Annotated in this window: 63 protein-coding genes and 1 tRNA gene (1 of these 64 cut by a window edge); 17 read left to right on the forward strand and 47 right to left on the reverse strand. The window is 55.3% G+C overall.

Annotation, left to right across the window (positions count from 1 at the left end):
• Window positions 1-20: 20 nt before the first annotated feature.
• Window positions 21-1103 carry an aspartate-semialdehyde dehydrogenase gene (asd, locus tag DW937_RS01420; RefSeq protein WP_097777790.1) on the reverse strand — a complete coding sequence of 361 codons (1083 nt, stop codon included), beginning with the start codon at window positions 1101-1103 and terminating at the stop codon, window positions 21-23.
• Window positions 1104-1273: 170 nt separating this feature from the next.
• On the opposite strand from asd, the gene queA reads away from it, so the two are divergent.
• From queA to DW937_RS01455, 7 genes are all read left to right on the forward strand, one after another.
• Window positions 1274-2302: a tRNA preQ1(34) S-adenosylmethionine ribosyltransferase-isomerase QueA gene (queA, locus tag DW937_RS01425; protein WP_120119878.1), complete on the forward strand. Its 1029-nt coding sequence runs from the start codon at window positions 1274-1276 to the stop codon at window positions 2300-2302.
• Between the two features lie 97 nt (window positions 2303-2399).
• Window positions 2400-3545 (forward strand): tRNA guanosine(34) transglycosylase Tgt, encoded by a 1146-nt coding sequence (tgt, locus tag DW937_RS01430; protein ID WP_005942084.1) that lies wholly within the window; start codon window positions 2400-2402, stop codon window positions 3543-3545.
• Between the two features lie 73 nt (window positions 3546-3618).
• Complete coding sequence (gene yajC, locus DW937_RS01435; protein WP_005942086.1) at window positions 3619-3930, forward strand: preprotein translocase subunit YajC; 312 nt, start codon at window positions 3619-3621, stop codon at window positions 3928-3930.
• A 75-nt stretch (window positions 3931-4005) separates the two neighbouring features.
• The gene (locus DW937_RS01440) at window positions 4006-4401 is read left to right on the forward strand and encodes a TIGR04086 family membrane protein (protein ID WP_120119879.1); all 396 of its coding nucleotides are present in this window, start codon (window positions 4006-4008) and stop codon (window positions 4399-4401) included.
• A 25-nt stretch (window positions 4402-4426) separates the two neighbouring features.
• On the forward strand, window positions 4427-5167 hold the full coding sequence (locus DW937_RS01445) for a hypothetical protein (RefSeq protein ID WP_120119880.1): 741 nt from the start codon (window positions 4427-4429) through the stop codon (window positions 5165-5167).
• A gap of 84 nt (window positions 5168-5251) precedes the next feature.
• Entirely contained in the window at window positions 5252-6664 is a 1413-nt protein-coding gene (radA, locus tag DW937_RS01450; RefSeq protein ID WP_120119881.1) for a DNA repair protein RadA, read from the forward strand.
• 11 nt (window positions 6665-6675) lie between these two features.
• Window positions 6676-7881: a tyrosine-type recombinase/integrase gene (locus DW937_RS01455; RefSeq protein ID WP_120119882.1), complete on the forward strand. Its 1206-nt coding sequence runs from the start codon at window positions 6676-6678 to the stop codon at window positions 7879-7881.
• Between the two features lie 597 nt (window positions 7882-8478).
• Here DW937_RS01455 and DW937_RS01460 read toward each other — a convergent pair.
• From DW937_RS01460 to DW937_RS01485, 6 genes are all read right to left on the reverse strand, one after another.
• Window positions 8479-9345, reverse strand: a complete 867-nt coding sequence (locus DW937_RS01460; protein ID WP_243111399.1) for an N-acetylmuramoyl-L-alanine amidase — start codon at window positions 9343-9345, stop codon at window positions 8479-8481.
• A 109-nt stretch (window positions 9346-9454) separates the two neighbouring features.
• A complete protein-coding gene (locus DW937_RS01465; RefSeq protein ID WP_120119883.1) occupies window positions 9455-11866 on the reverse strand; it encodes an endonuclease MutS2 in 2412 nt (803 codons plus the stop codon).
• A 15-nt stretch (window positions 11867-11881) separates the two neighbouring features.
• Complete coding sequence (recO, locus tag DW937_RS01470) at window positions 11882-12628, reverse strand: DNA repair protein RecO (protein WP_120119884.1); 747 nt, start codon at window positions 12626-12628, stop codon at window positions 11882-11884.
• Between the two features lie 194 nt (window positions 12629-12822).
• Complete coding sequence (gene era, locus DW937_RS01475) at window positions 12823-13761, reverse strand: GTPase Era (protein WP_154255692.1); 939 nt, start codon at window positions 13759-13761, stop codon at window positions 12823-12825.
• A 46-nt stretch (window positions 13762-13807) separates the two neighbouring features.
• The gene (ybeY, locus tag DW937_RS01480; protein WP_097775507.1) at window positions 13808-14299 is read right to left on the reverse strand and encodes an rRNA maturation RNase YbeY; all 492 of its coding nucleotides are present in this window, start codon (window positions 14297-14299) and stop codon (window positions 13808-13810) included.
• A gap of 53 nt (window positions 14300-14352) precedes the next feature.
• On the reverse strand, window positions 14353-15312 hold the full coding sequence (locus tag DW937_RS01485; RefSeq protein WP_005942102.1) for a PhoH family protein: 960 nt from the start codon (window positions 15310-15312) through the stop codon (window positions 14353-14355).
• A gap of 352 nt (window positions 15313-15664) precedes the next feature.
• On the opposite strand from DW937_RS01485, the gene DW937_RS01490 reads away from it, so the two are divergent.
• Window positions 15665-15859, forward strand: a complete 195-nt coding sequence (locus tag DW937_RS01490; RefSeq protein WP_005942104.1) for a DUF3873 family protein — start codon at window positions 15665-15667, stop codon at window positions 15857-15859.
• 73 nt (window positions 15860-15932) lie between these two features.
• On the opposite strand, the gene yqeB is transcribed toward DW937_RS01490, so the two are convergent.
• From yqeB to DW937_RS01540, 10 genes are read right to left on the reverse strand one after another with little or no spacing between them, the layout of a single operon-like run.
• The gene (yqeB, locus tag DW937_RS01495; protein WP_120119885.1) at window positions 15933-16748 is read right to left on the reverse strand and encodes a selenium-dependent molybdenum cofactor biosynthesis protein YqeB; all 816 of its coding nucleotides are present in this window, start codon (window positions 16746-16748) and stop codon (window positions 15933-15935) included.
• A complete protein-coding gene (locus DW937_RS01500) occupies window positions 16745-17800 on the reverse strand; it encodes an XdhC/CoxI family protein (RefSeq protein WP_120119886.1) in 1056 nt (351 codons plus the stop codon). Before DW937_RS01500 ends, yqeB begins: the two co-directional genes overlap by 4 nt.
• Before the next feature lie 25 nt (window positions 17801-17825).
• Window positions 17826-18056 carry a DUF3343 domain-containing protein gene (locus DW937_RS01505; RefSeq protein ID WP_097775510.1) on the reverse strand — a complete coding sequence of 77 codons (231 nt, stop codon included), beginning with the start codon at window positions 18054-18056 and terminating at the stop codon, window positions 17826-17828.
• Window position 18057: 1 nt separating this feature from the next.
• The gene (locus DW937_RS01510) at window positions 18058-19197 is read right to left on the reverse strand and encodes an aminotransferase class V-fold PLP-dependent enzyme (protein WP_120119887.1); all 1140 of its coding nucleotides are present in this window, start codon (window positions 19195-19197) and stop codon (window positions 18058-18060) included.
• Window positions 19194-19802, reverse strand: coding sequence for a sulfurtransferase-like selenium metabolism protein YedF (yedF, locus tag DW937_RS01515; protein ID WP_347561873.1), 609 nt, complete (start codon window positions 19800-19802; stop codon window positions 19194-19196). The genes DW937_RS01510 and yedF overlap by 4 nt, the downstream gene beginning before the upstream one ends.
• A gap of 15 nt (window positions 19803-19817) precedes the next feature.
• Window positions 19818-20852, reverse strand: a complete 1035-nt coding sequence (gene selD / locus DW937_RS01520; protein WP_120119888.1) for a selenide, water dikinase SelD — start codon at window positions 20850-20852, stop codon at window positions 19818-19820.
• Window positions 20849-21556: a selenium cofactor biosynthesis protein YqeC gene (gene yqeC, locus DW937_RS01525; RefSeq protein WP_120119889.1), complete on the reverse strand. Its 708-nt coding sequence runs from the start codon at window positions 21554-21556 to the stop codon at window positions 20849-20851. The genes selD and yqeC overlap by 4 nt, the downstream gene beginning before the upstream one ends.
• Window positions 21553-23844 carry a molybdopterin cofactor-binding domain-containing protein gene (locus DW937_RS01530; protein WP_120119890.1) on the reverse strand — a complete coding sequence of 764 codons (2292 nt, stop codon included), beginning with the start codon at window positions 23842-23844 and terminating at the stop codon, window positions 21553-21555. Before DW937_RS01530 ends, yqeC begins: the two co-directional genes overlap by 4 nt.
• Window positions 23841-24311: a (2Fe-2S)-binding protein gene (locus tag DW937_RS01535; protein ID WP_005942122.1), complete on the reverse strand. Its 471-nt coding sequence runs from the start codon at window positions 24309-24311 to the stop codon at window positions 23841-23843. Before DW937_RS01535 ends, DW937_RS01530 begins: the two co-directional genes overlap by 4 nt.
• Window positions 24312-25115, reverse strand: a complete 804-nt coding sequence (locus DW937_RS01540; protein WP_120119891.1) for an FAD binding domain-containing protein — start codon at window positions 25113-25115, stop codon at window positions 24312-24314. It lies immediately after the preceding gene.
• 99 nt (window positions 25116-25214) lie between these two features.
• On the opposite strand from DW937_RS01540, the gene DW937_RS01545 reads away from it, so the two are divergent.
• Entirely contained in the window at window positions 25215-25874 is a 660-nt protein-coding gene (locus DW937_RS01545; RefSeq protein ID WP_120119892.1) for a nucleotidyltransferase family protein, read from the forward strand.
• Window positions 25875-25877: 3 nt separating this feature from the next.
• Here the strand turns inward: DW937_RS01545 and DW937_RS01550 are convergent, their stop codons facing one another.
• The 9 genes from DW937_RS01550 to DW937_RS01590 all read right to left on the reverse strand — a co-directional run bounded on the left by DW937_RS01550 (window position 25878) and on the right by DW937_RS01590 (window position 34794).
• A complete protein-coding gene (locus tag DW937_RS01550; RefSeq protein WP_242959309.1) occupies window positions 25878-27227 on the reverse strand; it encodes a nucleobase:cation symporter-2 family protein in 1350 nt (449 codons plus the stop codon).
• Window positions 27228-27526: 299 nt separating this feature from the next.
• Window positions 27527-28369 (reverse strand): sugar nucleotide-binding protein, encoded by an 843-nt coding sequence (locus DW937_RS01555; RefSeq protein ID WP_120119893.1) that lies wholly within the window; start codon window positions 28367-28369, stop codon window positions 27527-27529.
• A 68-nt stretch (window positions 28370-28437) separates the two neighbouring features.
• Window positions 28438-28743: an AzlD domain-containing protein gene (locus DW937_RS01560; RefSeq protein ID WP_005942135.1), complete on the reverse strand. Its 306-nt coding sequence runs from the start codon at window positions 28741-28743 to the stop codon at window positions 28438-28440.
• Window positions 28733-29518 carry an AzlC family ABC transporter permease gene (locus tag DW937_RS01565; RefSeq protein WP_120119894.1) on the reverse strand — a complete coding sequence of 262 codons (786 nt, stop codon included), beginning with the start codon at window positions 29516-29518 and terminating at the stop codon, window positions 28733-28735. Before DW937_RS01565 ends, DW937_RS01560 begins: the two co-directional genes overlap by 11 nt.
• A gap of 138 nt (window positions 29519-29656) precedes the next feature.
• A complete protein-coding gene (locus DW937_RS01570) occupies window positions 29657-31177 on the reverse strand; it encodes an SPOCS domain-containing protein (RefSeq protein ID WP_120119895.1) in 1521 nt (506 codons plus the stop codon).
• A gap of 118 nt (window positions 31178-31295) precedes the next feature.
• On the reverse strand, window positions 31296-32717 hold the full coding sequence (locus tag DW937_RS01575; RefSeq protein ID WP_120119896.1) for an amino acid decarboxylase: 1422 nt from the start codon (window positions 32715-32717) through the stop codon (window positions 31296-31298).
• On the reverse strand, window positions 32714-34165 hold the full coding sequence (scfB, locus tag DW937_RS01580) for a thioether cross-link-forming SCIFF peptide maturase (protein ID WP_165852853.1): 1452 nt from the start codon (window positions 34163-34165) through the stop codon (window positions 32714-32716). Before scfB ends, DW937_RS01575 begins: the two co-directional genes overlap by 4 nt.
• A 66-nt stretch (window positions 34166-34231) precedes the next feature.
• Window positions 34232-34378 carry a six-cysteine ranthipeptide SCIFF gene (gene scfA / locus DW937_RS01585; protein ID WP_005926683.1) on the reverse strand — a complete coding sequence of 49 codons (147 nt, stop codon included), beginning with the start codon at window positions 34376-34378 and terminating at the stop codon, window positions 34232-34234.
• A 122-nt stretch (window positions 34379-34500) separates the two neighbouring features.
• Complete coding sequence (locus DW937_RS01590; RefSeq protein ID WP_005942150.1) at window positions 34501-34794, reverse strand: hypothetical protein; 294 nt, start codon at window positions 34792-34794, stop codon at window positions 34501-34503.
• Between the two features lie 225 nt (window positions 34795-35019).
• Here DW937_RS01590 and DW937_RS01595 point away from each other — a divergent pair.
• Together DW937_RS01595 and DW937_RS01600 are read left to right on the forward strand one after the other, a co-directional pair.
• A tRNA-Gln gene (locus tag DW937_RS01595) sits at window positions 35020-35093 on the forward strand.
• Between the two features lie 260 nt (window positions 35094-35353).
• Window positions 35354-35620 (forward strand): helix-turn-helix transcriptional regulator, encoded by a 267-nt coding sequence (locus DW937_RS01600; protein WP_120119898.1) that lies wholly within the window; start codon window positions 35354-35356, stop codon window positions 35618-35620.
• 24 nt (window positions 35621-35644) lie between these two features.
• Here DW937_RS01600 and DW937_RS01605 read toward each other — a convergent pair whose 3' ends face one another.
• Entirely contained in the window at window positions 35645-35872 is a 228-nt protein-coding gene (locus DW937_RS01605; protein ID WP_120119899.1) for a helix-turn-helix transcriptional regulator, read from the reverse strand.
• A gap of 368 nt (window positions 35873-36240) precedes the next feature.
• On the opposite strand from DW937_RS01605, the gene DW937_RS01610 reads away from it, so the two are divergent.
• Genes DW937_RS01610 through DW937_RS01630 form a run of 6 tightly spaced genes read left to right on the forward strand, consistent with a single transcriptional unit; the run spans window position 36241 to window position 39377 of the window.
• Entirely contained in the window at window positions 36241-36804 is a 564-nt protein-coding gene (locus DW937_RS01610) for a hypothetical protein (protein WP_120119900.1), read from the forward strand.
• A gap of 15 nt (window positions 36805-36819) precedes the next feature.
• Window positions 36820-37758 carry an amidoligase family protein gene (locus tag DW937_RS01615; protein WP_120119901.1) on the forward strand — a complete coding sequence of 313 codons (939 nt, stop codon included), beginning with the start codon at window positions 36820-36822 and terminating at the stop codon, window positions 37756-37758.
• Window positions 37759-37809: 51 nt separating this feature from the next.
• Window positions 37810-38214, forward strand: a complete 405-nt coding sequence (locus tag DW937_RS01620) for a hypothetical protein (protein ID WP_120119902.1) — start codon at window positions 37810-37812, stop codon at window positions 38212-38214.
• Window positions 38215-38227: 13 nt separating this feature from the next.
• Entirely contained in the window at window positions 38228-38764 is a 537-nt protein-coding gene (locus tag DW937_RS14805; protein ID WP_165852854.1) for a helix-turn-helix transcriptional regulator, read from the forward strand.
• 3 nt (window positions 38765-38767) lie between these two features.
• Window positions 38768-39037, forward strand: coding sequence for a hypothetical protein (locus DW937_RS14675; RefSeq protein ID WP_133300951.1), 270 nt, complete (start codon window positions 38768-38770; stop codon window positions 39035-39037).
• Window positions 39024-39377: a helix-turn-helix transcriptional regulator gene (locus DW937_RS01630; protein WP_165852855.1), complete on the forward strand. Its 354-nt coding sequence runs from the start codon at window positions 39024-39026 to the stop codon at window positions 39375-39377. Before DW937_RS14675 ends, DW937_RS01630 begins: the two co-directional genes overlap by 14 nt.
• A gap of 191 nt (window positions 39378-39568) precedes the next feature.
• Here DW937_RS01630 and DW937_RS01635 read toward each other — a convergent pair whose 3' ends face one another.
• The 20 genes from DW937_RS01635 to DW937_RS01730 all read right to left on the reverse strand — a co-directional run.
• Window positions 39569-39886 (reverse strand): hypothetical protein, encoded by a 318-nt coding sequence (locus DW937_RS01635; RefSeq protein ID WP_120119904.1) that lies wholly within the window; start codon window positions 39884-39886, stop codon window positions 39569-39571.
• Between the two features lie 78 nt (window positions 39887-39964).
• Window positions 39965-40615 carry a D-Ala-D-Ala carboxypeptidase family metallohydrolase gene (locus tag DW937_RS01640; protein ID WP_120119905.1) on the reverse strand — a complete coding sequence of 217 codons (651 nt, stop codon included), beginning with the start codon at window positions 40613-40615 and terminating at the stop codon, window positions 39965-39967.
• Window positions 40616-40629: 14 nt separating this feature from the next.
• Window positions 40630-41052 carry a hypothetical protein gene (locus tag DW937_RS01645; protein WP_120119906.1) on the reverse strand — a complete coding sequence of 141 codons (423 nt, stop codon included), beginning with the start codon at window positions 41050-41052 and terminating at the stop codon, window positions 40630-40632.
• Between the two features lie 57 nt (window positions 41053-41109).
• Complete coding sequence (locus tag DW937_RS01650) at window positions 41110-42210, reverse strand: RNA-directed DNA polymerase (RefSeq protein ID WP_120119907.1); 1101 nt, start codon at window positions 42208-42210, stop codon at window positions 41110-41112.
• 281 nt (window positions 42211-42491) lie between these two features.
• Complete coding sequence (gene avd / locus DW937_RS01655) at window positions 42492-42857, reverse strand: diversity-generating retroelement protein Avd (RefSeq protein WP_120119908.1); 366 nt, start codon at window positions 42855-42857, stop codon at window positions 42492-42494.
• Between the two features lie 183 nt (window positions 42858-43040).
• Window positions 43041-44120 carry an SUMF1/EgtB/PvdO family nonheme iron enzyme gene (locus DW937_RS01660; RefSeq protein ID WP_120119909.1) on the reverse strand — a complete coding sequence of 360 codons (1080 nt, stop codon included), beginning with the start codon at window positions 44118-44120 and terminating at the stop codon, window positions 43041-43043.
• A gap of 15 nt (window positions 44121-44135) precedes the next feature.
• The gene (locus DW937_RS01665; RefSeq protein WP_120119910.1) at window positions 44136-44498 is read right to left on the reverse strand and encodes a hypothetical protein; all 363 of its coding nucleotides are present in this window, start codon (window positions 44496-44498) and stop codon (window positions 44136-44138) included.
• Window positions 44495-45010 carry a hypothetical protein gene (locus DW937_RS01670; protein WP_133300952.1) on the reverse strand — a complete coding sequence of 172 codons (516 nt, stop codon included), beginning with the start codon at window positions 45008-45010 and terminating at the stop codon, window positions 44495-44497. Before DW937_RS01670 ends, DW937_RS01665 begins: the two co-directional genes overlap by 4 nt.
• A 2-nt stretch (window positions 45011-45012) precedes the next feature.
• A complete protein-coding gene (locus DW937_RS01675) occupies window positions 45013-45324 on the reverse strand; it encodes a hypothetical protein (RefSeq protein ID WP_120119912.1) in 312 nt (103 codons plus the stop codon).
• A gap of 12 nt (window positions 45325-45336) precedes the next feature.
• Entirely contained in the window at window positions 45337-46350 is a 1014-nt protein-coding gene (locus DW937_RS01680) for a phage tail protein I (protein WP_120119913.1), read from the reverse strand.
• Window positions 46343-47497: a baseplate J/gp47 family protein gene (locus DW937_RS01685; protein ID WP_120119914.1), complete on the reverse strand. Its 1155-nt coding sequence runs from the start codon at window positions 47495-47497 to the stop codon at window positions 46343-46345. The genes DW937_RS01680 and DW937_RS01685 overlap by 8 nt, the downstream gene beginning before the upstream one ends.
• Window positions 47490-47813 carry a GPW/gp25 family protein gene (locus DW937_RS01690; protein ID WP_120119915.1) on the reverse strand — a complete coding sequence of 108 codons (324 nt, stop codon included), beginning with the start codon at window positions 47811-47813 and terminating at the stop codon, window positions 47490-47492. Before DW937_RS01690 ends, DW937_RS01685 begins: the two co-directional genes overlap by 8 nt.
• Window positions 47814-47822: 9 nt before the next feature.
• Entirely contained in the window at window positions 47823-48221 is a 399-nt protein-coding gene (locus DW937_RS01695; protein ID WP_120119916.1) for a phage tail protein, read from the reverse strand.
• Window positions 48218-48613, reverse strand: a complete 396-nt coding sequence (locus DW937_RS01700; protein WP_120119917.1) for a hypothetical protein — start codon at window positions 48611-48613, stop codon at window positions 48218-48220. The genes DW937_RS01695 and DW937_RS01700 overlap by 4 nt, the downstream gene beginning before the upstream one ends.
• Window positions 48613-49941, reverse strand: coding sequence for a phage late control D family protein (locus DW937_RS01705; protein WP_120119918.1), 1329 nt, complete (start codon window positions 49939-49941; stop codon window positions 48613-48615). Before DW937_RS01705 ends, DW937_RS01700 begins: the two co-directional genes overlap by 1 nt.
• Window positions 49938-50150 carry a tail protein X gene (locus DW937_RS01710; RefSeq protein ID WP_120119919.1) on the reverse strand — a complete coding sequence of 71 codons (213 nt, stop codon included), beginning with the start codon at window positions 50148-50150 and terminating at the stop codon, window positions 49938-49940. Before DW937_RS01710 ends, DW937_RS01705 begins: the two co-directional genes overlap by 4 nt.
• Complete coding sequence (locus tag DW937_RS01715) at window positions 50147-53890, reverse strand: phage tail tape measure protein (RefSeq protein WP_133300953.1); 3744 nt, start codon at window positions 53888-53890, stop codon at window positions 50147-50149. Before DW937_RS01715 ends, DW937_RS01710 begins: the two co-directional genes overlap by 4 nt.
• A 166-nt stretch (window positions 53891-54056) precedes the next feature.
• Window positions 54057-54425 carry a hypothetical protein gene (locus DW937_RS01720; RefSeq protein WP_120119921.1) on the reverse strand — a complete coding sequence of 123 codons (369 nt, stop codon included), beginning with the start codon at window positions 54423-54425 and terminating at the stop codon, window positions 54057-54059.
• A gap of 75 nt (window positions 54426-54500) precedes the next feature.
• Window positions 54501-55016 carry a phage major tail tube protein gene (locus DW937_RS01725; RefSeq protein ID WP_120119922.1) on the reverse strand — a complete coding sequence of 172 codons (516 nt, stop codon included), beginning with the start codon at window positions 55014-55016 and terminating at the stop codon, window positions 54501-54503.
• Between the two features lie 15 nt (window positions 55017-55031).
• Window positions 55032-55533 carry the 3' end of a phage tail protein gene (locus DW937_RS01730; RefSeq protein ID WP_120119923.1) on the reverse strand. 653 nt of this gene lie beyond the right edge of the window, so 502 of the gene's 1155 nt are visible here — the last part of the coding sequence; its start codon lies beyond the right edge, outside the window — the gene reads right to left on this strand; it ends in the stop codon at window positions 55032-55034.

The raw sequence follows: 55533 nt of genomic DNA on the forward strand, positions 1-55533 counted from the left end.
CGCTTTTGCGCAAAATATACTTAGTCGAAATAGCCCTTTGCGGCCAGCAGCTCTGCCAGCAGAACGCCGCCGCCTGCAGCACCGCGCAGGGTGTTGTGGCTCATGCAGGCAAACTTGTAATCAAACAGGGTGTCCTCGCGCAGGCGGCCGATGCACACAGCCATGCCGTTCTCGGTGTTGCGGTCCAGCTTGGGCTGCGGGCGATCCGGCTCGGTGAAGTAATGCAGGAACTGCTTGGGTGCGCTGGGCAGGTCAAGCTCCTGCGCGGGACCGCGGAAGTTTGCCCATGCCTCCAAAATCTGCTCCTGGGTGGGCTTCTTCTCAAAGCTTACAAACACGGCAGCGGTGTGGCCGTCGGAGACAGGCACGCGGAAGCACTGTGCGGTGATCACCGGCTTTTCGGCGTTCACGATATGGTCGCCCTCAATGTGGCCCCACAGCTTGAGCGGCTCGCGCTCGCTCTTTTCTTCCTCGCCGCCGATGTAGGGGATCACGTTGTCCACGATCTCGGGCATACGGTCAAAGGTCTTACCTGCACCGGAAATGGCCTGATAGGTGCACACCAGAGCCTTGCTGACGCCAAAATCCTTCATCAACGGGTGCAGGGCGGGAACATAGCTCTGCAGGCTGCAGTTGGACTTGACGGCAATAAAGCCGCGCTTGGTGCCCAGACGCTTGCGCTGTGCGGGGATGATCTCGATGTGGTCGGCGTTGATCTCGGGCACCACCATGGGCACATCCGGGGTAAAGCGGTTTGCACTGTTGTTGGACACCACCGGGCACTCAGCCTTTGCATAGGCCTCTTCCAGAGCCTTGATCTCATCCTTGGGCATGTTGACTGCACAGAAGATAAAATCCACCTGAGAAGCAACCTCTTCCACCTTGGATGCATCCAAAACTACCATCTTCTTGACACTTTCCGGCATGGGGGAGGTCATGGCCCAGCGGGGACCGACAGCTTCCTCATAGGTCTTGCCGGCGCTGCGGCCGGATGCGGCCAGAACGGTCAGCTTGAACCAGGGGTGATTTTCCAGCAGCGTCACAAAACGCTGACCGACCATACCAGTCGCACCTACGATACCCACTTTATACTGTTTTTCCATTTCCAGCACCTTTCCTTTCGTGAAAGCGAACTCAATAAATATTTCTATTACATAGATTCACGGCTTGCAAACCGGACAGCGATGCAATATAATAGATACTGTTTATACAGATTTTATGATATCATTGATACGGTGTCCGTGTCAATCATCGGAAAGGCAAATTGCACGCTATGTTAAAAAAAGATTTTTGGTATGATTTACCCAAAGAACTCATTGCACAGGAGCCGGCTGACCCCAGAGACTCTGCACGGCTGATGGTGCTGAGCCAGAAAGACGACAGCATCCAGCACAAGATCTTCCACGATCTGCCGGAATTTTTAGAGCCGGGCGACCTGCTGGTGGTAAACAATTCCAAGGTCCTGCCCGCCCGCATTGTGGGCGTCAAGCAGCCCACCGGTGCTGTGTGTGAGCTGCTTTTGCTGCGTCAGGTCAAAGGCGACCAGTGGGAATGCCTTGCAAAGCCCGGCAAGCGGATGCAGCCCGGCACGAAGGTGAGCTTTGGCGATGGCTCCCTGACTGCTGTGGTGGACGAGACCATGGAGGACGGCAACAAGTACGTTACATTCTATTACGATACCGAGACCCTTTATGAAAAGCTGGACGAATTTGGCAAAATGCCTCTGCCGCCCTATATCACCAAGCAGCTGGAGGATCAGAGCCAGTACCAGACCGTCTATGCCAAGGAGCTTGGCAGCGCCGCAGCGCCCACGGCTGGCCTGCACTTCACCCCGGAACTGATGGATACCATCCGCGCCAAAGGCGTGAACATTGCCGAAGTGACTCTGCATGTGGGTCTGGGCACCTTCCGCCCTGTACAGGAGGACGAGATCACGGATCACAAAATGCACAGCGAATGGTACTGCATCGACGAAAAAACGGCGCAGATGATCCGCGATACCAAGGCTGCCGGTCACCGTGTGATCGCAGTGGGCACTACCAGCTGCCGCACGCTGGAAGCCGTTGCCGCAAAGTACGGCGAGATCCGCGCCTGCAGCGGCAACACTTCTATCTTCCTGTATCCAGGCGTGAAGTTCAACTGCATCGACGGCCTGATCACCAACTTCCACCTGCCGGAAAGCACCCTTATCATGCTGGTGTCGGCCCTGTATGGCTACGAAAAGACCATGGCAGCCTATAAGGTGGCTGTAGAGGAACGTTATAGATTCTTCTCTTTTGGCGATGCGATGCTGATTCTTTGATTATTTTTCCCACTATTCTGTTGTTGATGAGCCTGATCCCGGGCTTTTTCATGAAGATCGCACGGCTGTTTTCCGTGCACAGAAAGGAACAAAAACTATGCCTTCTTTGACGACCTATAAGCTGCTCAAGCAGGAACACGACGCCCGGCGGGGCGAGTTCAAGACCGTGCACGGCACGGTGCAGACGCCCGCTTTTCAGAACGTGGCTACCGCCGGTGCCATCAAGGGCGGGTTGTCTGCTCAGGACCTGAAAGACATTGGCGCACAGGTCATGCTGTGCAACACCTACCACCTGCATCTGCGCCCCGGCGACAAGCTGGTAGCCGATATGGGCGGTCTGCACAAATTTACCCGCTGGAACGGCCCCATTCTGACCGACAGCGGTGGATTTCAGGTATTCAGTCTGGCCAAGCTGCGCAAGATCACCGAAGAGGGCGTGACCTTTGCCTCCCATCTGGACGGCCACCGCATCTTTATGGGACCGGAAGAGAGCATGCAGATCCAGGCAAACCTTGGCTCTACCATCGCCATGGCCTTTGACGAGTGCGTAGAGAACCCCGCACAGCACGATTACTCCAAGGCCAGCTGTGAACGCACGACCCGCTGGTTGAAACGCTGTAAGATTGAAATGGCCCGCCTGAAGCACGAGGGCATTTCCGTGAATCCCGATCAGCTGCTGTTTGGCATCAATCAGGGCTGCACCTTTGCTGATCTGCGTGTGGAGCACATGAAGCAGATTGCAGACCTCGATCTGGACGGTTACGCCATCGGCGGTCTGGCTGTGGGCGAGCCCACCGAGGTGATGTATGAAATGATCAGTCAGGTGGAGCCCCACATGCCCAAGGATAAGATCCGCTACCTGATGGGCGTTGGCACCCCCGGCAATATCATTGAGGCAGTTTCCCGCGGCGTGGATCTGTTTGACTGCGTGATGCCCAGCCGTAATGCACGCCACGGCCACTTGAACACCTGGGGCGGTATCATCAACATCAAGAATGCAAAGTATGAGCGCGATGAACGCCCTATTGATCCTGCCTGTGGCTGTCCGGTCTGCCGCAGCTATTCCCGCGCCTATATCCGCCACCTGTTCAAAGCGGAGGAGATTTTGGGAATGCGCCTTGCCGTCATGCACAACCTGTGGTTCTATAACCATCTGATGGAGCGCATTCGGGATGAGCTGGATGCAGGCACCTTCACGGCTTTCCACGATAAATATGTAAAGCTTCTGGATACCCGAATTTGAGAATAAGACTTGCAACAGGTCGTTTAAAAAGGTATAATAAGCTTATCTGAATTTTGAGAGGAGATTTTGCCCCATGCAATTTCTGACTACCACTTCCGAAGGCTACATCAGCCTGTTCTTCACACTGGCTCTGATGCTGGTTCTGCTGTACTTCATGATCTATCGTCCCCAGAAGAAGCAGGAGAAGAAGGATGCCGCAATGCGCAGCAGCCTAGAGATCGGCGATCAGGTCACCACCATTGGCGGTGTCATTGGCCGTGTTGTTGCAATCAAGGACGATACCTTTGTTCTGGAGACCGGTGCTGACCGTGTGAAGATCCGCTTCACCAAGACTGCAATTTCCGCTGTTGAAAAGCTGAACATGGACAAGGCTGACAAGAAGTAAGCTTTTTCTTCAAACAATTAAGAGCATATCAAACGCGTCTTCCTGCATAGATTACTGGCAGGGAGGCGCGTTTTTATGTCTGAGAAAAAACTTTTCCCGGCGGAACTCCGGGTTCTTCTGCTGGCGGGGGCAGTCGGCGTTATGGTCACAGCGGGCTGGCTGGCCGCAATGGCAGCGCTGATGACAGCACAGGGTTATTCTGGTGCCGCCGCACCGCCGCTGGCAACAGCAGCCGTTGGTGCAGGGAGCCTTTGCAGCGGTTGGATCGCTGCATTTTGCAAAAAGGAACGCGGCCTGCTGTACGGGCTTGTACAGGGCCTGTTTTATGCGGCATTGCTCGTGGTGCTCAGCGTTCCTTCCGGTACGCTTACGGAAGAGCCGCCGCTGCTGCGGTTTGCTGTGGTGATCCTGTGCGGCAGTATTGGCGGATTGCTGGGCATGGTGACTCGGGAGAAAAAGCGCCGCAGCTGAACAAATAAAACAAGGAGGTTCGATCATGTGGGTCTATCAGCAAACCGGAATGCCAGCGCACTTGCCAGAAGCTGCGCAGCAGCTTCCCACAGGTGAAGCTGTGCTTCTGCCGCAGCCGCAGAAAACACTGCCGCCAGAACGCTCTGCACCGGAAGTGCCTTCACCGCTGCAGAGACATAACACGAAAACTCGGCAGAAAACCTGCTGGCTGCTCGTCTGTGCCTTTCTGATCGGCTCTGGCTCAGCTGGTGTGCTTCTGGCTTTCTGCGAAAAGCAGCAGCCGGACTGGCTGCAATATTACCTGCAAAGCTGGCGCGGCCTGTTTGCCGCTGCAGATCCACATACTGCGGCCAGCCTTTTCGGAACGGAATATCTTACGCTGGCTGCGGCCGCGACCCTTCTGTTCCTGATGGGCTTTTCCACACTGGGGCCGGTTTTGATTTTTTTGTTTACGATGTTCTATGGGCTGGGAAACGGGACGCTGTTTGTGCAGCTGCTTTCCGACACGGCACTGAAAAAAGAAACGTGGCTTCTGCTGCTTGCATTTCTGCCTGCGGCAGCTGCTTCTGCAGGGCTGTGCACGCTCGGCACAGATTCTCTGCGGGTGAGCAGCCAGATCCGCGTCTGTTCCTTTTTTGCAGCAGGGCCTGACCGGGAGGTCGTCCGGCCACATGGATTCATCCGGCAGTATCTGCTGACGCTGACGTTATTTGTGCCGCTGTGCGGCATTTCTGCAGCGCTTGCAAGCATTGGAAGCAGGCTTTGAACAAGGGCTTTTCTTGCGGGTTTGCTTGTTATATGCTACAATAGAGAATAATAGAACCAAGACAATGTAACAGGAGCTTTTTTGATGAAGGAACCAAAACTGAAAACTGTATATGTGTGTTCCAACTGCGGCGAGACAAGCCCCCGCTGGATGGGCCGCTGCCCAAGCTGTGGCAGCTGGAACACGATGAACGAGGACGTTGTAGCGGAAGCCCCCAAATCAGGTACTGCCGCAGCCAAACAGGCGGCAGCCGTCCGCCCGGAGGGGGTGACCACCCTGACCGCAAAACGCCTTTCTGAAATCAGCATGACCGAAGAAAAAAGCCGTATTCTGACCGGCATTTCGGAGCTGGACCGTGTACTTGGCGGCGGCATTGTGCTGGGCGGCGTTGTGCTTTTGAGCGGTGAGCCGGGTGTGGGCAAATCTACTATGCTTCTGCAGCTGTGCGGTGCCATTTCCAACCAGCACAGCGTTTTGTATATCACTGGCGAGGAATCGGTGCGGCAGGTCAAGCTGCGCGCTGCCCGGCTGAAAGTGCCGCAGGATAACATCTTTCTGGCAGCGGAGAATGATGTGGACGAGATCTGCGGCCTGATCGAAAAAGAAAAGCCGGATCTCGTGGTCATCGACTCCATCCAGACGATGCGCTGCATGGATATCTCGTCCTCCTCCGGTACGGTAAGTCAGGTCAAGGAAAGTGCGGCCCGCCTGCTGGCCGTGGCCAAAAAGCAGGAGATCCCCATGTTCATTGTGGGCCATGTGAACAAGGACGGTGCCATTGCAGGCCCCAAAGTCATGGAGCATATCGTGGATACGGTGCTTTACTTTGAGGGCGATAAAATGCTGCCGTACCGCATCCTGCGTGCGGCCAAGAACCGTTATGGCTCTACCAATGAGCTGGGCATGTTTGATATGACGGGGCAGGGCCTTGCTGAGATCGAAAACCCTTCACAGATGCTGCTGGAAGGCCGTCCTCTTGGCGTTTCCGGCAACTGTGTGGCCTGTACCATGGAGGGCAGCCGTCCCATTTTGAGCGAAATTCAGGCCCTTGCAACCAAAACCAATTTTCCAGCGCCGCGCCGTGCCTGCAGCGGCTACGACTACAACCGCATGAATCTGCTGATCGCTGTGCTGGAAAAGCGTGCAGGGTATTTCTTTGGCAACCTGGATGTATATATCAACATCGTGGGCGGCATTGCGCTGCGTGATACTGCCTGTGATCTTTCTGTCTGCTTGAGTATGGTCTCCTCGCTGCTGGACAGGCCCGTCAGCGATAAGCTGATCGCCATTGGCGAGGTCGGCCTTGGCGGTGAAGTGCGCAGCGTACCCAATCTGGAACAGCGCCTGCATGAGGCAGAGCGTATCGGCTTTGAACGTGCGGTGATCCCGAAGCACAGCCTGAATCATCTGAGCCCGGCAGATTATCCTGGAATGCAGCTGATCGGCGCGGCTTATATTACCGATGCGATCAATGCCCTGAAATCTGACCGCTTATAAGAGGAAAAACAATGTCGATCTATCTGGACGAGAAAAATCCCGGCAAGCACAAGCCCTTCGATGATGCTGCACCGGACATTGTAGAATACGTCCGCTATCTGGAAGTGATCGCGGGCAAAAGCGCAAACACGGCGTTCAGCTACTACTGTGATCTGCGCGGATTCAGCCGTTTTATGAAGCGCCGCCGTGGGCTTGTGCCCGAAGACAGTGAGATGAAGGATATCGACCCCAAAGGGCTGGACACCGCATTCTGGGCCTCCGTAACAAAGGAGGATATCTACGAATATCTGTACTTTTTAAACCGCGAGTGCGGCAACAAAAAGTCCTCAACGGCCCGGCGGCTGGCAAGCCTGCACGGCTTTTATGATTACCTGGTCAATCAGGTCAACCGGCTGGATGCAGATCCGACTGCGGCCATCCACCCACCCAAACAGGATAAGGTACTGCCCAAATATCTGACGGCGGAGCAGTCCATGGAGTTATTGGAAAGCACGCAGACCCAAAGCGATTTTCCGGAGCGGGATTATTGCATGGTGACGCTGTTTTTGAACTGTGGAATGCGTCTGGCAGAGCTTGTCGGCATGAATCTGGACGACATTGATTTGGAAAACCGCCAGATACGCCTGTTTGGCAAGGGCCACAAGGAGCGCATGGTTTATCTGAATGATGCCTGCATGGAAGCATTGCGGCTGTATCTGGGCAAACGCAATACGATGGAGGGGCTTCTGCCGCAGGAAAAGGCGGTCTTTATTACCCGACGGCGCAAAGAGCGTATCTCGAACCGCAGGGTAGAACAGCTAGTGACCGGTGCAATGAAAGCAGCCGGATTAAAAGGCTTTTCCACACATAAGCTGCGCCACACTGCCGCAACTCTGATGTATCAGACCGGCAATGTAGATATCCTTACACTCAAGCAGCTTTTGGGCCACAGCAACGTGTCTACCACACAAATTTATACGCACCTACAGGAATTTCAGGTGCGCGCGGCTATTGAAGAAAACCCGCTGGGCAAGGTTAAAAAGCCCAAAGCATCTTCTCACATCTTGGATACAACAGAAAAGGAAACAGGGGAGCCAGCAGAGGATTCAGCTCTGGATGAGGAACTTTCGTCTGCGCCCATGAAAGCCTTTGAGGGTGCGGCTCAGGATGGCATCGGACTGGATGCTTCCGTGCTTGCAATGAAGCCTGATGCGAACGCTGAAAACGGAAATTCCTGAACCACATAAGAATACCCATAAAATGGAACGATACCGTCTGTGACGCGTCCAAAGTGTGGATATGTCATCGGCGGTATTTTTATAGATATATTTATATAAATAATGGAATGATAAGCTGTGATCTGGCCAGCGATTTGAAATCGTACGAGCAAATGGTCGTTCACAGAAAAATAAAAAGATCAGAATGACCACAGAACTTATAGCGACATAAAAAGAGAATCTGGAAAAATAAAATGCAAGCGCGCATGGCAGCGGCAGACTGTGCAGCTTTGTAATTTGTAAGTCCATAAAAAGATTGTAGCACCAAAATACAAATGAGACACAAAAATATAAAAAAGCAAAAGTTGAATCATACGGTATTACAGATGGCTGCAGATCCGTAGGTCGCGGAAAAAGGCCAGATTCAGGAAAATAGAGATTTTTCACTTCCCTATATTTCGCATAACGTGCATTATACGAAAATCATGTAATTGAAAAATAAGACCGCCCTTCTCTTCTGGTTATGAGTTCAGCGGTCTTAAAATACTGATGGCTGTATGGTGTTGGGTTCAGAATGTTATCGCTTCTTCTCCCTTGGTGATGCTATGCTGATACTTTTTAATTTAAAGTGAACCCGGCAAGCTGCTCGGCCTGCGGCTGTGTGCCAAAGTATGCACAGATCGCTTCGTAATAAACGCGGGCTGTTTTTTTACAACCTTCTTCGCTGCCGAACTGTGCAACATCTGCTTCATTCGTTACAAAGCATTGCTCTGCCAGCACTGCCGGACAATTTACATCTTCCAGCAACGTAAAGCTTCGCTCTGCACGCACCTCGGTGTGGGTGCTTTCCACCAGTTGCTTCTGATCGTTTTCCAGATAATAAATGTATCGGACTCCCCCGCGCCCACGCAGAGATGCTCCTGCAGCCTGCATTCCTTTGGCAAGCAGCTGCGCAAAGTAAAAGCTTTCCTGATGCCAAGTCCGGCCCGGCACTGCCGGATAGCACTCAAAGCCGGATGCAGTGGAGCCATTTGCAGCTGAGTTGCCGTGGATGGAAAGCAGCAGCTGCGGTGCCTGTTCGTCCGCTCTGGCGGCACGCTGGGCGGGTGTAGTGGTTTCATCAAAGCTGTCACGGGTCTGCAGCGGAATAAAATTAGAGTCCTGCTGCAGCAGCCGGATCAGTTCCGAGGCGGTTGCTGCGGTCATATCTTTTTCTTCGATCACTCCCCTTGCACCCGGGTCTGCTCCACCGTGCCCAGCATCGATCACCACGCGGTAAGGCGGATCACCGACCTGCGGACGGAATTCTTCACCGGCGATGCTTTCCGCTGGCTGAACTGTCTGCAGAGTCAGCGCTGCATGCCAGAGTGAGCTGCCAAACCAGATGCCCACTGCGCAAAAAAGCAGAATGACCGTATTTTTGAGCACATGAGAAGTCTGTTTTCGTCTTTTTGAGTGCGCGGCTTTGGAATATCGTTTTGCCATTTTGGCTTACATCCTTATACTAGTATTCTTTATAGAATACGATCCTGCTCTGCAAATTCCTTCAATGTGAGAAAAAGCTACCCGAAAAATCCTTCGGATAGCTTTTTCTTTATTTCAGCTCTACCACGGTCACGCCGCTTTCACCCTCGCCATAACGGCCCAGGCGGAAGCTTTTGACCATGCGGTTGCCGCGCAGATGCTTGTGGATAGCTGTGCGCAGCGCACCGGTGCCATTGCCGTGGATCAGATAAACCACTGTCTGTCCGTTCAGGATGGCACGGTCGATAAAGGAATCCACCTCCGGCAGCGCTTCGTCCACCGTCAGGCCCAGCAGATTGCATTCCATCTTGGCGGAACGCTGTACCCTCTCTACCCTGCCGTTCGGGCGGTTGGCATCGCCGGTCAGGCGGGAATAACGCTGCTGTGCTTTAGTCTGCGGTTTCTTTTCCTTGACCAGCTTTTCCGGCTGTTTCAAGCCCTTGAGCGGAACTTTGGTCTTGATGATGCCTGCACGCACCAGAACATCGCCGTTTTTATCCGGCAGGGCTAATACGGTGGCCAGCTGGTTCAGCTCTGCAATGCAGACCTCCTGCCCTACCTTGACCTCTTTCAGCGGCACAAATTCCTTGACGGGGTTATGCACAGCCTCGGAGCCGATAAATAGCTTTTCCGATTCTTTTTTGGCGATCTCGCGGGCGCGCTGAGCTTTCTGCTGGGTGCTCATGCGCTCGTCCTTCTGCAGCTGACGCAGTTCATCAGTCAGGGCGTAAGCCTGACTTTCCACCTGCTGTGCCAGCGCACGAGCCTTGGCACGGGCAGCTTCCAGTTCATTTTCGCCCTGACGGATCAGCTCATCACGCTTTTTCTGCGCGGCTTCCAGCTGGTGGGAAGCTTCATTTTTCAGCTCTTCCACCTCGTTCTGGCTTTCCTTCAGCTGCAGCTTCAGATCATCCAGCTGCCCCAGAACGGCATCCAGACGCTTATCCTCTGCAGAAAGATGCTGCTGTGCCGCTTCGATCACGCGCTCCGGGATGCCCAGCTTTTCGCTGATGAGGAACGCATTGGATTTGCCCGGCACGCCGACGCTCAGCTTATAGGTCGGGCGCAGCGTTTCCAGATCAAACTCACAGCTGGCATTGACAACGCCCTTGGTTTCCAGAGCAAACACCTTCAGCTCAGCGTAGTGAGTGGTGGCCATCAGCAGCACGCCGCGGCGGCGCAGCTCTTCAATGATGGCCACAGCCAGCGCAGCACCTTCGGCGGGGTCGGTACCGGCACCAAGCTCGTCCAGCAGCACCAGTGTGTGCGGCATGGCAAGCTCCAGAATGCCGGTGATTTTTTTCATATGGCCGGAGAAGGTGGAAAGGCTCTGCTCAATGCTCTGTTCATCGCCGATATCCACCAGAAATTCGTCAAATACGCAGATCTCACTGCGCTCGTCAGCCGGGATCAGGAAGCCGCACTGCGCCATGGCGCACAGCAGGCCCGCTGTTTTCAAGGTGACGGTTTTGCCACCGGTGTTCGGTCCGGTGATGATCAGCGAATCGTAATCCCTGCCCAGAGCAATATCCACAGGCACGCACTTTTTAGGATCGATCAGCGGGTGGCGCGCACGGATCAGCGAGAAGGAATCGTCGGTGCGGACAGCAGGCTTGAATGCCTTGAAATCCAAAGCCAGCCGTGCCTTTGCCAGCAGAACATCGATCTCCAGCATAGCCTTGTAGCTGTACTGGAACTGCGGCTCAATGGCAGCCACCTGTGCGGTAAAGGCCACCAGAATGCGCTCGATCTCCTGCGCTTCCTGCGCACGGTACTGCAAAATGCGGGCATTGGCTTCCACAACGGCCTGCGGCTCCACAAAGACGGTGGCTCCGGTAGACGAAACATCATGAATAATGCCGCTCACCTCACCGCGGTATTCGCTCTTGACCGGCACAACATACCGGCCATTGCGCATGGAAACCACGCTTTCCTGTAGATACTTGGAGGTATCCATATTGCGGACCATGCTCTCCAGACGGTCACGGATGCTGTTCTCCGTTGCGCGGATCTTTTTGCGCAGATCGTTCAAGGTATGAGAAGCCGTGTCTGCCATGGCATCCGGTGCCAGAATGGCGCTGGAGATCTGCTGTTCCAAGCCCGGCTGCGGTGCCAGCGCATAGAACAGATCGTCTGTAGGCAGAGCGTCGTGCTCCGAAGCACCATACCAGCTTGAAAGATTCTGAAAATTGCGCAGTGCACCAGCCACCATCAACAGCTCGCCCATTGAAAGTACGCCGCCTTTTACGGCGCGGGCCGCCAGCTGACTGACATTCTCCACGCCGCCAAAGCGCGGGGAGCCGTTTTTGATCAGCAGAGTGTTGATGGCATCGGTCTGTTCCAGCGCATAGCGCACCTCGTCCGGGTCGCACTGCGGCTGAGTGGCAAGCAGCATTTCGCGCGCTTCCTTGCACACGCAGCCCTCTGCGGCACGGGCGATGATCTTATCCAGTTCCAGAGTTTTTAAGTAACTTGTTTCCATAGGTTTCCTTTATGCTCAGGGCAGCAGGGTCTTTAAAAAGTCATAGCTTTTCAAAGGCTTGTCCAGGTGGGTCAGTGCATAGCGCTCTGCCACTGCGGAAAGCTTTTCCAGACTGCCCACAGAAATTTTGAATGCAAATATTTTTTTGTCGTCCACAAGGCAGATGTGCCGCAGCGCATACAGTGCGCCCTGATCAAGGTTGCAGGTCTTTCCTGCTTTTGCGGCGCAGTCTGCACAGAGCAGGTGGCCTTCCTGCACATCCAGATAGAACACAGCACCGTCATAGGCGCTGCAATCGCGGCAGCACACGATCTGCGGCATAAAGCCGCACTCGCTCATGGTGCGCAGTTCAAACACGGCCTTGATCACCCGCAGGTCCGTTTTGCTCTCGCTGATCATATAGAAACAGTTGAGCAGCAGCCGAAGCTCCCGCTGTGCCTCCTGCCCGGTGGGCGAAAGGGTCATTGCCATTTCAGCCATATACATGGCAAGGCTCATGCCCTCAATGCTGGACGAGATGCCGTGAAAGACATTTTTCACTTCCGCTTCCCGCACAGTGTACATGTTGCGGCCCGGCACCAATGTGAACTCGGAGTAGCAGAACAGCCCGCACGCGCTGAACAGCTTGCTCTTCAGCCGCAGACTGCTCTGCGCTGCCGCCGAGATCACGCCCAGTTCCGGTGTCAGGATCGTCAGAATGCGGTCCGATTCCTTATAGCGGGTCTCCTTCAGCACCAGACCCGTGGTTACAAAGGCTTCCATTTTCTTGGTCCTCTGCCGGGGTTTCTTCCGGCCGCTGTTGTTTATAATCGAGATAACGAAGAATGTTTCCCGTGCAGGCAAACGCCTGCCAGCTTGCTTGTGCATCCATTTGCAGCACCTCTTCCCTGTTACGGATAGTGTCAGGTTTATTTTAACCGTTCATCCAAGGGAATTCTGTCCTGCTTTGGCAAGTGTCAGCGGTTATTGGTGTTCTGCTTGAAGCCAAAGTTGTTCAGCAGGAACTCGTTATCGCGCCAATCGGATTTTACCTTTACCCAGCACTGCAGATTGACGCGGCAGCCCAAAAACTCTTCGCAGTCTGCACGAGCAGCACTGGCAATTTTTTTCAGCATTGCGCCGCCTTTTCCAATGACCATGCCCTTGTGGCTTTCGCGCTCGCAGTAGATATTTACATCAATATCGATCAGGTCGGTGCCCGGGCGCTCTTTGAAGCGCTCCACCACAACAGCAATGCCATGGGGGATTTCGTCGCGCATGAACAGCAGGGCCTTTTCACGGATGACCTCCGCCACAAGCTCCTTTTCCGGCATATCCGTGTAGGCATCATCATCAAAATAATGCGGGCCTTCCACAGCATAGCGGCTCAAAGCATCGAACAGCACTTCGCAGCCGTCGTTATCACGGACGCTGATGGTGTAGATATCGTCGAATACACCCAATGCCTTCAGCTCTTCTTTGCGGGCTTCCAGATCAGCAGGCTCCTTGACAAGGTCGGTCTTGTTGATGACTGCAATTGCCGGGCCGCCGCTGCTGCGCAGCATATCCACCAGCACCATTTCCGATTCATTCAGTGCGCCGTAAGGCTCAAACAGCATCATGGAAACATCCACATCTGCAATGGAATCGCTGGCAGTCTTATCCATCCGTTTACCCAGTTTGTTGCGTGCCTTGTGCACACCGGGTGTATCCAGCAGCACATACTGCAGCGGCCCGCGGGTGATCACGCCGGTAATGCGGGTGCGGGTGGTCTGCGGCTTGGAAGTGACGATGGCTACCTTTTCGCCAACCAGAAGGTTGGTCAGACTGGATTTGCCAACATTGGGACGGCCAATGACAGCCACAAAAACGGAAGAAGTATCATAATGCCCCTGAATGGGTGTAGCGTTACTCAAAATCTAGCTCCTGTCTGTATTGTGCGGCAACCGCACGGTGAATCTATTACTCGGTATAACTTACAGTGCGCGGCAGGCCCAGCTGCAGCAGAACAGCTTCCTCTTTCTCACGCATCCGCATGGCTTCCAAACCGCCATTTTCGTGGTCGTAGCCCAGCAGGTGCAGCATGGAGTGCACCGTCAGGAACGCCACCTCACGCTGCAGCGGATGGCCGTAGAGGTTTGCCTGCTCCTGTGCACGCTCCATACTGATGACGATGTCACCCAGCATTTTGCAGCCGTTGTTCTCGTCAACATCATATTTGCCGTCCACCCCCAAAGGGAAGCTCAGCACATCGGTGGGCATGGGCTTGTTGCGGTACTGGTTGTTCAGCTCAGCAATGGCGGCGTTATCCACAAAGGTCACGCTGATCTCTGCAGGAGCTTCAAAATGCTCATATTCCAGCACGGCATTACAGGCACGGCGGATGAGAATGCGCAGACCGGAAGGAACCTTGACGGCCTTCTGTGAATTGGTGATCAAAACTTTATTGGACATAAATCAGTCCACTCCTTTCTGTTTTTGATGGCTTTATATAAATTCTGGTGATTTTATTTTTCAGGGTGTGCAGCCTTTTCGTAAGCCTTGATAATTTCCTGCACTAGACGGTGGCGCACAACATCCTTCTCAGTAAAATAGCACTGTGCAATCCCATTTACATTTTTAAGCACGTGCAGTGCATCCACAAGACCGCTGCGGGTGCGTTCCGGCAGATCGATCTGGGTCACATCACCGGTAACCACCACCTTGGAGCCGACACCCATACGTGTGAGGAACATTTTCATCTGCTCCGGTGTGGTGTTCTGTGCCTCGTCCAGAATGATAAAGGAATCATCCAGCGTGCGTCCGCGCATATAGGCAAGCGGTGCAACCTCAATGATCTGCTTTTCCACAAGGCGCTCGTAAGTTTCGGCACCCAGCATATCAAACAGGCCGTCATACAGCGGGCGCAGATAAGGGTCTACCTTCTGCTGCAGATCACCAGGCAGAAAGCCCAGCTTTTCACCCGCTTCCACTGCCGGGCGGGTGAGCACGATACGGGAAACATCCTTGGCTTTAAAAGCCTTTACCGCCATGGCAACGGCCAGATAGGTCTTGCCGGTACCCGCCGGGCCAACGCCAAAGGTAATGGCATTGGTGCGGATGGCATTGAGATATTCCTTCTGGCCCAGTGTTTTGGGCCGGATCGGCCGTCCCTTGACCGTTACGGTAACAAAATCTTCGGTCAGTTCCTTGACCCGCTTTTCTGCTCCATCGTGCGCCAGACTGATGCAGTAGCGCACGGTCTGGTCTTCCAGCGGTGTATGATTCTCGATCAGAAGCAGCATTCCCTCCACAGCGCGGCTGGCCGCGGCAACATTGGCCGGTTCGCCTGAAAGCCGCAGCTGCGTGCCCCGGCAGACCGCCGTAACAGAAAACTCGTTCTCCAGCAGACGGATGTTCCGGTCGCAGTTGCCAAAAACAGCTGCGGCGACCTCTACACTATCCAGTTCAATATTCTTTTCTGCCATGTGCTCCTCCTGAAAGGATATATTTTAATGCTTCTATTGTACCACCAAAATCTCGAGAAGAAAACTGTGAAAAGTGCACAAAATATTTTCATCCGTTCCATCGGTTTTTCCATACGGCAAGGCAGCTGCCCATGCAAAGCGGCAGCAAAAAGGAAAATGCAGGAACAGGAACGCATCCTGTACGAATGATCTTGTCAAGTCCTTTTGTGTCACAACCACAGAGAAAAACAAAACATATCTTTGGACAAAAAGGCAATAGCAAACTTCTCCCCTGCGTGCTACAATAGCAAACGTTGTGCGGCTTGCATCCGGCCAGCCGCTCCGGAATGCTGAAATCAAAGGAGAAGGAACCATGGAACAACTTTTTCTGATGCCCGGTGAAGAACGCTGCGAACGCTTCAAGGATGGCAACGGTATTCCGAGAGTTCACTACTCCTATCGCTCGATGCACGGTGCATTCTTCGACTGCGAGAGCCGCAGTTTGGAGGAAGCCCAGCGCCTGTGTGAGGACTGGCTGGTAGGTCAGGACCGCTGCTACCGCAACTGAAATGAAAAATAGAAACCTCCGCTTCCCTGTCGGTACTGCCGCCGGGAAGCGGAGGTTTTTGCTTTTTACAGGTTTATTTCCACAGTTGAGCGCAGACAAGTTCCAGCACACTGCCCGCTATGCAGCGGGCCTTATCCGAAATGAGAAAACAGTTGGAAAGTTCCTCTTTGCGGGGGTCTATATCGGCCACCTTAAAACCGGGCGTTACCGGATAGCTGCTGCGCAGAAGCCCGCGCAGAATGCCCGTGATCTGCGTGGTCACAGAGATCATGGCACCATCTGCCGTGCGGATCTGCGCAATGGTCTCACCCGCTTCCACAATATCACCAATTTTGCGGAGATCCATAAATATACCGGCCGTGCTGGCATGGATCACGCGCTCTTTGCCGTAGCCGCCAATGATTCCGGGAATGCCGGTATCGGGGATGGCGCTGCCTTCCCGAATGATGCGTCCCAGCCGGTGGCCGCGTTTGGTCTCCACCACCACATCCACATCCTGCCCGGCCGTGAAACCGGGGCCGAGTGCAATGGTCAGGGGTGCCATATCCCGTGTTGTGCCAAGATTCTTTTTGGCAAGGATCGCATCCACAAGGACATCCGGCTTTGCCGGCGCAATGCTTTTGCCTTGCGGGTCTACCAGAACAGGAACAGCATTCTGTTTCCAGACTTCTTCTGCCTGCGCCAGAGTTTCGATCCGTACCGCACGCAGACCTTCAACGGCGGTCTCACCTTCATAAACGGCTTCGCACAGAGAAACCTGCCGCCGGATCGCCGCCGGATGCTCCGCTTCCAGCACCAGCACACGCAGGCCTGCGCTCCACAGCCGGTGAATGGTGCCGGTAGCAAGGTCGCCGCCGCCGCGCACAAGGATCAGTGCATCCTTCTTCATTTGATCTCCTCTCCGGGCTGGAGTCGAGTCAATACGATCTCCATAGACCCACCGCAGGCAGCAATTGCTGCATCATCATTTTTGCCGTCTGCCGAAAAATGCAGCCGTTGATACGCCGGAGCAGCTCCCGTCAGCATTTCCTGTGCAGCCAGAATGGTGCGGTGCTCCATAATACCGCCGCCCACGCTGCCCACAATAGAGCCGTCTGTGCGAACCAGCATTTTTGCGCCAATTTCCCGCGGCGTAGAGCCGTGCCGCGCCGCAATCACGGCAAGCACCGCCTGCTGCCCGGCGGCATCTGTCTGAGCCATGGCTTCCAGAAGGGCAGATGAAAAGCCCTCCGTCTGCGGACGCGCATTCTTGATCGATACGATCTGTGCCAGAATGGAAAGTGCGATCTCCTCTGCCGTCTGTGAGCCGATGGAAAGCCCGATGGGGGCGTACAACGCCTCCACTCTTTCGGCATCGATACCGGCTTCCAGAAGTTGACGGCGCACCAGTGCGGCACGCCCGCGGCTTCCCATCATGCCAACATAGGCTGCAGGCTTTTTTAATATCACCTTCAGGCAGTCCACATCAAATGCATGTGCCCGGGTGACGACCACAAAATAAGTCTCTGCGCCGTCAGGTACCTGCGCAAGCGCTTTATCAAACGGCAGGCAGAGCACTTTATCGGCTCCGGCCAGCCGCAGCTGCTGTGCATATTCCTCGCGGTCATCCATTGCAAGGACCGTCAGGCCCAGCAGCTTTGCAAGCTGCACAACAGCTGCAGCCACATGTCCGCCGCCGCAGACTACCAGCTGCGGCACCGCGCCAAAGCGCTCCGCAAAGATGTCTGTGCCTGCAACAGAGTGGATACCAGCTGCTGTGCAGCCCTGCAGTTCTGTCAGGTGCTGCAGCAGTACGGTGCTGTCTCCCCTCTGCCACACAGGCCTGCCCTCCCGCAAAAGCAGCTGGCTCCCCGCGGCATCGCCCTCTAACTGGGCCACCATCGTCCAGCCGCCCGCAGAACGGGCTTTTTGCAGCATTGTATAAAGCGGCATTTTACCCATGCGTCATTCTCCTGTTTTATCTTTGTTACTGTTCTACTGCTGCGGCCTGATCGTAACGTGCCGGGTCCAGCCGGTTCTGCCACTGCTCAAATTCTTCCGGCAGCATCCGCCAAGCAAGGCCGCAGCCTGCGGAGATCTCGCGCGGCAGTGGGATGAGCCTGCCCGGAACCTTCTCCGCAAGGCACTGCTTTTCCCATTCCATGGCATCCAGCGTTGTGCGGAACGAAAGAACAATATAAGTTTTTTTGATGCGCATATCAGATCTCCTGTGCAAGCTCCTGAACAGCGGCTGCGGTCTGAAGCACTTCGGCTTCCGTATTGAAATGCGAAAAGCTGAACCGTACCACGCCCTGCTCCACCGTGCCCAGCGCTTTATGCATCAGCGGTGCACAGTGCGCACCGGCACGCACACAGATGCTGTAGTCCTCCCACAGAATATCTGCAATGCGGGCTGAATCTTCGTCTCCGATGTTGAGCGAGATAATGGGAGCGTGCAGCGCCATTTCCGGGTCGCCGTAGATCTTCACGTTCGGCAGATCTCGAATGTTTTTATAAAAGAGCGCCGCCAGTGCAGTTTCTTTTGCACACAGCGTTTCCACACCCTGAGCCAGAATCCATTCTACACCGGCACACAGACCCGCCAGACCCGGAACATTGAGCGTCCCGGCTTCCAGAGCGGTGGGCATCTGTGCGGGATGCTGTTCATCAAAGCTGTGTACGCCGCTGCCTCCCACTACCAATGGCCGGATGGAAAGCCCCGGACGCACATACAAGCCGCCTGTTCCCTGCGGGCCAAGCAGCGCCTTATGCCCGGTGAAGCATAGCACATCAATGCCCAGTGCCTGTACGTCAATGGGCTGTGAACCCGCCGTCTGGGCCGCATCCACGATCAGCAGCAGGCCGTGCCGGTGCGCAAAAGCCGCTGCTTTTGCAAGATCCGTTCCGTTGCCGGTCACATTGGAAGCACCTGTTACGACCAGCGCTTTTGTATTGGGCTGAACCAGCTTATCCCAGTCATCATATTGCAGCCGTCCGCGCTCATCCACGCCCGCAAAACTGAACTGCAAGCCCTGTTCCCGCAGTCGGTAGAGCGGCCGCAGAACAGAGTTATGCTCACATACCGTTGTGATGATATGATCGCCCGGTGCAAAAAGACCACCCAATGCAATGTTCAAAGCCTCCGTTGCATTTGCCGCAAAGGCAATGCAGGACGGGTCTGGTGCGTGGAGGAGCTTTGCCATTGCGCACCGCGCAGCATAAACAAGACGGCTTGCGTGCAGCGTGGGCTCATGGGCGCCCCGTCCCGGATTGCCTGCCGTGCGCATTGCGTCCAGCACAGCCTGCTCCACCTGCGGCGGCTTGCGCAGGGTCGTGGCAGCGTTATCCAGATAGATCACGGTTTCACCACGTTACCGGCCTGCGTCAGTTTTTCCACGATAGTGTACATGTTGGTCACATTGCCAACAGCAAGCTTTTCGGTCAGGCCATAGAAATTCAGGCAGGTGCCGCAGGTCATGATCTCCACGCCCTGTGCTTCCAGTGCCTTCAGATCATCCAGCATGGGCGAACCCTCACAGGTCAGGGACGCGCCGCCGTTATAGAACAGCACTGTTTTGGGCAGCTGATCCTGCTGGGTAAGTGCGAACACAAATGCCTTGAGCAGGGACTTGCCAAGGTCATCTGCGCCAATGCCCATTTTATCAGAGCTGATGGCAACCACCGTGTCTGTGCGGGTGTCCGGTGCACAGGCCGGTGCTTCTTCAGTGGGTGTTTCGGACGCTTCGCCGACTGTGAAGAGCACGCGGTATTCCCGCTCGGCCAGCTTTTCGGCGCTGTACCGATAACCTTTCTGCTGGGCCATTTTGGTAAGGTTCTGCACGGCGATCTCATTATCCACCAGCACTTCCACCTCACCGGCACCCTGCAGTTCAGAGATCGCCTTTTTGGCTTTTACAACGGGCAGCGGGCATGCGTCGCCACGGGCATCAACTTTCAGCATCATAATTGTAGGCCTCCATCAGTATTTTACAGTGATTTCCTGTTCGGTTTTGGGTATGATCTCACCCACGATCTTTGCGGGTAGGCCAGCGGCCTGCAGCTCTGCTTCCAGCGCATTTGCTTCTTCTGGCAAAACGGCCAGCAGCAGTCCGCCGGAAGTCTGTGGGTCAAACAGCACCTCTTCCATTGCAAATGGCACATTTTCAAAAGTGACATATGGCCCGGTATGGTTGCGGTTGCGCTGTCCGGCAGCGGTATACAAAAAATCATCTGCCGCTTTTTCGGCTCCCGGTAGAACCGGCACCATCCGTGCATCAATGATACAGGAAAGCTTTCCGCCCATCATCTCGTGCAGATGGCCCAGAAAACTGAAACCGGTCACATCGGTTGCCGCGTGGACCGTATACTTTCGGCTGATCTCGGCAGCGTTTTTGTTCAGCGTTGTCATGGACGCAATGGCACCGGCCATATCTTTCGGTGCCGCTTCGCCCACACGGTTTGCCGTGCAGATCAGGCCCACGCCCAGAGCTTTTGTTAAAATCAGCTTGTCGCCGGGCCTGCCGGAATCATTCGTATACATTTTTTTCGGGTCCACAAGGCCCGTCACCGAAAGTCCGTATTTCACACCTGTATCGGCAATGGAATGCCCGCCCGCAAGGCTTCCGCCCGCTTCGGCCACCTTCTTGGCTCCGCCGCGCAGAATCTCACCCAGAATGTTCAGATCCATGCTCTCCGGGAAGCAGACAAGATTCAGTGCAGTCTTCACCTCGCCACCCATGGCATAGACATCGCTCAGGGCGTTGGCCGCTGCAATCTGGCCGAAGGTATAGGGGTCGTCCACCATCGGCGGGAAAAAATCTACTGTCTGCACCAGTGCTACATCATCGGTAATGCGGTATACAGCCGCATCATCCCGGCTGTCGTACCCGACCAGAAGGCTCGGGTCTCTTGCACCGCGTGGCAGCTTTTCCAGAATACGGCTCAGCGCTCCGGCCCCCAGCTTTGCGGTACATCCGCCGCCGGTGCAGAACACGATCTTGCCTTCTTTGCTCATGCACGTTCTCCTTTCTCGAAATGAGACGTAGCGCAGGAAATCCGATAAATTTTTTTCAGAATATCAGCCACCTGCCGGGCCAGAGCAGCCTGCTCTTTTGTATCGACCTGATTGAGTACAACATAAAAGCTGCGATCCCCTACAGCCTTCCTTCCACCGGCTTCACTCGCAAGCAGCTTTGCCAGAAGTTCCGGTGTCAACTGCGCATCCTGCGGAACACAAAGCAGCTCTGCGGCAAGCTCTGCCCGGAAACAGACCTCCCGGAGCGGATGCCTCAACGCAGAAAGCCCTGCTACAGCCAGAACCGTATCGCACTGCGGTAAAAGCACTGGCTCGTGCGCAGCGGGTGCCTTGCAGGGCATCCGTTTTGCGCCGTCCGCTTCAATGAGCACGATATCTGCAAGGGTCATCCAGCGCTCCAGCTGTGCCTGCGGCGGGGCCGTCAATTTGCCGCCGTGTGCAGCGGTTCCGGCCACGGCATAACTGCCGCAATTCCACAGGCGGAAAAGCTCTGCATCCGTTTGTGCCCAGACCCCGCCGGGCGGCTGCATAATGTGGGTGGTGGTAGCGGCCAATACCCGCCAGCCCTTGCGGGCGCAGTGCGCAGCCAGATTGTACATCAGTGTGGTCTTTCCGCCGCCGCCCACCAGAGAAATAACATGTCCCTTCTCCGCAAGAAACGGAAAAATTTTTTCGTCGATCATTTCTGCTTTTCTGCAACTGCCATGGCGATTTTTTCCGGTGTGATGGGCAGCTCATAGAACCGGGTACCGATAGCGTTATAGATGGCATCGGAAATGGCAGGCAGCGGTGTGTTGATGACCACCTCGCCGATGGACTTTGCGCCAAAGGGTCCGTTGGGTTCATAGCTGCTCTCGAATTCAACCTTGATCTTGCCCACATCGGTGCGGGCCGGAATTTTGTACTGGAACAGAGAATTCTCTTCCGGGTAGCCATTTTTATCGTAGGTGATGTTTTCGGTCAGAGTCATGCCGATGCCCTGCAGCAGACCGCCCTCAGCCTGCACACGGGTCAGGTTCGGGTTGATGGGCGTGCCGCAGTCCACACAGGCATCAAATTCCAGCAGCTTTACCTCGCCGGTCTCGGTATCCACTTCCACCTCAGCAGCACCAACCATGAACGGCGGCGGCGACAAAGGCGAAGTATGCGTTTCGGTGGCTTCCAGCGGAACCATATGGCCGAACTGCGAAGCATACGCGATCTCGCTCAGAGACTTTTTCTGTGTGGGATCTTTGCTCTTGAAAACATCTTTTCCATCAAATTCCACCTCGTCCTCGGTGCATTCCAGCAGCTCTGCGCCCAGCTTGCAGATCTGGCCGCGCAGCTTCATGGCACACTTTTCGGTGGCCTTGCCGGTAACGTAAGTGGTACTGGACGCATAGGAGCCGGAGTCATAGGGCGAGGTATCCGTATCAGCTCCGAAGACCATGATATTGTCCAGCGGGCAGTCCAGCACTTCGGCGGCGATCTGCGCCAGTGTAGTGTCACAGCCGGTGCCCATGTCGGCCGCACCGATCATCAGGGTGTAGAAGCCGTCGTCATTCAGTTTCAGGGTGGCACTGCCCACATCCATGCCGGAAATGCCGGAGCCCTGCATCGCCATGCCCATACCGACAGCGCGCACCTTGCTGTTGCCCATATCACGGGCAGGGTATTTGTGCTCCCAGTCGATCATATCCCGCACCTTGACAAGGCAGCGGTCCAGCGCGCAGCTGGTGTTGACAGCCCCATAGTAGGCGGGCATCACATCGCCCTCCTGTACGGCGTTTTTCAGCCGCAGCTCAAAGGGGTCCATATTCAGCTTATGAGCCAGTTCATTGACAGCAGATTCTACGGCAAACAGTCCCTGCGTTGCGCCGTAACCGCGGTAAGCACCGGCAGACATGTGGTTCGTATACACCACATCACTGATAAAGCGGAAGGCTTCTGCCTTGCCGTACAGCGGGATGGACTTGTGACCGGAAAGGCCCACGGTCGTAGGGCCATGCTCACCGTAAGCACCGGTATTGGAAAGGGTGTACAGATCAATGCCCTTCACAATGCCGTCCTTCGTAGCACCCAGCCGCACATGCATCTCCATCTCATGACGCGGCGAGGATGCGATCTGGCTTTCCACACGACTGAAAATGATTTTGGAGGGCTTTTTGGTCTTCCAAGTCACAAAAGCCGGATATACCTCACTGACCGCCGTCTGCTTGGCACCAAATCCGCCGCCGATGCGGGGCTTTGCCACGCGCACCATGGATTTGGGAATATGCAGTGCGTTCGCAATATTGCGCCGTGCGTGGAACACGATCTGCGTGGAGCTGAGCACATTCAGCCGCCCATAGGTATCAATGGAGCAGTAGGTGCGGAAGGTCTCCATCATGGCCTGCTGGCAGGCTTTGGTGTGGTAAATGTGGTCAATGACTATATCGCTGGCTGCAAGCACCGCGTCGATATCGCCGGAACCACTCTCATCGTGGGCGCAGAGGTTGCGTTTGTTGTCGGCTCCAACCGGGCACAGACTGGCCCAGTTGTTCTCCGGATGCACCAGAATGGGGTTGTCCTTGGCAGTGTGATAGTCCAGCACTGCTTCCAAAACCTCATATTCCACCTTGATGAGCTTGAGAGCCTTATCCACGCACTTTTCGTCCTTACCGGCCACAATGGCCACCACATCGCCCACAAAACGCACATGGCGGTCAATGAGCAGGCGGTCACGCGGACTGGCTTCCGGATAGGTCTGGCCAGCCTGCGTGTAGCGCGGCGCATCCTGCGGCACATCCTCCCATGTAAAGATTGCCTCGATGCCGGGCACCTTTTTTGCTACAGCCGTATTGATCGTTTTGACGATGGCATTTGCGTGCGGAGAGCGCAGCAACTTTACGATCAGGCAGTCCTGCGGGATCACATCGTCCATATAGACGGGCTGGCCGGTGACCAGCTGCATGGCATCCTTTTTACGGAAAGGCTTGTTGATGGTACTCATTCTGCGGCCTCCTTCTGCTTTTTCCATGCCAGAAAGTTCATGATGCCGCGCAGCTGGCCCTCATAGCCAGAGCAGCGACAGAGGTTGCCGGAGAGATATTCCTTCACTTCTTCCTCACTGGGGTACGGATTCTCGCGGAAGAGGGCCAGCGCATTCATGATAAAGCCCGGGTTGCAGAAGCCGCACTGCTCTGCGCCCTGATCCGCGATAAAGCCGCCGAACTCCGCCGCTTCTTCCTGCAGGCCTTCCAGTGTGGTAATGCTGTGGCCGCTGGCACGCGCTGCCAGTACCGAGCAGGACAGCACCGGTTTCTCGTCCAGAAACACCGTGCACAGACCGCAGTTGGAAGTCTCACAGCCGCGCTTGACGCTCTTGCAGCCATGGGCACGTACAAAATCGATCAGCAGCATATCTGCAGCCACATCCTCTGTGACCTTGATGCCGTTCAATGTAAGAGTGATCTGCATTTAATTTTCCTCCTGTGCCGTGCGTGCTTCCAGTTCCAGAACAGCACGCTTTGTCAGAACGCCTGCCAGATGGCGGCGGTACTCGGCATTGCCGCGCATATTGGAGCCAGTGACAATTTTTTGCTTTACTTCATCGGCAAAGTTCTGCGCCAGTTCCTGCGCAGAAACACCCGCCTTTGCCGGCAGCTCAAACAGCACAGCCTTGAGCGGCCGCGCACCGATCGCAATGCGATAGCTGCCGTTTTCCAGACGGGCGGCAGCGCAGGTAAGCACCGGAATATCAGTCTGGCTGTTGCGCACGGACTGATAGAAAAATTCTGCTTCTTCCTTTTTAACGATCAGCCGCACAAGGATGTCCCGGTCATAAGAGCGTTCAGCATACTCCCGCAGGGATATGATCCCACCCTTGTACAACTCTACCGAACAGTCCATGGCCATAAACAGCGTGAGCACATCAGAAAAGCCGAACCGGCTGTAGATGCTGCCACCCACAGTTGCCAGATTGCGCAGCTGCACGCCCACGATATGCCGCAGCGCTTCCTTTACTGCGCCATGGGTATACGCAGCAAGACCGGCGTGCTCTTCCAGCTGGCGCAGTGTAACCATGGCACCAATGGAAAAGCTGCCCTCTGTCTCCTCTATGGTGTCCAGTCCCAGACCGGACAGGTCGATGGCTGTACCGACATTGATATTCTCCATTTTGAGCCAGATCATGCCGCCCAGCACACGGTTGGCCTTTTTCTGGTTCAGCTGCCACGCTTCTTCCAGACTTTCGGCCTGCTTATATTCTCGGATCGTCATCATAGATGCAGGTTCCTCTCTCTTTTTTTCTCTGTTCTTTTATTTTAACACAGATTTCGATATAATACTATTGTGAATTCGTTTCAGAAAGAGTGGTACTATATGAAAGAACTTCTTCCGGTGGGCTGTGTCATCATGGCATCCGGTCTGAGCCAGCGCTTCGGCTCCAACAAACTCCTTGCGCCGTTCTGCGGGGAACCGATGCTATGCCGCGCATTTGCAGCGACCGATACTCCAAAGCTTTCGGCCCGCATCGTGGTGACACGTTCGGACGAAGTTGCGCAGCTTTGCCGCTCCCGCAATGTTCCGGTGCTGCTGCACGATCTGCCCGGCCGAAACGATACGGTGCGGCTGGGTCTTTCTGCGCTGCTGAAACAGGTTCCGGAGCTTTTTGGCTGCATGTTCCTGCCGGGAGACCAGCCGCTTTTGTGCCGCGAGACAGTGGAAGCCATGGCAGGCATCTCCGGATGGGATCACAGGACCCGGCTGGAACGGCAAAAAGAAACAGAACGGGAGATCTTCCGTCTGGGATTCCGGGTCCGTAACGACCCGTCTCCCCTTACTGGAAGTCCCGTTCTGTTTGAAAAAGGACTTTTTCAGGAACTGCTCACCTTGCCGCAAGGCATGGGCGGAAGTGTTCTGCTTCGGAAATATCCCGCGCATGTTCACACCGTTTACATTGCGGATCGGAATGAATTGGCCGATGCCGACACGCCCGAAGCACTTGCGCAATTGGAAGCGCTGGCCCGGCAAAAGCTTTGAGCTTTATTCTGCCTTGTCATCCTTCGGCAGCAGCACATTCAGCAGGATCGCCACGAACGCAGCCGGAACGATGCCGGACTCGCCGCAGATCAGCTGGAAAGCGTGCGGAGCCTGTGCCAGAATGCCGCTGTTGGCACCCATGCCGTAGCCAACACCCAGAGCCACCGAGACGATGGTAAGCTGACGCGGGGTCATCTTTTCCTTGGTGATGAGCTGGATGCCGCTGACCACGATGGAAGAGAACATCATAACGGCAGCACCGCCCAGAACGGCCTGCGGCATAATGGAGATCAGTGCGCCGAGCTTGGGGATCAGGCCGCACAGAATCAGGAAGATGGCACCGGAGGCCAGAGCCATGCGGTTGACCACTTTGGTCATGGCCACCAGACCCACGTTCTGGCTGAAGGAAGTGTTGGGCAGTACACCGAACAGAGCCGCAAAGGAGGAGCCCAGACCGTCACAGATCACACCGCCGGACAGCTCTTTATCGGTGGGTTCACGATTCATGCCGCCCTCCATGACACCGGAGATATCACCCACGGTCTCAACAGCGGTAACAACGAACATGATCATCACCGGCATAATAGCGCGCATATCAAACACGATCTTGACCGGCATTAGCTTGGGAATGGCAAACCAAGAGGCCTGTGCCACCTTATTCCAGTTGAGCACCCATGCCTTAGTAAACTCTACACCATCGGCAGTGACACCGGTGGTGGGCAGCACCAGACCCATGACAAAGGCCGCAACGTAACCGGCCAGAATGCCGATCAGGATCGCGGAAGAGCTGAGGAAGCCCGTGGTCCAGTGCTTGAAGATCAGAATGACCACCAATACGAACAGGGCAAGCAGAAGATTTTCCATGGAGCCAAAGTCTTTTGCGCCGTTGCCGCCGCCAAAGGAATTGATGCCCACCGAGATCAGCGAAAGACCGATGGAAAGTACAACCGTACCGGTGACGACCGGCGGGAAGAACTTGCGCAGAGGCTTGAGGAAGAAGCCCAGAACGCCTTCAAAGATGCCGCCGATGATGGATGCACCCATAATGGCACCATAGGCCAGCACACCGCCGCCCATGCTGCCGACAACACTGTTGAACACGCCGATAAAACCGGAACTGGTGCCCATGATGATGGGCACGCTACCGCCCACGGGGCCGATGGTGAACAGCTGTACCAGCGTGACTACGCCGGCCACAAACATGGCGCTCTGCAGCAACGTGACCTGCAGATCTGCAAATTCACCACCCGCAATGCCGCAGGCACTGGTGATGATCAGCAGCGGGGTCAGGTTGCCCACGAACATGGCGCAGACATGCTGCAGACCCAGCGGGATCGCCTGTTTCAGGGACATTTTTGCGTCGAACTGATACGCCGACTCTTCGAGCTTGACTTCCTTCAAATGTTCCACTCTCCTCAAATCTTGACAAAAATCATTCTTTTCGACTGCTTTACCAAAAAAGCGGATTTATTATAGCAAAACTGCGTATCCTTGTAAATTAAGTATGACTTTTTCGTGAACGGCTGTTTCCCGCTGAGAAACACAAAAAGCAGGGCGCTTTGTGCGTTTTTTCCGCTTTGGTCGGAAGAATTTCGCGCAGAACTCCTGCTTTTTTGTTTTGTTTTATTTGATTTTTGTGCGATATGGAAATTTTACAGCGTTCTCAGCCCGTAATCTTTTAAACAGCGCTGGATGCCCTGCTGAGTGGTGTCGAACCGGATGCCGAAGCGTTTCAGTTTTGTGGTGTCCATCACAAGGTTCCGGCCCCAGCTTTCTTCCTCAATCTGCACAGCGATTCCCAGCGTTTCGGCAAACTGCCGGGCGGTGCATACCATGTTTTCGGCATTGCCGCTGCCAAAATTATATACGCCGCCGGGCAGCGCCATGGCAGGCTCCAGATTTTCAATTACCTGCCGCACATAGGTCACGCCGCGGTGGTCGTTCCGGGAGAAGCGCAGAGCCTCTCCCTTCAGCGCGGCACGCAAAAGATTCAGCGGAAGATTGCCCCGGATGGGCAGCCCATAGCCGGGCAGGTCATACATCCAACTGGCACGCAGATGGACCGAGTCCGGGCAGAGCTCCAGCACACGCTGCTCTGCTTCCAGCTTGTATTGGCCGTAAATGTTTGCGGGATGCAGGGCCAGTGTTTCCGGCAGCAAGCCCTGTTGCTGAACACCGGCATAGACCTGATCCGAGCTGAATGCCACCAGCTTTGCCTTCGTCTGCTGCGCAGCCCGTGCCAGCCAGACTGGCAGCTCCACATTGGCACGGTAAGCTTCTGCCGGATGCTGCGCACAGTAACTGGTATCGGAAAGAGCAGCGGTGTGCAGGATCACATCCGGATGCAAAGCTTCCACCTGTGCACGGGTGAGAGCTTCATCGGCTGTACAGAAAAAGCCTTTTGGAAGGGCGCAAAGCTCGTACTTTCCCTGCCACTGCTGCAAAATGCGGGAGCCGACAAAGCCGCCCGCACCGGTGATAAGAATTTTTTTCATGATAATTTCCTCCTGCAGGTCAATGAAAAAGTGCCCAGCAGCATGACAGCCTGCCGGGCACAAAAATTTTAAAGGAACAGTTCCAGCACGAACACAACGGCACAGCAGGCCACAGATACCTGAAACAGGCTTGCGCCGAACCAAGCAGCTGCAATGCCTACCACCAGCGCCATGGCACCGGCAGCCGGGCTCTGGGTCGCGTTGACAATGGCCGGGAAGGTCATGACCGCCAGCGTCACATAGGGCACATAATACAGAAACGACTGAATGAAGCGATTTTTGATGGGCTTGCGGATCAGTGTGAGCGGAAGAATGCGGATGGCATAGGATACCAGCGCCATCACTGCAATGTAAATGTAATGATTATGCGTCATGCTCTGCCTCCTGCTCTTCTGGATTTACCGGAAAAAGAGCTGCTGCAGCGCTGGAAATGAGCACTGTGAGCAAAATGGTGCGCGTGCCCTCCGAAAGAGCGGAGATACCCGGCAGGTAATTGCACACAAAGCTCAGTGCAAAGCTGATGGCAACAAGTGCAGCTACCACCCTGCTCTTACGCGCCGGAGGAATGATGATGGCAAGGAACATGCCGTAAAGGGCAACGCTCAGCGCACTGACAGCCCGCAGCGGCAGCAGATTGCCCGCAATGATGCCCAACGCTGTACCGATGGCCCAAGCCGGTGCCGCCAGCAGAATGGCACCGTAGGTATAATATGGGTTCAGGCTGCCGGGCCGTGCAATGGTGATGCCAAAAAGCTCGTCTGTCACATCATAACCGATGAGCAGCCTGTGCCAGAAGGGTGTGCCCGGCGCAAAGCGCTGGGCCAGTGCGCAGCTCATGAGCAGATAGCGCGCATTGGCGATCAGTGTGATGACAGCCACTTCCAGATAGGTCGCATTGGCCATGATGATGGCAAATGCAGCGTACTCGCCTGCCGAAGCGTTGTTCAGTAGGCTGACCAGAAAGCCCTGAAACGGGGTAAAGCCTGCCCGGCGGGCCGCAATGCCCAGCGAGAAGGAAACAGCAAAATAGCCCAGCGCAATGGGAACGCCATCCCGCATGCCCTCACAGAAAATTTTTTTGCTGAAAGCCCAAACCGGCCTTTCTGCATTGACAAGCTCTGGGGCAAGGAGCTTACTTTTGGAATTCATCTTTGTTTTTTACTCCTTTCCTATTTCAAACACCGCTTTTTATTATACTCTCACGCACACAGAGAAGAAAGGGCTTTTTCACTTTCTTTTCGGCACAAAAGGAAAACGCCGCCTGAAAAGGCAGCGTTCTTCGTCGATTTATGCACCCGGCACCAGAAAATGCATCGCCTGCGGCAGGACCTGCGTACCGGCTTCCAGCCCATTTGCCGTCAGGATCTGTGCCGGTGACACATGGAACCGTCTGGCAATGCCGAACAACTCCTCCCCTGCCTGTGCATAGTAGATGCGCAGTGCGATCTCCGGGTCCGGAGTCGTCAGCGGTTCGCCCAGCTCAATGCTGCCGATGCCCGAATGTGTGCTCCGGCAGAGGATGGCTCCTTCGGCACGGGCGGTGACCGTCACTTCCAATGTGCCGCCAGTGCAGCTGCACTGGATGTTCTCGGTGCTCAGCCAGCATTCCGGGCTGAACTGTGCACCCGGCGGGGCTTCTACTGCAAGCGGAAAGACAAGCTCCAGTGTTTTTTCGTAGCTTTCCAGCTCGGCAAGACTGTTCTCGGCAAAGGCGGTGGCAATGGCACGCACCGTAAAGGCCCAGCCGTCGCGGTAAGGTGTTACCTGCGCCGGTCCATAAGACACAAAGCAGGCGCGCAGCTGAGCATCCGCATCTGGCAGCGGCCCGGAGACCGTGGAAGATGCTGTCTCGTTCAGCATACAGGCAAGATCTTCTGCTGCCAATTCCTGCGGCGTGACGGCGGTTTCAAACTGCGTAGAAAAGGCATCCGCTACGTATTGCAGCTGGCAGGGCCGCCATGCGTGCAAATGCATCATCACGCTGGCTGTCAGTTGGCCGCTGGCTTCCTGTTCGCCCTCCGCAAGGGCAAAGCCAACCGGCTCCAGCACGCACATGCATCTGCAGTCCTCTGCTACGCCTTCCAGATCTACCACCTGATTGAACGGCAGGGATGCCGCCTGACTTTGCAGGCTGCTTTCGCCTTCCGCGCGCCAGGCGCATTGGGCACGTACCTCGCCCTTGACCACTGCCTTGCCCGCCAGCAGCTTTACCTCCCGCACGGCGGCGCTGCCGGTAATATCCAGAATGGCTGCGGGCGGCTTTGCAAACACAAGCTCCCCTTCCACAGTGACCAGCTTTTCCAGCACCGCGGTGCTGCGCACGCCGTTCAGCGTCTGCAATTTCTGTTCAATGCCGCCATCGGCCAGCGCCGTGATCAGTTCCTGTTTATCCTGTGTATGGATAGTAACCACAAGACCATAGGCTCCGCGCACCTCGATGCGGTGCGGGTTTACCGCCCGGCAGTTGAGGTATTCGGTCTGCCCTTCTACCATGGCCATCCAGCTGGTGAAGGAAAATTCTGGCACCTCCAGCTGCTTTGTAAACGGCAGCTTCTGCTCGGTCTGGCAAAGCCCGGCCCTATCCTCGCCCTGATAAAACACAGTGCAGCGCAGATAGCCTTCCAATGTAAGCCGCCCGGGCTGCAGCTGCTTTTGCAGTACCACCGGTTTTGCAAAGCATTTGACCAGCTTGAACACCGGCGGAAGATAATCTGAAATCAGGATCTCGGTTTCCAGCGGAAGTTCTGCCTTGACGGTGCAGCTCGTGCCTGCCTGCGGCAGCGTATCCCGAAAGATCTTCAGTTCCATGCAGTGTGCTCCTTTCCCTGTCCGTCTCTACTGGAAAGGTATGCACATGCTTTGCAGGATATGCGCGCAAAAAAGGCACCGTGCAAAACACACGATGCCTTTGGGCCTTTTGAAACAATCAGATCGTTTTGCGCAGGACAGCCGCCTGCATTACATGGTATTTCTGCATCAGCCGGACGGCAGCCGATGTGATCTTCTCGCCGCTGACCACAATGGGGATCGCAGGCGGGCAGGAAACCGTCGGCATAGCGCAGATACGCCCCACCGCCTGCTCTGTGGGTACCTGCTCCTGCGGGGCAAACACGGCCTGCCGGATGCTGCAGCAGGTGTGCAATTCGTGTTCCAGCTCCAAAAGCTCACGATCGTTTTTTCCCGGGAGCGGGAACGGTCCTGTAAGGTTTTCCACAATGTGGAGAACGGCAGAAGTCAGCCGTTCAAAGTCCTGCGGCGGATTTGCCGGGGTGAACATCAGCACAACATAGCGCGGGTCGGCATATTCGCACTCGACCTTTGCGCTGCGCAGCGCTTCTGCAAGCTCTGTGCCGGTCATGCCCAGTGTAGCAGCATCAAGCGTGACCTTGAGAGGTTCGCTTTCCAGTGCCAGCGGTCCCGGGCAGTGTTTTGCCGCAGCGGCTTCGTTCAGCTCCCGGCGCAGGCGGGTCAGATGACCGCAGCACTGCAAAAGCCGCAGCGGATAGCCTTCCGACAGAACCTGATTGCATTTGTCCAGAGACTGCAAGATCAGGTAAGACGGACTGGTGGAACCAAACAATGCCAGTGCATTGCGCACAGCGGCTTCGTTCTGAATGGGGGCATTTTTGCCCAGATGCAGGTATGCGCCGCCAGTGACAACGGGCAGTGTTTTATGGCCGGAGTCGCAGCACATGGCCGCGCCCAGCGCAATAGGATGCTGACCGCCCTGCAGCAGAAAACGCAGGTAAGCACCGTGGGCATTATCCACCAGAAGCGGAACGCTAAAATCCTTGCACACTTCGGCCAGCGCTGCAATATCCTGCACGCCGCCCAGATAATCCGGGCTGGTGACATAGATACCAAAAGGCTTCCTGCCCTGCTGTGCCAAACCCTGCAGAGCACCTGTCAGCTTTGCAGCTGACACCGGGCAGCTGCAAAGCGCACCGGCATCCTGCGGCGCAGGCCAGAGCCACTGGATATCAAAATCCAGCAGCGCCGCCGCATACAACAGCGCTTTGTGAGCGTTGCGCGCTGCCAGCAGGACCGGGCGCTGTCCGGCTGCGGGCGCAGCCTGCAGTGCAAGGCACAGCATTGCACGGATGCACTGGGACGAGCCTTCTGTACTATAGTAAGTATGTGCTGTGCCAAACAGCCGGGTAGCGTTGGCTTCGCTCTGGGCAATGATGCCGTCAGCCCCATACAGTTCATCAGCACCCTTTATTTCGGTAATGTCCCACGGCTCAAAGCCCAAAAGGCTCTGGCCCTTGTGGCCGGGCATATGCAGCCGCGAGGTGCCGGACTGTGCGTAACGGCGCACAAAATCCACAATAGGCGTGGTCGTGCTCATTCGCAGGCTTCGCCATCAGCACAGGCGTTACAGGTGGAGCCCAGCTCAATAGGCACCTCGATGCCCTTGGCGGCAAGTTCCTGATTCTCGGCGACCTTGATCATGATAGCGCATTCCATTCGCTTTTTGAACAGCTCGCAGCCGTACTCATACACACCGGTAATGTTGCCAGTAGCGTGGTAGGAGTTTGCTGCACAGCCGCCGGAGCAGTACAGCTTTGCCCAGCAGTTCTGGCACTCCTTGCGGGCATAGGCGTTGCAGTGCTTGAACTCATCGCGCACGGCAGTGTTCGTAACGCCCTTCCAGATATCGCCCATCAGGTACTTGGGGTCGCCCACAAACTGGTGGCAGGGGTACAGATCGCCCCAAGGAGTAACAGCCATGTACTCAGTGCCGGAGCCACAGCCGGAAATGCGCTTGTAGATGCAGGGGCCGCCGGTGAGGTCGATCATGTAGTGGTAGAAGGTAAAGCCGCGGCCCTCGCGGTTGCGCTTGATCATTTCCTTGGCAAGGATCTCGTACTGTTCCTTCAGGATGGGCAGATCTTCCTCGGTCAGGGCACTGGGGTCGCCGGGCTTGGACACCACAGGCTCCATGCTCAGCTCAGTAAAGCCAAGGTCGGCCATGTGGAAGATATCGTTGGTGAAGTCGGTGTTATAGTGGGTGTAGGTGCCGCGCATGTAGTAGTTCTTGTCGCCGCGCTTCTTCACGAACTCCTGGAACTTGGGCACGATGGTATCGTAGCTGCCATGGCCTGCATAGTCCTTGCGGAAGCGGTCGTTGACCTCTTTGCGGCCATCCAGACTCAGAACGACATTGTGGCACTCCTTGTTGCAGAAATCGATCACATCATCGTTGATCAGCACACCGTTGGTGGTCATGGTAAAGCGGAAGTTCTTGTTGTGGATCTTCTCCTGCTCACGGCAGTAGGCCACCAGCTTTTTGACCATATCAAAATTCATCAGCGGTTCGCCGCCAAAGAAGTCCACCTCAAGGTTGCGGCGGGTGCCGGAGTTTTCGATCAGGAAGTCCATGGCACGCTTGCCCACTTCAAAGCTCATCAGCGCACGGTCGCCCTGATAGCGGCCCTGCGAAGCAAAGCAGTAGGAGCAGTTCAGGTTGCAGGTGTGTGCAACATGCAGGCACAAGGCCTTGACCACGGTGTTGCGGTTTTTAAAGTCGAAAGCCATATTCTCATAGGTATCCGGGGTCCACAGCTTGCCTGCTTCCTTCAGGTTGGTCACATCATCGATGCACTGATGCAGATCTTCCTCCGTGACATCCTCGCGGTCTCCATACTTTGCCATCATAGCCGAAACGATCTCGTCAGCAGTATGCTCCGGGTACATGGCAATGATATCGTATGCAACATCGTCCACCACATGCACCGAGCCGCTGCAGGTGTCCAGCACGATATTATAGCCGTTCAATTGATACTGGTGTACCATTTTACTCTCCATTCCAATTACACAAAAAAATGCCGCCCGGCAAAGGCGGCATGGGGTTTGCAAAAATTACTTGTTGCTGTTCTCGCACTGCTGGTTAGCCACGCCGCAGGAGGTCTTGCAAGCGGACTGGCAGGAAGTCTGGCACTCGCCGCAGCCGCCGGTCTTAACGCTCTTGGTCAGGTCACGAGTAGCAATGGTCTTAATACGTTCCATAATAGAAAACCTCTCTAGCTCTCAAAATTTCATCGCGCCGGACAAAGCCCGGTACGCATTTATCTTTGCTTATGATAACACGCAATGGGCTTTCTGTCAAGATTTTTATGCTACTGACCTGTTCAAACCTGTCCAGCAGGCTGATACTTCGTCAGGACGGTGTGCAGCCCCAGCTCCCGCGCCCTGGCCAGTAAGTACCGGTAGCGGCACAAAAGCGCCTGCCGCTCGTAAATGCGCTGCTCGATCAGGTCTGTATCTACCTCCAGATCAAACATCATCTCATTACGCCGCAGGCAGAACAGACATTCCTTCAGCTCTTCTTCCAGTTCTGGGTGATAGCGTTCGTGCTCGGTATCCCGCGGGATGCGGCTCGAAAGCAAAGTTTGGGTGTTCTGGGCATGGGTTCGTTCCAGCATAGGCCGTCCTCCTCTTCTTTGTGCATCTTGAAGGTTTGTACATTCTAGTATATGAAGAGACCGGTGCAGAATATGCCAGTTTATGGTAAAGCAGAAACTTTCTCCGCTGGTGCGCGCATTTTAAAAAAGTTTGCAATTTTTTCAAAATCACGCTTGACAAGTATCACTTTTCCGCGTATAATAGCACACGTTGAGCGGCTCACGCTGCGAAACGCAATCGGATATTGGGGATTTGCATAGTGGTAGTGCGGTAGACTCTGACTCTACTTGTGGGAGTTCGATTCTCTCATCCCCAACCAAAAGAGAATGAGGCGAACACGGTGTCAATCAAAATGGTTGGTTCAGTGTTCGTCTTATTTTGTCCCCTGCCGAAAATCAGGAAGTAAGCAAAAAAGACCCAAACCTCGCATGAAATGAGGTTTGGGTCTTTTTTCGTTTCGTTTCTTGGTAGAATCTACCGAAATTCGGAATAATTTGCCGGAATATAGGGTTTTCCGCCAAAATGCAGACAAGCCGAGTACATATCGGCTAAAATTATCGGCAAAGGAGACCAAAGGCTATGATTAGGATTTTGCTGTCTACCCGCCTTGGCGAACGGCGGATGACACAGAGCGAACTCGCTCGTGTAACGGGGATTCGCAGCCAGACCATCAACGAGTTGTACCATGATTTTGCGGAGCGTGTGAATCTGGACGACCTCGACCTCATCTGTGAGGCATTAGACTGTAATCTCAATGACCTCATTGTGCGAGAACCCAACCCGGAGCGCAGGGTTAAAGAGGTGCGCCATATCCCCCAGACCGTGAGCAAGTCTCGCAAGAAATAACCCCATCTCCTGCCCGGATGCACGTTATGCGTCCGGGCTTTTTTCGTTATCGTCCGGCACGAATTCCAGCAGATCGGCAGGCTGGCAGTCCAGAACGGTGCACAGCTTGTCCAGAACGTCCAACGGAATATGCTTGACGGAGTTGTTGTTCATACCCGACAGAGTGGGCTGGCGAATCCCGGTCATGGCGACCAAATCCTTTTGCTTGATGCCTTTTTCGGCAAGCACGGCTTTCAACTTGATGCGAATCATGTAAGCACCTCCCTTTTCTTCACTATATCACACTCACCCGAAAAATGCAACGCTTTTCGTAAAAATATTTACGAAAAATGTTGTTTTGCTATTGACATACAACGAAATTCGTTGTATAATATAGACATAGAGAGGAGGTTACGAGGTGCAAGGGAGCAACCCAAAGGGGGTGATGCTCCATGACAAGCAAGGAATTTGCAAAGCTCACCAGAGCCGAGCAGGTAGCCCGCTTTGAAGCATACAAAAAAGCGGCTCAGGATCGCACCCTGAACCGCTAACCGCTAAAAGCCCGTTATCCACAAGCCCCTTGCACCTCCATTTTATTTTTTTATTGAAGATTTGTCAAGAGTAAATCGGAGGTTTTCAGCATGAAGTTCATTGACATTAACCGCGAGTTCACCGCAGCAGCCAGCCGCTACATGGCGCAGGGCTACTACATCAACGCCGGAACGATGGGCGGAAGCCAGGGCGAGGTCGCTCACATCGACCTCACCAACGGCACCGAGATCATCCGGGTGCTGCTCACCACGTTCAACAACTACCTCGGCACTGAGGGCGTGGAGCTGATTGTCGGCCGGGTCAAGGACGACATCAAGCCCAATCAGGAAGACCGCTGGAGCACCGTCTGGAATGAGCGTCTGGAGGTCATCAGCAACAAGAAGTTCTACCGTCTGAACAACCGCGCACAGGATGGATTCTACGGCACAGAGGAGGAAGCAAACGCCGCCGAGGAGAAGCGGTTTGACCGCTACAAGAGCCGCCGCAGCAATGACAGTGCGGTGGATGTGACCACAAAGGCCGCTCCGATGGTCAAAAAGTACATCCACGAGAAGTTCGGTGTCCGGCGCGTGAAGACGGACGACATCAAGGTCGTCAAGCACGGTGGCCGCTACACCGTCACCTACCACAAGCACGCTGCACAGCTGCACTAAGGGGAGGGCGCAAAGATGGTCACGATTCAGAGCCAGAACTTCGGCGTTGAGATTGAAATGACGGGCGTTTCCCGCGGAACAGCCGCCTCCGTCATCGCCAACTACTTCGGTGTCGGCGGTATCCACTTTGCAGGTGGCACCTACCAGACGTACGAGGCCAAGGATAGCAAAGGTCGCGTATGGAAGTGCATGAGAGACGGTTCCATCACTCCCCGGCGGCGCAGAGGTGGCGCAATCGCAGAGGCAGACGATACCTACCGCTGCGAGGTCGTAACCCCGATTCTCCAGTATGAGGACATCACCGACCTGCAAGAGGTCATCCGGGCACTGGTCAAGAAGGGTGCCATGGCGAACAGCTCCTGTGGTATCCACGTCCACGTTGACGGTGCGAACCACACGCCCGAAAGCCTCTGCCGGCTGCTGAACTTCGCCACCGGGCGGCAGGATCTGTTCTATGAAGCCTTGCAGATTGGCAGTCGTGCAGACCACTGGTGCCACAAAATCAACCCCACCCTGTTCCGTGAAATGAAGAAGAATGGCCGAGCAAGCCGGAACGATGCAGAGCGCATCTGGTACAGCGTGGCGAATGACGGATACGATGGCGGCGTGGATTCCTCCCACTACAACAGCACCAGGTATCACGGAATCAACCTCCATGCATTCTTCACAAAGGGCACCGTGGAGTTCCGGCTGTTCAACGGAACCACTCACGCCGGCCGCATCAAAGCCTACGTCCAGTTCTGCTTGGCAATGAGCGCATGGGCTATCAACTGTGACCACGACAATCTCCACTTCAAATCCGTTGCCGGGTACACCCAGCAGCAGAAACACGACCTCATGCTCCGGGTGCTGACCAAGCGTCTGGGCATGAGAGGCCCGGAATTCAAGACCGCCCGGTTGCATCTCACCTCTGCATTTTTGACAGAGGCCGAGAGTGAAAATACCGCCGCCTAAAAACCGAAAAGCTGCGCTATCTGGCTATACGGGCATTTGGAGGATATGACAATGAAACTTTACAAATATTCCGGCACCATCGAGGAGCTTGCCGTTGAACACGGCCGAATCTCCTACATCAAACTCTTTGATGTGACCGACCTCAACAAAGCACCCACCCGGCTGGAAGTCTTCGGTGCGCTGAGCAAGTACATTGAGGCCATCGAGATCACGGATGCCGAAGAACGGTACATCAAGAGCGATTGGTATTTTGACAGCAGTCTGTATCTGCGCCGCATCGAGATCCCCGGCAGCGAGGTTGGCCGCCCGGCGAAAATCATCACCCAGAGCCCGCACAACATCGAGCGGTTGGAAATCTTCGGCCAGCAGGACTACATCCAGACCAGCAAGCCGGATTCCATGTCCCGCGAGGAAATTTACCGTTTGGTCGATTGGGAACGCGAAAACATGAATTGAGGAGGTGGCAGAAATGTCAATGGGAGATCAAATCAAGGCCATTCGCCAGATTCGGGGGCTTACACAAAAAGAACTCGGAGAACGGATGGGCGTTGATGCTTCGACAGTCAGGAAGTATGAATCCGGGCGGTTGAATCCGAAAATCGAAACCGTGCAGAAAATAGCTGATACGCTGGAAATGCCAGTTGGCTCATTTCTCCCATCGATGGGTATAGCTGAAAATTTCGGTTCCAGAGTGAGAGAAGCGCGAAAGAAGCAGCACCTGTCTATGGAGCAGCTTGGTCAAAAAATGGGAATATCCGGTTCTCTGGTTGGGAGGTATGAGCGAAACGAAGAACACCCTAAGCCAGATACCATCAGAAGATTTTCGGACGCATTGGGTGTTGATGCAAAATGGCTGGAAAAGGGAGAGTACGACGACAACAGCCTATCCGGCGATGAACAGCAGCTTCTTCGGTATTTTAGAGCAATGTCCCCGGTTGGCCAGCATGTCGCACTTGAACGGATGGACGAACTTTCGCAGCATTCAAAATATAGACGGAGGTTTTGAACGATGACAGACGAAAAGATTATTGCCCGGATGCAGGCCGATCAGGAGCAGGGCTGGCCGCTGTGCCCCCGCTGCGGTGAGAGGATGCCGGACAAGCTGACCCATGGAGCATTGAGCCGCCACGCCAAGGGCGTGTACATCTGCGAGGCCTGCGGCACCGATGAAGCCCTCCGGGACTGGGGCGGAAACGTCAAGCCCTTGTCTGACTGGGTGCTGGTTCGCGTATACAATGGAGATTTATGGAGAGAGGCGAAGCAAAATGAGCAAAGTTGAAAAATTCGGTCCGAGGTTGAAAATGCTTATTGATGAAAAAGGGATTACCGTGCGTTCGCTGGCAAAGGATCTGAATGTATCGGTTGGGGTTTTGTCTGATTGGCAAAACGGAAACAAAACTCCAAGAGGAGATTCCATTATGAAACTCACGGAATATTTCGGTGTCACCGCTGATTATCTACTGGGTCTGACCGATGCAAGCACGATAGATACCGATATAAGAATTTCGTGTGACACTACCCGTCTTTCCGAAAAGGCAGTCAAGATACTTTCCAGCATGGAAAAGTCAGACGTTGAAAAGCTGTCCAAGCTGATTGAATTCTACAACACCATCAGATAAACAAAAAATCCCCCTCCACTTTGCCTACACATACCCCGCGAGGTTCGCAGGGCTTCGACAAAGCAGAGGGGGATTTTTGCGCGCTGCCGGAGCAGCCAAGTATAAAATCAAGAGTGGACCATGCCGGGCCACTCTCTACAAAAGCCGAAGCTTTTCAAGTGCTCCTATTTTACACGGCACTCATGCAGCAGTCAAGACTTTTTGCCAAGTGCTGCGGTCATGGCATCAAAGGCGTGTTCGATAACGGCATCAAGCACCTCGTCGGTGATAGCCCAGCGGATAGCCGCCGGGCACTTGGCGCGGAGAGCCGCGAACACCTGCTTCTTCTTTTTGGCACCCTGCCCGCTGCCCATGATGGACCGTTCGGCCTTGTTGACAAGCTCAAGCGCCAGATCCTTGACGGTGGCCTTGTAGCCCAGCCGGATGCCACCGACTGCCAGAGCGATAAAGCCCGCCAGCATCAGGACGATGGCGACGGGAGCGGGGATGAAGTTCAGCATAGCTTCCATGATATTGCCTCCTATAAGCATCAGCGGCGCGGGGAGCCACCCCTGCGCCGTTTTGTCGTGTTGGTTATATCGGATGTTTCACAAGTACTTGAAAGCCCCGGAGATGGCCTTCCAGCTGGCGGGGCCGCAGATGCCGTCCACGGTCAGTCCATGCGCCTCCTGCGCTTTCAGCAGGGCGTTCTCTGTTCCCTCACCGAAAATGCCGTCCGGGGTAAGCCCCAGCAACCGCTGGAGCATCTTCGTGGCAGCCCGGTTTGCATCCCCGGTGCAGCCACGGCGGATGGTCGGCAGAATGAATTTCTGGTATGTGGTGCTGGGATAGTGCTTTGCAGCATCACAGAGCCACGTTGCCTTTGCGTTGCGGGTATCGGTGTGGACCATAGCCGCACCGTCATACCAGTAGATGCCGACCGCCTTGAAATACTGGGCGGCGATGATGCCCAGCGCAACCGGGTTGATGCTGCGGTCTACGATGCGCCAGTCAGCCGCCATGCCGTAACGGTGCTTGCTGCCGGGGCTGCCGCCGACCGCCGCATTACGGGGGATGCAGCGGTATCCGCTGGTCACTTTGATGGGCTTGCCCAGCTTGTCCCGGATGGTCTGCAACTTTTCAACCAGTTCGGAATCGACCATCTGGCGGCTGCATCCGCATGGGCAGCGGAAGTCTTTCCGGGTAAAATTCTTGCTCAGGGCGGACGTATCGCTGGCAAGAAAAGAGATAACTCTCATGCTGAAAACCTCCCTTACAGGAAATCGTGCTTTTGGAGCCGTTCATCGTACACCCTGCCAATGTTCGCCACTGCATGAGTGCAGCGGTTGTTCTTGTATTCGGGGTGCGTCCGGCAGTATGCCTCGTACTCGTCGATGATGGCGAGGATCTCGATGAAATGCTCCGGCGTGTGCTTTTTGCTGTCAATCAGTTCATCATTGAACCGCAAAATCTGGGTGCGCAACAGGTTGGCATTCCGTTCATCGTCCGTGCGGATGTGCTCGTCCAACTTCTTCTGCGTTTCCTGCTGCTGTTCCAGCACTTCGGAATTCAAGGCGTGTCCGAGGAGTTTTGCGATTCTGGACCACGGATTGAGTTTGATGGGGGCGATCTGAATCAACGTGAGGATGACGATGACAGCACCGCCCCCAGATGTCAGGATTTCAAGGATACTCATTGCGTCCTCCTGCACAAAAAGGCAGCCCCACCAAAACGGTGAGACTGCCTTTCGATTTTATTCTGCTGCATCCAGCATATCTTGTGAGTGGCGAACCAGAACGTAGTCCTCCAGGATCTGATTTCGCAGGGCATCGTTATTGCAGTCCTGCATCAAGCCCAGATAGCTCTGAATCACGCTCAGGGCGTACTCAAGTGGAACCTCGCCACGACCGTAGGCCTCTCTGACATATCGAAGATGTTTCTTCATGCCGAGAGAGGTCTGCCGCCGCAGCTCGATTTTATCAGGGGTGATTTTTCGCCCGACAAATTCAACAGGTTTGCCAAGCGGGATAACCGCTGTTTTGTCGTTCAGCTGCAAACCAACATTGGTACGCAGGTAGTCATCGACATACCCCACGACTTCCCATGCCGCCTTTTTGCCATCGACAATGCACATCATGTCATCCATGAACCGAGCGTGTTCCGGCACCTGCAGCTCCCGCTTGATGTAGTAGTCCGTTGGGGTCATAACCACATTGGCGGTCATCTGCGAAATGAGACTGCCGACTTGCATCCCGATGCCGGAGATCCGCTCGGCGGTCGTAACGTCCGTGCAGTACACGGGCAATCCCAGTGGCCGACCATCGCAGCGGATAGCCTGTTCCAGAAACCACACCATGTCCGGGTCATCCAGCGGTTTGGAAAGCTCCCTTAGCTGAACATCCACCGGGATGCGGAAGAAAAACTTGGCAATATCCATCTTGACGATGTACCAGTCACCCGGCTTGCGGGCATAGCTTCGCATCCACTGCTGAACAGTCCTCGATGCGCGGATAGGACCTTTCTCCTCGATGCTGCCGAAACTGTACTCATACATCGACTTGCGGTAGATAGGCCACAGGACATTGTGCGCTGCACAGTTGATAACCCTATCGTAAAACGGCAAGCTGCTGATAAGTCGCAGCTTCGGATAGTATTCATAAAACTGGTGAAGCTGCCCGGTGTGGTATTCATGCCACTGGAGCCGATTCACCGAATCTATCAAATTATCCTCAAGGAGATTTGTGTACTGGAGTACGCAATCCTGTTGCCGCTTGTGTTTGCGGGCTTTCAGATAACCGTCATACATATTGTCGAACGTTGCAAAACGTTCAAAAACGTGTCTGTATTTTTCCAACAAATCCCTCCTGAGGTCGCACCCTGACGAGTGCCGTGCGCCCAACACGCCGGAACACTGGCCAGAATACTGGTGTTTTCAGGCTGCATATTGCAACCAAGGGAATCGACCCCTTTATCCCTCTGTACTGAGAGCAAGCCCATGAGCTTGCAGTATCTGACGATGAGGCAAAGCGGAGCGGAAGCCCAAGTTCGCCCTCGTGTTGGAACGCGGGTTGTTGCCGTTGAACGAGGCGAGGCCGTAAGAGGAGTTGTTCCAGTTGCCGCCGGAGTAGAAGCACGCTACGGCCGATTCCCTATGTTTTTCGGCTGACCGTTGACGGTTTTCAGCCAGCCGCCCAACATCTTTCCGATTTCGACCACCATGCCAGACCAGACTTCGTATTTCTTCATGGGCAGGAATCCTAACTCATGGGATAGCCGGAGATATGCGCGGAGCTTCATAATCTCAACGTCCAGTTCCTGCAAGGTAGTCTTCTTGTAATACTTTTTCTGCGCCTCGATGGTACGCTCCAACATGATATCCATGCAGTGCTTTATATCCGTGCAAAGCGCAAATTTTTCCGATTTCGGATACTGGGCCAAAGCCGGATAAGCATACTCCATCATGTCGTATACTTTCTGCATAAGTTTCAATTCTTCTGCCATGCGGTAGACCCTCCTCCGAACGCGGGATAGTATAACAAGATTTGCATTGAAAATCTGCCTTTCGGTGGATTCTTCCGGTTTTCGGCAAAATCCACCGAAAAGCAAAAAATCAATTTTATAAACGACCCCGCTTCGCGGGGTCGAGGGAACGTGCTGTGCTATCGCACAGCAAACAGGTCACAGTCAGGCAGTGGGCAGTTTCACAAAAGCGGAGCGGAAGCCCAAGTTCGCCCACGTGAGGGAACGCGGGCCGTGGCCGCTGAACGAGGCGAGGCCGCAAGAGGAGTTGCTCCAGCTGCCGCCGGAGGAGAAGCACCGTTCGGCAGCGCCATTGTTAAACCAGCAGCCATTGCCATCTTCCAGCGTATCGCCGGGATACTCCAAGAAACCGAGGTTGTACAGCCACAGCTTCGCGCCGTCCTTGATGGTGCTGTCGCACTCAATCTGCGCCTCGGTTTCGTAGTCGGATTCGTCCTTTTTGACGGTAATATTGGTGGACCAGACCAGCTTGTTGTTGATATGGTCAGCCTTAACAGAACCGGAAGTGGTGCCGCTGCCGTTAGGGGTAATCAGAGTGCCGTCCGCAGCGTTGATGGCTTTCCACTCTGCAGAGGTCGCAGACTGGCTGTGTGCAGAATCCGCACCATTGTTATTGGCCAGAATCTGCAGCTCGCCGTATACCATGCGAACGCCGCCAGACCACTCCCAGATATTGCCGGTGAGGTCAGCAATACCAGACGGGGTCTGGTCGTGATACCAAGTCAGAGGACCGGTGCCAGTGGCAGTGCGACCAGTGCCTTTGTCACCGTCCTTGTAGGTCGGAATGGCTTTGTAGACGTTCTCGCTGGGATGCTTGCCAAAACTGGTGTTGCCCTTGGGCAGAAAACCGTTGGCGATGCACCAGCGCAGAATCAGCCCCCATTCGATGCGGGTCATGCAGTGCCAGCCCTCGCCCTTTGCCTCGCAATACTGGCGAGCCTGATCAAAGTTCATGCCAGCAGCAGGGTCAACACCGCCGATGGAATAGGCACGACCATCCTGCACGATGTTCAGGTACTTGGAAATGTAGATAGCGTCTACCTCGGTGCCGTTGACGATAAACGCAGGGTGCACGGCGGTGCTTTCGCCCATGCCCAGCTGCTTGTAGGTCATCTTCGGGATCTTCACCATGATGCTGGGCATACCAGCGTTATCATAGAGCAGTTCGTTGCCGGGTGCGAGGCCAGTCACGGCCAGATTGGTCAGGTCAAAATTTGCAGCCATAGTAGTTACCTCCTATCAGTCGATGGCCCACAGGGTCAGGGTCACATTGTTCATGGAGAATGGAATCGGCTCCGCCGGGGTGCTGTTGCCCATGCGGGTGCCACCCTCGGCGTTCTCCTCGCCGTCTGTGGTCACTTCCTCAATGGGCTCCGGCTGGGTGTACTGGCGGGCAGGGATATCAATTTCCGCCACATAGCTGCGGCCGGCAGCTGCGCCGATGACCAGCTCACCATAGCTGTCGTAGCACACATCGATGTGAACGTCACGGTCGTCCTCGCGCTTGGCGAGGTTGATGGTCAGGTCATCATCAAAGCAGATTTTGTTCTTGACGACCTCGTAGGGAATCTTGGTGCCGGAATTTTTTTCGATAACGGTCATTTCAGAGTACCTCCGATTGCGATGTATTTGATGGTGGCAGACTTTGCGGAGCCGTTGTAGGCCAGCTTGAAGCCGTTGACCAGCTTCTCGCTGACCTCAATATCCCCGACAGGGCCATCGGATTTGACCAGTTCGGTCATAACCAGATAGCTGGTGCTGCCCATGTTCTTGCCCAGCGACACGCTCTTTTTGGAGTTGTTGCAGGGATAGGTACGAGCATTGGTCAGGTCCACGCTGCCGGACGCAATCTGCCACGAGTTATCGATAGTGGCCACAGTTTCGTTCAGCTGCCAGCCCTGCTGCCGAACTGTATTGAACATCATGCCGAAAGCGGCATAAATATCCCATACGCCGTTTTCGATGTTATTGAAATGTGCCTGATCCTGAGGTGTGCCCTGCTGCATCACCTTGCCAGCGGGAGTGATGGTCCATGTTCCGTCATGGTTGTCGTTGATGACGTACAGACCGGGCTTGTCCGTTACATGGTCAAGCCATACCGTTTTTGCGTACACGGTCATTCCTCCTTTTTCTTCTCGGTAAAGGTAAAGTCGAACCAGTACAGAATACCAGTCTGACCTGTCGAGATTTTGATGTTTACGTCCTCGTGCGCCCAGACCTGATTGTCCGAGTTGAGCAGTTCCACACGGTTCACCGTAATCTCGCCCAGCCCGGTGATGGACACTCTGGCGCGGACAGTACCATCAGCCAGAATGTCGATGCCGGAAAGCGGAACGGTGTAGTAGGTCGAGCCGACACGGAAACGCGCACAGGCAATGCGCCGTTTGAGATAGCCCCGCAGGTCTGCGAAGCCAGCCGAATCAATCATGCTGCTACCTCCTTAAAAATTTATTCCCGGTGCGCTGCCGCACACCTTTGCGATGTAGGAAACGCCGAGGCCGGATTCCTCGGCAACAAGCCCTCCGCCTGATGTACCGCCGGATGTGGCGGTTGCCGGATGCAGACCAGCTGTCAGGTCGCCGGATGCCTGGGCCGCGTATGTGCTGCTGCCGTCTGCGGTCTGCACAACAACATACCCCGCATCATCGAAGCCCTGCGTGGCCGTCTCCGGGTAGGTTCCAGCCAGTTTCTCCGGTGCATAGGCTCCACCATTGTCCACCGTCAAAACCTCGATTTCCGAGGCGGCAGTGCGGCCCTGTGTGGCCGTGGCCGGGAACATGCCAGCGTCGAGCTGCCCGGTGCGGGGGTGAGCGTAGCTGCCGCCGAACTCGTCCGTAACGATGATGATGTTCCCAGCGGAGATGCCGCCCTGTGTGGCAGTTTTGGGGAACGTGCCGCATCGCCGCACCGCATACACGATGTAGCCGCTGCTGGCCACGATTTCGATGCCGAACGCGCTCTGGTAGTACACACCATCGTTGTGCGACCGAAGGCTCTTGTAGTAGCCGATGGCCCACAGCACACGTTCGGTGCTGACGTAGGACGCATCGGAGCCGCTCATGTCCAGCATGACCCGGAAGTGGTACGGCTCGCCGCCATACTGCCACCATTCCTCCAGCCGGGAGCCGGGATAGATAGCCCGGATGCCCCGCAGCACAGCCCCGGCGGTTCCCCGGTGACGATGGATGTAGGGCGCGGACTTGATGGTGCGCCGCTTTGCGGCGAGGTCGTAGTCGTGGTCGTACCAGTCTACGGCGAAGTCCTTTGCCAAAATGTCCAGCAGGTCTTCCGGCAGCTGGTCGATGCGCGTGTAGATTTGACCGAGGTTGATTTCATCCAACCGCTGCTCCAGCACGTTGGCGATAGAGTGCGCCAGAGCAACCATTTTCGGGTCTTTCTGGAGCGCAAGCGGGAAAGAATCCATCATCCGCTCGGCGGTCAGGCCGTTATTCATCCTCGTACCCTCCGCTCTTCACAGTGACCGTGCCCACCTTTGCTACCTGCGGCACCTTGTCGGAGGTCAGGTCAACGGACGGTTTGCCATCTTCCAGCGGGGTAAAAACAGGCTGTTGCAAGTCCACGCGCTTGATGCCAACTTCCAGCAGCAGATACCGCAGCTTGTCCGGGTTGATATCCCGGCCCATCTTGCCAGACTGCCAGCTGATGTACTGCTGCACAGCCTCGTTTACGCGGGCTTGTGCATCCGCGGCAGAGATGTCTCCATCGCGGGTCAGGTAATAGGTCAGGTCGATGTTGTAGTTCACCACATCAGGATCACCAGAAATGACGTGGTCCGTCAGAGGCCGTACCTCATCGGCAGAGCAAACCTCCACCATCGCTTTCTTGGTTTCGTCCGGGGCAATGCCGCCATCATCCATGATGGCGTACAGGCAGACAGTGCCGGGGCTTGGGGAGTTCGGCACCACATCGGCGATTTTGGTAGACACGCTCTTCGCGAAATACTTGTAGCTGCCAACAGGCCCTGCGCTGGACCACGCTGCCTGACTATCAAGCAGAAGCTGGTAGAACTCGTCATCGTCCGGGGCATCGCTGCCGTTTGCGCTGGCCGTGACGTTGGAGCAGCCAGAATAGTAGTCGTACACATCAACAATGGTGTTGATGTCGCCGACTGCAAAGTCGTTCCCGACAGTGCCGGAGGTTTGGCATACCACCGTAACGTCCGTATAGGTCGAACCGATAGGCACATATTCATCTGCCGTGGTTGCCCAATACAGCGAGGCGTTTGCGTCCGTGACGCGAGTGCCGGACGGGATGAGGATTGCACTCTGCCGCGCCTCGCTGATGTTGAAACGCATGGTGCAGGTTGCTGCGGTAGGCTGCGGACGCTGCTGCAAGTAGAACAGCTCCGCCAGCGCATCCAGATTCCCGCCATCCGCCCGGCTGGGCAGATTCTGGTTGTCAGCGTGATTGCTGAGGGCACGCTCGTAGATTATCGCGTCCTCAATCCACGAGATGAACAGCCGTTCCGGGCTGCCGGGGCGCACGGATGTGCCAAAAAACTGCTCATACCCCGCACAGAGCAGCGCATCCAGTTCGTCAACGTCGGTGCTGATGAACTGGTGGTCTGCGGTACTACGCATTGATGCTCACCTCCACAACGGGAAGCATCGTTCCGGGGTTGTCCTTGGAGGATTTGAACGTAGTCCCCATATAGGTGGCTCTCGGTTCAAACCGTTCGATGGCTTCCTTGATGGCGGCGCAGAGCATAGGCTGCGCCACGTTTTCCGGGCGGTCAAGAATATCCGAGATGTCGATGCCAAACTCCCGGTAGCCCGGCACGGTGCCTTTCGGCGTGGATAGGATGACGGCGATGTTCTGCAGAACGCTGGCCACGGTATCCTGCTCGCCGAGGGAAATGGCGGTCAGGTCATTTGCCGACACTAGATAATTGCTCATAAAATCGCCTCACTCTCTCGGATATTCCAGTAAAGTGACGCTCGCAGTAATCCATGTCGGAACGCCGAAAGCGTCTGTGTACTTGGTCTTGAATTTCACGGATTTGATGACCCACCGATAGCTGCCGAAGACTTCGTTGCCAAGGACAAACGGCAGCGTCGTGTGATTATCGACATACCCCTTCAGGATCTCGCGCTGCTTGCTTGGAGCCACGCCAAGGTACGCCGAAAGTTCAATGTCGAACGTGATGGTGTCGGCATCTGTGCCCGTAAACTCGGCCAGAGCCTTGCCTCCGGCTCGCTGGTGGGTGGTGTATCTGGCAGACACGCTCTGCGCCATGTCCTTGATGGTTTTGACGTAACCATCGAACACGGCAAAGATAATGTCTCCGAGGCATCCAACAATCACGGATAAATCCCTCCCAACACGAAGCCGTCAGCGTTGAAGCACGGCAGGTACAGACAGATCACGATGTCATCAATGGCGGGCACCCACCACACCACATGGGATTTGTGCTGGTGGTTGGTGGAGTTGTCCGCGCCCGTGACCTTTTCCTCCTCATCCCAAATCTGGCGGGTGCCGTTCTGGGTGTTGAGGATTTTCAGTTGATACGGAGACGGGTGCGTAAACTGGTGGTCATGCTGCCCAGCCTCCTCGGTGTACACAATGGCCTTGTAGTGCTGCATCACAGGCAGCCAGCCGGAAGTAATCCCGGTGTCCTCGAACTTCACGCGCACAAGGCGTTTTTCCTTGTTCACATCGGTAACTTTTCCGATGCGAACATCGACGTTCATGTTCATCAGTAACCTCCCAGCGTATGGCGGCCAATGACTTGCGTGGTGTACCCACCAGAGCCAGATACTGTGTGCTTAGACTGCTTCACGATGTACTTCCCGGACCACGGACCGAAGCCCTCCGCATTGAACGTCAGGCCAGCCACCTTGCCGGGGTCGCCCGGAAAGGTGAAGCTCATTTGGCGTTCAAATTTGTTGTAGAGCCGGAGTTTCTTTGCAGCCAGTTCTTTGGCTTCGGCCTTGCTGGTGACCGCTGCCATGACTTCCAGCTGTTGGTTGGTCTTGCTTTTAGCATCGTAGTCCTTAACGTAGGCAATGCCCTCGATAGCCTTGCCATCAGGCCCAACGTAAGATACCCGGCATGACGCATACTGTGTTCCAGCCCGACCGAGCGAATGACCATACTTGATATAGCTTTTGTCGTCCAGCACGGTAGTCCACACAGCGTCCTTGCCCTCGTACTCCTGCTGGTCAAAGATGACGATTTTGCCATCGGTGCATTTCAGCGACAGCCCTGCATCATGGCAAAGCTGCTGCAAGAAGTCGATGTCAGAGCAGCGGTACTGCTCGACACGTTTATACTCCGGGTCTTTCTTCGCAAGGAACTGGGACTTCATACCGTTCTTCTGCGCCATTTCGTTGGCAATGCCGGAGAGCTTGTACTTTTCCCACCCCTTGCTCTGCTTTGTCTGCCGAATCTGGCTCGTGTACGGTAAGCCCACGGCCTTGATGGTGATGACGCTGGGCGGCCCGGTGGCCACCACGCCGTCAAACTCAAACACGCCGCAGTCGAGGGCTTCGTCCTTGCCATCGGAGTGCCAGTTGCAGGCGGTAATGGTAGCTCGGATTTTCAGACTTCCTTCTCCGCTGCCAGAGGATGAACCAGAAGAACTGCTGCCAGATTTGCCGGAGATCTCGCTGGCATCCACCCAGCCGTAGACACGGGATGTGCCATCGGTGTGGATGACATGGTATGGATGCAGCGCGCCCTCTTTGATGATGGTGATCTTGGCCGGGCCAGCCTTGGGATTTCCATTTGCCTTTTTGTCCGTGGATGCCTTATAGTGCGGACCGCCAAGGAACTGCACCACATCGCCGACCTTATAGCCGTCGGAAGATGCAGCCGATACATCGCCGTCTATCATCTGCTGGAGCCAGCTCTCCATCCAGATACCATCACGATCTTGCAGTTTGATTTGCAAGTCGTCGGAGGCATCCTCCTCGTTGTCGATGAACGACAGCGAGAGCAGGTATGGCATGATGCTGCTGGTAATATCCACACCGTCAAACTCCACCGTACACTCGGCATGGCGGGCAGTATTTTCATCGCTCATGTGACCACCTTCTTCCACGGCGGCAGGGTCGAACTGGTCTTGGTTTCGATTTCCGGGAGCGCCAAAACGATTCCGGCGGGAAACTCAAAATAGTTCAGATACTGCGAGTTCGCAGCCATCAGGCGGGGCGCAAGGGCGCAGCTGCCGAGCTGCGTGTATGCCACGCTGTCCCAGCGGTCGCCCTGCACGGTGGTGTAGGTTTTGCTCATGCGTAACCCCTCCTGAAATTATCGGTGTCGTTGTCACTCACGATTTCCAGCACAGCTTCCCGGAGGTCGTCATTCTGGGCGTTCAAGACGCTTCGCAGTTCATCCGTATCTTGCATACCGTAGATGTGGTAAACAGGCGCAACGGTGATAGGAGCTGCGCTGCTGGTGTTGGAGCCACCAGATGCAGAGCCGCCGGGCAGCTGCACTTCCGTAACGGAGCGGGTTTCGCCGCCGTTGAAGTAGACCGAATTGCCGCCATTGACAGTTTCTACATATCGGTTGTACTCTTCACGCAGAGTCTGGGCTTCCTGCTCCTCACGGATGGCATCCCGGACAGCGGACAGGTCAATTGCATTTGTGCTGGTGATCTGTTCCAGCTGCCGCGCCTCGTTGAACGCTGCGCGGGTCTCCGGCGCGGTCAGCACGGTTTCGCCGCCGTTGAAGTAGACCAGCTCCGGGCCGTTCTCGCCAACGATGGCAAAGCCCGGCGCAGCGGATTCCGTGCCGACTGCATAGCCGGGGATGTTTCCGTTCTTCTGGTCGATGTTGTAACGCTTATTCGCCCCGGCCAGCGCATCAGAGGCAGCGTTCGCTACCTTTTCGTATGCCTCCTTGACACGAGGCATCATGCCCTCTGCGCCGTCGATAAAGCCCTGAACGGTGGACTGTGCGCTCTTCATGGCCTCGTCGTTCAAGTCCATGTCGGCCACACTGTCAGCCACGTTCTGTGCGATCTCGTCCATGGCATTGCTCATGCCGGTTTCGAGGTCGGCCATGCTCTCGCTGGTGGTTTTCTGCGCCTCCTGCAAGGAGCGGTAATTCTCGACCATCTTTGCGAGGTCGGAATCCGACGCAGCTGCCATGCCAGCAATGGCGTTCACAGAATCCTTGCTGCCATCGGCAAAGCTGGCGATAACATCGCTCAAGCCGTCAATATCGGCAGCGCGCTCGGTCAGGCTTTCAAGATTCTGGTTGTAGTTGTCCCAGTAGGTGATCTGGCTTTCCAGCGCGGAGTTGATGCTGGATGCGGAGGTTGCAACGACCTTTTCTGCGGTATCCCACAGGTCGTACTGCTTGGTGATGCTGTCATAGGCCGCATTATAAGCGTCCGTGTATGCCGAAACGAGTTCTTGAATCTCCGCCTCGGCGTTGTTGATAACATCGGTGACGGCCTGCTCCTGTGCAGCCACATCGTTTGCGCTGTTGGCGGCATCCTGCTGCGCTGCGTTCAGGCTATCGACTGCATCCTTGGCTTCCTGATACTCGGCCTCAGCTGCATCGATGGCCTCCTGATCCTGCTCTACGGCCTCGGTGTAGTTTTCGACTTCTCGCCGGGCGGTAACGAGGTCATCTGAATATCCCATGTACTCGGTGCGCAGCTGCTGCACATCCTCGCTCATAGTGCGCCACGGGAGATCCTGAACAGTGCCATAGGTCAGCTTAAACTGCTCGTCCGTCATGCCGAGGGCAGTAAGCAGCTTATCATAAGCAGCGGACATCCCAGCATTGGACTTTTCGACCTTGGCCTGTGCGGTAGCAAGTTTGGTCTCGTTTTCCGCACTTTCGACCAGCACATTGTTGTACTGCTCGTATAGACCGTTCAGGTATTCCTGCCGGGCTTGCGCCTTTGCATCGGCCACATAAGCGTCCGTGTGCTGGCGCAGGGCTTCGGTGCCGCCCTTGATGGAATCTGTTTCAAGGTCAATATCATCTGCCAGACTGGGCACCAGCGCAGACAGACGGGCAAGGGTATCGTGATACTCGGCATTCCCGGCAGTATTGCCGTTTGTGGCAGCTTCGATGGCCTCCAACTTGCTGATGTACTGGTCGGCAACGCTGGCGGTAGCTTCCATGTTGGAGAGTGTGGCATCGTAGTTGTTGCCAGCTTCCTCCACGCTGTCGCCCATCTCTCGCGCCGCACTGGTCAATTCCTTAACAGACGGAACGGCATCGTCAGACGATGTAGCAAGCGCAGTAACGAGAGTGACCGTTCCAGCAATCGCCACAGATGCAAGCGTCAGCGGCCCAGCAAGGCCAGCCAGCGAGCCTGTGAACAACGTTGCCGCTGCATGAGCCAGCTTGATGCCAGCAGCCACAGCGGTCAGCGTTCCAACCAAGCCGCCAAGCGTGACCGTTCCGGCGGCAATGCCCTTGACCACGCCGGGGTTTTCCTCGACGAAGCCCTGCATCCAACCCAGCACTTTAGCCCCGACATCGTACAGCTTGGACATAGTCGGGGTCAAATCCTCGCCGATGGCGATTTTCAGGCCGTCAGCGGCAGACTGCATCAGAACCAGCCTGCCGTTCATGTTGTCGAGCATGGTGCCCGCCATCTTGTCGGCAGACCCGGCGCAGTTGTTCAGGGCTGCGGTGTAGTCTGAGAACGACTGCCCGCCCTCGGCGGCGGCCTCACTGCACCCGGCCATGATGGTTTGCAACTTGGAATACTGGTTTGTGCCAGCAATGGTCTTGGCAAGGTTGGCCTGCTCTTGGTCGGTCAGGTCACCCCAGACCCCGGCAATCCCAGTAAGGATGCTGGACAGGGACTGCATATTGCCCTGTGCATCGTAGATGTTCACGCCATAGTTCGCCAGTTCGTCACCGCACTTTTTCGTGTTGGTGGCAAGGCGGGTGAAGATGGCGTTCAGGGCTGTACCGGCCTCGCCGCCCTTAACACCGGCATTGGCCATGGTAGCCAGAACTGCGGTAGTTTCCTCGACAGAGTAGCCAAGGGAGGTGGCGGTAGATGCACACGCCTTGTATGCCTCACCCAGTTGGATCACGTCCGTGTTGGAGTGAGCCATAGCGTAGGCCATCACATCGACAAAGTGAGTGGTGTCGGAGGCTTTCAGGCCAAAGGCGGTCAGATAGTCTGTGACAATATCAGACGCCTGCGCCAAGTCCATATTGGCGGCAGCAGCCAGATTCAGCACCGGGCTGATGCCCTCCAGCATAGACTGGGTGTTCCAGCCCGCCAGAGCCATGTAAGACAAAGCGTCCGCAGATTCACCGGCGGTGAACTTGGTGGTTGCGCCCATCTCCTTGGCCTTGTCGGACAGAGATTCCAGCTCATCGCCGGATGTGCCGGACAGGGCTTCGACGTTGCTCATGGATGCTTCAAAATCACCTGCGGTGTTGATGCAGTCCATGTATGCGTCTTTGATTTCGCCGAGGGCTTTTGCGATGCCAGCCGTGGCAAGCACAGATTCAACGGCATCGAGGGCTTCGACAGATTTCTCACCGAAGCCCTTTGCGCCCTCTCCGGCCTCGTCCATAGTCTTTTTGAGGCCAACCTGCTGGTCTTTCAGCTTATCGACCTCGGTTTCCAGCCGAGTGGTTTCTGCTGTCAGCTGCGTGGTGTCAACGCCAGCTTCCCGCAGAGTGTTCCCGGTGGTAGCCAGACGCTGCTCATAGGTGTGCAGGGAGGTCGTTGTCTTGTCGATCTGCGCCTGCTTGGAAATCAGCTTGTTTTCCAGTGCAGAGGAATAGCCCTCGGTCTCCTGAATCTCTTTCTGGATGTTATCGTACTGCTGCTGCAAGACGGCCAGCCGCTGCTTGGTGGAGTCAACGGCCTGTTGCTGCTTCTGGTACGCGGTTATGTCGGACTGTACCTTGTTCAGCTGCTGGATTCTGTTCTGTGTTTCCACAAGAGCCGACTGTGCAGCCTTGAAGGTGCTGGAGAAGTTGCTGTTCTGTTTGGCGGACAGGTTGAACAGCAACTCCCATTCTTTTCGAGCCACTACTTCGCCTTTCTCGCCTTTTCGCGCTCGGCAGCAATGGCATTGTTGGTATCAATCCATTGCCGCAGTTGATACAGAGGCATTGCAAGCCAGTATGGTGCAGGGGTGTTGTTGCCCTGCGCCATCAGAAGGGCTTGCCGCCGCAGCCACTCTCCACCATCATCAGTTACACATCCGACAGCATCAAAAAATTTCTTGCTTTGGTGCGGATGGTGTTGTAATCCCGAATGCTCATTGCGCCGATAACGTCAACGCCGATGGGCTGCGTACACGCCCGGCAAGCCATCCGAATCAGATATCCCGCACTCATGCTCGGCACGATAACCGGCTGGCGCAGAGCGGACATTTCAGCCTCGATTGCAAGCGAATCGTTGCCGGTCAGCTTGCCGAAGTCAAACGTCAGGGTGTCGTACTTCTTGCCCTCATACTCAAACGGCTGAATGAGCTTGTGGACGTACACATAAGGGTCGGTGGCAGCTTTGTTCGCAGCGGCGATGGCTGCATCGTACTCCTTATCGCTGATGGTGGTGTTCATAGCGGCTGCTCCTTTCGCAGTTAAAAAATAGGCCGGAGCCGCAAAATGCAGCCCCGGCATAACGATTGGCTCTGATTACTTGCCCAGCGCCTTGCGGACAGCTGCCAGATAATCCGTGCCGTTGATGTAGCAAATGAAGTTCAGCGGATCCAGTTCACGCACCTTCTTGCCATCGAGATAAGTTGCCCAGTAGCGGACAGCGTACTCGCCGGAGCCGTTGGCGGGAGTCGCCGGAGCGATAGTGCCGCCCTTGGTGGACTTCGGAATAACGACAAGAACGTGCTTTTCAGAACGAGCATCAATAGTGCCATTGATGGGATCCTCATACTGAACAGGAACACGCAGATCAATCTGGTGGCGGCGAATCTCGGACAGCTTGATGGACTGTGCCGTAGTGGTGCGAAATTCCAGACCAAGGGTCATTGCTTCGAGATGACCCAAAATAACGGCATCAATGTTGCCGCCGATGCCGGCGCCGGAGATAGACTGCGTCAGAAAAGTCACATCAGGAAGTGTAGCTTTTGCCATTCCCGCATACTCAATGCTGTCTTCGTAGACAGCAAAATTGATAATGCTCTGATCGATTGCCATAGTAGTACCTCCTCTTTAGGACTGGAGTGCGCTGGTCACATAGTCAGCGTCATACTCCAGCACGAAGTCAATTTCCTGCGCCGGAGAGGGCGGGGTCATGTAGACGTGCAGCTTGATTTTACCCGCCATCAGGCTGGTCAGGGGGTTCTCGCTTTCCAGCATCTCCACGCGGGCGCCCAGCAGGTAGCCTGCGCCAACCAGACCATTCAGCCAAACGTTTGCGCTGTCCAAAATGGTGTCAATCAGGCGGCGGTTCATCGGCTTGTCCAGCTTAGACCAGAAAGTCTTGATGAGCGTATTGGAAACATAGTCGAACATCCGGCTGATGGGGATGAAGTAGTCCTTCACATCAGTGGACTTGGGGTAGCAGCCAGTGTGGTTGCCCCATGCGGTCCAGCTGCCCATGAAGTTCAGGAACGTGCAGATGCCAGCGGCATCGACCACGTTTGCCTGATTGTAGGTCAGGTTGATAGCTGCGCCGTCATCGTCGCACAGACCGTCGATGTGGACGGTCTTG

Origin of the sequence: Faecalibacterium sp. AM43-5AT, assembly GCF_003603345.1 — a bacterium.
Lineage (GTDB): Bacteria > Bacillota > Clostridia > Oscillospirales > Ruminococcaceae > Faecalibacterium > Faecalibacterium taiwanense.

Bases quoted from the DNA above. Each gene is read 5' to 3' on its own strand.
- asd (WP_097777790.1), bottom strand. From the start codon at position 1,103: ATGGAAAAACAGTATAAAGTGGGTATCGTAGGTGCGACTGGTATGGTC.
- queA (WP_120119878.1), top strand. From the start codon at position 1,274: ATGTTAAAAAAAGATTTTTGGTATGATTTACCCAAAGAACTCATTGCA.
- tgt (WP_005942084.1), top strand. From the start codon at position 2,400: ATGCCTTCTTTGACGACCTATAAGCTGCTCAAGCAGGAACACGACGCC.
- yajC (WP_005942086.1), top strand. From the start codon at position 3,619: ATGCAATTTCTGACTACCACTTCCGAAGGCTACATCAGCCTGTTCTTC.
- DW937_RS01440 (WP_120119879.1), top strand. From the start codon at position 4,006: ATGTCTGAGAAAAAACTTTTCCCGGCGGAACTCCGGGTTCTTCTGCTG.
- DW937_RS01445 (WP_120119880.1), top strand. From the start codon at position 4,427: ATGTGGGTCTATCAGCAAACCGGAATGCCAGCGCACTTGCCAGAAGCT.
- radA (WP_120119881.1), top strand. From the start codon at position 5,252: ATGAAGGAACCAAAACTGAAAACTGTATATGTGTGTTCCAACTGCGGC.
- DW937_RS01455 (WP_120119882.1), top strand. From the start codon at position 6,676: ATGTCGATCTATCTGGACGAGAAAAATCCCGGCAAGCACAAGCCCTTC.
- DW937_RS01460 (WP_243111399.1), bottom strand. From the start codon at position 9,345: ATGGCAAAACGATATTCCAAAGCCGCGCACTCAAAAAGACGAAAACAG.
- DW937_RS01465 (WP_120119883.1), bottom strand. From the start codon at position 11,866: ATGGAAACAAGTTACTTAAAAACTCTGGAACTGGATAAGATCATCGCC.
- recO (WP_120119884.1), bottom strand. From the start codon at position 12,628: ATGGAAGCCTTTGTAACCACGGGTCTGGTGCTGAAGGAGACCCGCTAT.
- ybeY (WP_097775507.1), bottom strand. From the start codon at position 14,299: ATGTCCAATAAAGTTTTGATCACCAATTCACAGAAGGCCGTCAAGGTT.
- DW937_RS01485 (WP_005942102.1), bottom strand. From the start codon at position 15,312: ATGGCAGAAAAGAATATTGAACTGGATAGTGTAGAGGTCGCCGCAGCT.
- DW937_RS01490 (WP_005942104.1), top strand. From the start codon at position 15,665: ATGGAACAACTTTTTCTGATGCCCGGTGAAGAACGCTGCGAACGCTTC.
- yqeB (WP_120119885.1), bottom strand. From the start codon at position 16,748: ATGAAGAAGGATGCACTGATCCTTGTGCGCGGCGGCGGCGACCTTGCT.
- DW937_RS01500 (WP_120119886.1), bottom strand. From the start codon at position 17,800: ATGGGTAAAATGCCGCTTTATACAATGCTGCAAAAAGCCCGTTCTGCG.
- DW937_RS01505 (WP_097775510.1), bottom strand. From the start codon at position 18,056: ATGCGCATCAAAAAAACTTATATTGTTCTTTCGTTCCGCACAACGCTG.
- yedF (WP_347561873.1), bottom strand. From the start codon at position 19,802: ATGATGCTGAAAGTTGATGCCCGTGGCGACGCATGCCCGCTGCCCGTT.
- selD (WP_120119888.1), bottom strand. From the start codon at position 20,852: ATGAGCAAAGAAGGCAAGATCGTGTTCTGCACCGGCGGCGGATGTACC.
- yqeC (WP_120119889.1), bottom strand. From the start codon at position 21,556: ATGATCGACGAAAAAATTTTTCCGTTTCTTGCGGAGAAGGGACATGTT.
- DW937_RS01530 (WP_120119890.1), bottom strand. From the start codon at position 23,844: ATGAGTACCATCAACAAGCCTTTCCGTAAAAAGGATGCCATGCAGCTG.
- DW937_RS01535 (WP_005942122.1), bottom strand. From the start codon at position 24,311: ATGCAGATCACTCTTACATTGAACGGCATCAAGGTCACAGAGGATGTG.
- DW937_RS01540 (WP_120119891.1), bottom strand. From the start codon at position 25,115: ATGATGACGATCCGAGAATATAAGCAGGCCGAAAGTCTGGAAGAAGCG.
- DW937_RS01545 (WP_120119892.1), top strand. From the start codon at position 25,215: ATGAAAGAACTTCTTCCGGTGGGCTGTGTCATCATGGCATCCGGTCTG.
- DW937_RS01550 (WP_242959309.1), bottom strand. From the start codon at position 27,227: ATGTCCCTGAAACAGGCGATCCCGCTGGGTCTGCAGCATGTCTGCGCC.
- DW937_RS01555 (WP_120119893.1), bottom strand. From the start codon at position 28,369: ATGAAAAAAATTCTTATCACCGGTGCGGGCGGCTTTGTCGGCTCCCGC.
- DW937_RS01560 (WP_005942135.1), bottom strand. From the start codon at position 28,743: ATGACGCATAATCATTACATTTACATTGCAGTGATGGCGCTGGTATCC.
- DW937_RS01565 (WP_120119894.1), bottom strand. From the start codon at position 29,518: ATGAATTCCAAAAGTAAGCTCCTTGCCCCAGAGCTTGTCAATGCAGAA.
- DW937_RS01570 (WP_120119895.1), bottom strand. From the start codon at position 31,177: ATGGAACTGAAGATCTTTCGGGATACGCTGCCGCAGGCAGGCACGAGC.
- DW937_RS01575 (WP_120119896.1), bottom strand. From the start codon at position 32,717: ATGAGCACGACCACGCCTATTGTGGATTTTGTGCGCCGTTACGCACAG.
- scfB (WP_165852853.1), bottom strand. From the start codon at position 34,165: ATGGTACACCAGTATCAATTGAACGGCTATAATATCGTGCTGGACACC.
- scfA (WP_005926683.1), bottom strand. From the start codon at position 34,378: ATGGAACGTATTAAGACCATTGCTACTCGTGACCTGACCAAGAGCGTT.
- DW937_RS01590 (WP_005942150.1), bottom strand. From the start codon at position 34,794: ATGCTGGAACGAACCCATGCCCAGAACACCCAAACTTTGCTTTCGAGC.
- DW937_RS01600 (WP_120119898.1), top strand. From the start codon at position 35,354: ATGATTAGGATTTTGCTGTCTACCCGCCTTGGCGAACGGCGGATGACA.
- DW937_RS01605 (WP_120119899.1), bottom strand. From the start codon at position 35,872: ATGATTCGCATCAAGTTGAAAGCCGTGCTTGCCGAAAAAGGCATCAAG.
- DW937_RS01610 (WP_120119900.1), top strand. From the start codon at position 36,241: ATGAAGTTCATTGACATTAACCGCGAGTTCACCGCAGCAGCCAGCCGC.
- DW937_RS01615 (WP_120119901.1), top strand. From the start codon at position 36,820: ATGGTCACGATTCAGAGCCAGAACTTCGGCGTTGAGATTGAAATGACG.
- DW937_RS01620 (WP_120119902.1), top strand. From the start codon at position 37,810: ATGAAACTTTACAAATATTCCGGCACCATCGAGGAGCTTGCCGTTGAA.
- DW937_RS14805 (WP_165852854.1), top strand. From the start codon at position 38,228: ATGTCAATGGGAGATCAAATCAAGGCCATTCGCCAGATTCGGGGGCTT.
- DW937_RS14675 (WP_133300951.1), top strand. From the start codon at position 38,768: ATGACAGACGAAAAGATTATTGCCCGGATGCAGGCCGATCAGGAGCAG.
- DW937_RS01630 (WP_165852855.1), top strand. From the start codon at position 39,024: ATGAGCAAAGTTGAAAAATTCGGTCCGAGGTTGAAAATGCTTATTGAT.
- DW937_RS01635 (WP_120119904.1), bottom strand. From the start codon at position 39,886: ATGGAAGCTATGCTGAACTTCATCCCCGCTCCCGTCGCCATCGTCCTG.
- DW937_RS01640 (WP_120119905.1), bottom strand. From the start codon at position 40,615: ATGAGAGTTATCTCTTTTCTTGCCAGCGATACGTCCGCCCTGAGCAAG.
- DW937_RS01645 (WP_120119906.1), bottom strand. From the start codon at position 41,052: ATGAGTATCCTTGAAATCCTGACATCTGGGGGCGGTGCTGTCATCGTC.
- avd (WP_120119908.1), bottom strand. From the start codon at position 42,857: ATGGCAGAAGAATTGAAACTTATGCAGAAAGTATACGACATGATGGAG.
- DW937_RS01660 (WP_120119909.1), bottom strand. From the start codon at position 44,120: ATGGCTGCAAATTTTGACCTGACCAATCTGGCCGTGACTGGCCTCGCA.
- DW937_RS01665 (WP_120119910.1), bottom strand. From the start codon at position 44,498: ATGACCGTTATCGAAAAAAATTCCGGCACCAAGATTCCCTACGAGGTC.
- DW937_RS01675 (WP_120119912.1), bottom strand. From the start codon at position 45,324: ATGATTGATTCGGCTGGCTTCGCAGACCTGCGGGGCTATCTCAAACGG.
- DW937_RS01680 (WP_120119913.1), bottom strand. From the start codon at position 46,350: ATGAATAACGGCCTGACCGCCGAGCGGATGATGGATTCTTTCCCGCTT.
- DW937_RS01685 (WP_120119914.1), bottom strand. From the start codon at position 47,497: ATGCGTAGTACCGCAGACCACCAGTTCATCAGCACCGACGTTGACGAA.
- DW937_RS01690 (WP_120119915.1), bottom strand. From the start codon at position 47,813: ATGAGCAATTATCTAGTGTCGGCAAATGACCTGACCGCCATTTCCCTC.
- DW937_RS01700 (WP_120119917.1), bottom strand. From the start codon at position 48,613: ATGAACATGAACGTCGATGTTCGCATCGGAAAAGTTACCGATGTGAAC.
- DW937_RS01705 (WP_120119918.1), bottom strand. From the start codon at position 49,941: ATGAGCGATGAAAATACTGCCCGCCATGCCGAGTGTACGGTGGAGTTT.
- DW937_RS01710 (WP_120119919.1), bottom strand. From the start codon at position 50,150: ATGAGCAAAACCTACACCACCGTGCAGGGCGACCGCTGGGACAGCGTG.
- DW937_RS01720 (WP_120119921.1), bottom strand. From the start codon at position 54,425: ATGAACACCACCATCAGCGATAAGGAGTACGATGCAGCCATCGCCGCT.
- DW937_RS01725 (WP_120119922.1), bottom strand. From the start codon at position 55,016: ATGGCAATCGATCAGAGCATTATCAATTTTGCTGTCTACGAAGACAGC.